The organism is Brevibacillus sp. Leaf182 (assembly GCF_001423865.2).
Classification (GTDB): domain Bacteria; phylum Bacillota; class Bacilli; order Brevibacillales; family Brevibacillaceae; genus Brevibacillus; species Brevibacillus brevis_C.
The window spans coordinates 1-57,671 of sequence record NZ_LMPN02000022.1 but is presented as its reverse complement, the minus strand read 5'-3'; the positions used below and the strand labels follow the sequence as shown (position 1 = coordinate 57,671).

The 57,671-nt window shown below is 48.8% G+C and carries 49 protein-coding genes (1 of these 49 running past the window's edge); 42 read left to right on the top strand and 7 right to left on the bottom strand.

The window, feature by feature from the left end:
• The 12 genes from ASG16_RS13230 to ASG16_RS13175 form a co-directional block, all read left to right on the top strand.
• On the top strand, positions 1 to 227 hold the 3' portion of the coding sequence (locus ASG16_RS13230) for a YisL family protein (protein ID WP_007715853.1). The gene continues 139 nt to the left of window position 1, outside the view; only the last 227 of its 366 coding nucleotides appear in the window; its start codon lies off the left edge, out of view; it ends in the stop codon at positions 225 to 227.
• A 162-nt stretch (positions 228 to 389) separates the two neighbouring features.
• Positions 390 to 6,944: a carboxypeptidase regulatory-like domain-containing protein gene (locus tag ASG16_RS13225; RefSeq protein ID WP_056491210.1), complete on the top strand. Its 6,555-nt coding sequence runs from the start codon at positions 390 to 392 to the stop codon at positions 6,942 to 6,944.
• 146 nt (positions 6,945 to 7,090) lie between these two features.
• Positions 7,091 to 7,984, top strand: coding sequence for a MurR/RpiR family transcriptional regulator (locus ASG16_RS13220; protein ID WP_056491279.1), 894 nt, complete (start codon positions 7,091 to 7,093; stop codon positions 7,982 to 7,984).
• Positions 7,985 to 8,017: 33 nt separating this feature from the next.
• On the top strand, positions 8,018 to 8,782 hold the full coding sequence (gene nagB, locus ASG16_RS13215) for a glucosamine-6-phosphate deaminase (protein ID WP_056491212.1): 765 nt from the start codon (positions 8,018 to 8,020) through the stop codon (positions 8,780 to 8,782).
• 121 nt (positions 8,783 to 8,903) lie between these two features.
• Entirely contained in the window at positions 8,904 to 9,656 is a 753-nt protein-coding gene (hemQ, locus tag ASG16_RS13210) for a hydrogen peroxide-dependent heme synthase (RefSeq protein ID WP_007715842.1), read from the top strand.
• A gap of 126 nt (positions 9,657 to 9,782) precedes the next feature.
• Entirely contained in the window at positions 9,783 to 12,005 is a 2,223-nt protein-coding gene (locus ASG16_RS13205) for a YcdB/YcdC domain-containing protein (RefSeq protein WP_056491214.1), read from the top strand.
• 130 nt (positions 12,006 to 12,135) lie between these two features.
• Entirely contained in the window at positions 12,136 to 13,125 is a 990-nt protein-coding gene (locus ASG16_RS13200) for an aromatic acid exporter family protein (protein WP_082517249.1), read from the top strand.
• Positions 13,126 to 13,350: 225 nt separating this feature from the next.
• The gene (locus ASG16_RS13195) at positions 13,351 to 13,725 is read left to right on the top strand and encodes a hypothetical protein (protein WP_056491219.1); all 375 of its coding nucleotides are present in this window, start codon (positions 13,351 to 13,353) and stop codon (positions 13,723 to 13,725) included.
• 14 nt (positions 13,726 to 13,739) lie between these two features.
• Positions 13,740 to 13,937: a hypothetical protein gene (locus tag ASG16_RS13190; protein WP_056491221.1), complete on the top strand. Its 198-nt coding sequence runs from the start codon at positions 13,740 to 13,742 to the stop codon at positions 13,935 to 13,937.
• A 28-nt stretch (positions 13,938 to 13,965) separates the two neighbouring features.
• A complete protein-coding gene (locus tag ASG16_RS13185) occupies positions 13,966 to 15,444 on the top strand; it encodes a glycosyltransferase (protein ID WP_241970753.1) in 1,479 nt (492 codons plus the stop codon).
• Positions 15,445 to 15,490: 46 nt separating this feature from the next.
• Positions 15,491 to 16,198 (top strand): glycosyltransferase family 2 protein, encoded by a 708-nt coding sequence (locus ASG16_RS13180; RefSeq protein ID WP_056491222.1) that lies wholly within the window; start codon positions 15,491 to 15,493, stop codon positions 16,196 to 16,198.
• Positions 16,199 to 16,202: 4 nt separating this feature from the next.
• Positions 16,203 to 18,386: a glycosyltransferase/polysaccharide pyruvyl transferase family protein gene (locus ASG16_RS13175; protein WP_056491223.1), complete on the top strand. Its 2,184-nt coding sequence runs from the start codon at positions 16,203 to 16,205 to the stop codon at positions 18,384 to 18,386.
• A gap of 83 nt (positions 18,387 to 18,469) precedes the next feature.
• On the opposite strand, the gene ASG16_RS13170 is transcribed toward ASG16_RS13175, so the two are convergent.
• On the bottom strand, positions 18,470 to 18,658 hold the full coding sequence (locus ASG16_RS13170; protein ID WP_048034314.1) for an H-type small acid-soluble spore protein: 189 nt from the start codon (positions 18,656 to 18,658) through the stop codon (positions 18,470 to 18,472).
• Between the two features lie 145 nt (positions 18,659 to 18,803).
• Here ASG16_RS13170 and ASG16_RS13165 point away from each other — a divergent pair, with 145 nt between their 5' ends.
• The 6 genes from ASG16_RS13165 to ybiA all read left to right on the top strand — a co-directional run bounded on the left by ASG16_RS13165 (position 18,804) and on the right by ybiA (position 22,511).
• Positions 18,804 to 19,280: a MarR family winged helix-turn-helix transcriptional regulator gene (locus tag ASG16_RS13165; RefSeq protein WP_056491225.1), complete on the top strand. Its 477-nt coding sequence runs from the start codon at positions 18,804 to 18,806 to the stop codon at positions 19,278 to 19,280.
• A gap of 76 nt (positions 19,281 to 19,356) precedes the next feature.
• Positions 19,357 to 20,541, top strand: a complete 1,185-nt coding sequence (locus ASG16_RS13160; protein WP_056491227.1) for an ArsA family ATPase — start codon at positions 19,357 to 19,359, stop codon at positions 20,539 to 20,541.
• Positions 20,538 to 20,732: a hypothetical protein gene (locus ASG16_RS13155; protein WP_056491229.1), complete on the top strand. Its 195-nt coding sequence runs from the start codon at positions 20,538 to 20,540 to the stop codon at positions 20,730 to 20,732. The genes ASG16_RS13160 and ASG16_RS13155 overlap by 4 nt, the downstream gene beginning before the upstream one ends.
• A 25-nt stretch (positions 20,733 to 20,757) precedes the next feature.
• Complete coding sequence (locus tag ASG16_RS13150; protein WP_056491231.1) at positions 20,758 to 21,108, top strand: DUF6463 family protein; 351 nt, start codon at positions 20,758 to 20,760, stop codon at positions 21,106 to 21,108.
• A gap of 86 nt (positions 21,109 to 21,194) precedes the next feature.
• Positions 21,195 to 21,938 (top strand): YwqG family protein, encoded by a 744-nt coding sequence (locus ASG16_RS13145; protein ID WP_056491232.1) that lies wholly within the window; start codon positions 21,195 to 21,197, stop codon positions 21,936 to 21,938.
• 21 nt (positions 21,939 to 21,959) lie between these two features.
• On the top strand, positions 21,960 to 22,511 hold the full coding sequence (ybiA, locus tag ASG16_RS13140; RefSeq protein ID WP_048034309.1) for a riboflavin biosynthesis intermediates N-glycosidase: 552 nt from the start codon (positions 21,960 to 21,962) through the stop codon (positions 22,509 to 22,511).
• 56 nt (positions 22,512 to 22,567) lie between these two features.
• Here the strand turns inward: ybiA and ASG16_RS13135 are convergent, their stop codons facing one another.
• Positions 22,568 to 23,167, bottom strand: coding sequence for a hypothetical protein (locus ASG16_RS13135; protein ID WP_056491235.1), 600 nt, complete (start codon positions 23,165 to 23,167; stop codon positions 22,568 to 22,570).
• A 213-nt stretch (positions 23,168 to 23,380) separates the two neighbouring features.
• On the opposite strand from ASG16_RS13135, the gene ASG16_RS13130 reads away from it, so the two are divergent.
• The 20 genes from ASG16_RS13130 to ASG16_RS13030 all read left to right on the top strand — a co-directional run bounded on the left by ASG16_RS13130 (position 23,381) and on the right by ASG16_RS13030 (position 48,675).
• Positions 23,381 to 24,103: an amino acid ABC transporter ATP-binding protein gene (locus ASG16_RS13130; RefSeq protein ID WP_048034307.1), complete on the top strand. Its 723-nt coding sequence runs from the start codon at positions 23,381 to 23,383 to the stop codon at positions 24,101 to 24,103.
• A 41-nt stretch (positions 24,104 to 24,144) separates the two neighbouring features.
• A complete protein-coding gene (locus ASG16_RS13125; RefSeq protein WP_056491237.1) occupies positions 24,145 to 24,957 on the top strand; it encodes an ABC transporter substrate-binding protein in 813 nt (270 codons plus the stop codon).
• 65 nt (positions 24,958 to 25,022) lie between these two features.
• Complete coding sequence (locus ASG16_RS13120) at positions 25,023 to 25,712, top strand: amino acid ABC transporter permease (protein WP_056491238.1); 690 nt, start codon at positions 25,023 to 25,025, stop codon at positions 25,710 to 25,712.
• Positions 25,713 to 25,739: 27 nt separating this feature from the next.
• Positions 25,740 to 26,471 carry an IclR family transcriptional regulator gene (locus ASG16_RS13115; protein WP_048034304.1) on the top strand — a complete coding sequence of 244 codons (732 nt, stop codon included), beginning with the start codon at positions 25,740 to 25,742 and terminating at the stop codon, positions 26,469 to 26,471.
• A 130-nt stretch (positions 26,472 to 26,601) separates the two neighbouring features.
• A complete protein-coding gene (locus ASG16_RS13110) occupies positions 26,602 to 27,651 on the top strand; it encodes an ornithine cyclodeaminase family protein (RefSeq protein ID WP_056491239.1) in 1,050 nt (349 codons plus the stop codon).
• Positions 27,652 to 27,684: 33 nt separating this feature from the next.
• On the top strand, positions 27,685 to 28,806 hold the full coding sequence (locus ASG16_RS13105) for an aminotransferase (RefSeq protein ID WP_056491241.1): 1,122 nt from the start codon (positions 27,685 to 27,687) through the stop codon (positions 28,804 to 28,806).
• Positions 28,807 to 28,911: 105 nt separating this feature from the next.
• Positions 28,912 to 30,327, top strand: coding sequence for a YfcC family protein (locus tag ASG16_RS13100; protein WP_056491243.1), 1,416 nt, complete (start codon positions 28,912 to 28,914; stop codon positions 30,325 to 30,327).
• A 16-nt stretch (positions 30,328 to 30,343) separates the two neighbouring features.
• On the top strand, positions 30,344 to 31,489 hold the full coding sequence (locus ASG16_RS13095; RefSeq protein WP_056491245.1) for a M20 metallopeptidase family protein: 1,146 nt from the start codon (positions 30,344 to 30,346) through the stop codon (positions 31,487 to 31,489).
• 16 nt (positions 31,490 to 31,505) lie between these two features.
• The gene (locus tag ASG16_RS13090; RefSeq protein WP_056491246.1) at positions 31,506 to 32,474 is read left to right on the top strand and encodes a threonine ammonia-lyase; all 969 of its coding nucleotides are present in this window, start codon (positions 31,506 to 31,508) and stop codon (positions 32,472 to 32,474) included.
• A 130-nt stretch (positions 32,475 to 32,604) separates the two neighbouring features.
• Positions 32,605 to 33,486: a LysR family transcriptional regulator gene (locus tag ASG16_RS13085; RefSeq protein ID WP_056491248.1), complete on the top strand. Its 882-nt coding sequence runs from the start codon at positions 32,605 to 32,607 to the stop codon at positions 33,484 to 33,486.
• 278 nt (positions 33,487 to 33,764) lie between these two features.
• Positions 33,765 to 34,043: a hypothetical protein gene (locus tag ASG16_RS13080; protein ID WP_056491250.1), complete on the top strand. Its 279-nt coding sequence runs from the start codon at positions 33,765 to 33,767 to the stop codon at positions 34,041 to 34,043.
• Between the two features lie 760 nt (positions 34,044 to 34,803).
• Positions 34,804 to 35,982, top strand: a complete 1,179-nt coding sequence (locus ASG16_RS13070) for an ROK family protein (RefSeq protein WP_056491252.1) — start codon at positions 34,804 to 34,806, stop codon at positions 35,980 to 35,982.
• Positions 35,983 to 36,006: 24 nt separating this feature from the next.
• A complete protein-coding gene (locus ASG16_RS13065) occupies positions 36,007 to 37,125 on the top strand; it encodes an extracellular solute-binding protein (protein ID WP_056491254.1) in 1,119 nt (372 codons plus the stop codon).
• Positions 37,126 to 37,248: 123 nt separating this feature from the next.
• The gene (locus tag ASG16_RS13060; RefSeq protein WP_048034297.1) at positions 37,249 to 38,325 is read left to right on the top strand and encodes an ABC transporter ATP-binding protein; all 1,077 of its coding nucleotides are present in this window, start codon (positions 37,249 to 37,251) and stop codon (positions 38,323 to 38,325) included.
• A gap of 14 nt (positions 38,326 to 38,339) precedes the next feature.
• Positions 38,340 to 40,067 carry an ABC transporter permease gene (locus tag ASG16_RS13055; protein WP_048034296.1) on the top strand — a complete coding sequence of 576 codons (1,728 nt, stop codon included), beginning with the start codon at positions 38,340 to 38,342 and terminating at the stop codon, positions 40,065 to 40,067.
• Between the two features lie 53 nt (positions 40,068 to 40,120).
• A complete protein-coding gene (locus ASG16_RS13050) occupies positions 40,121 to 42,640 on the top strand; it encodes an NEW3 domain-containing protein (protein ID WP_370444398.1) in 2,520 nt (839 codons plus the stop codon).
• Between the two features lie 120 nt (positions 42,641 to 42,760).
• On the top strand, positions 42,761 to 45,292 hold the full coding sequence (locus ASG16_RS13045; RefSeq protein ID WP_082517250.1) for an NEW3 domain-containing protein: 2,532 nt from the start codon (positions 42,761 to 42,763) through the stop codon (positions 45,290 to 45,292).
• Between the two features lie 110 nt (positions 45,293 to 45,402).
• Positions 45,403 to 46,911: an argininosuccinate lyase gene (argH, locus tag ASG16_RS13040; RefSeq protein ID WP_056491260.1), complete on the top strand. Its 1,509-nt coding sequence runs from the start codon at positions 45,403 to 45,405 to the stop codon at positions 46,909 to 46,911.
• Positions 46,911 to 47,927: an N-acetylglucosamine kinase gene (locus ASG16_RS13035; RefSeq protein ID WP_056491262.1), complete on the top strand. Its 1,017-nt coding sequence runs from the start codon at positions 46,911 to 46,913 to the stop codon at positions 47,925 to 47,927. The genes argH and ASG16_RS13035 overlap by 1 nt, the downstream gene beginning before the upstream one ends.
• Positions 47,928 to 47,937: 10 nt before the next feature.
• A complete protein-coding gene (locus ASG16_RS13030; RefSeq protein ID WP_056491263.1) occupies positions 47,938 to 48,675 on the top strand; it encodes a PIG-L deacetylase family protein in 738 nt (245 codons plus the stop codon).
• A 112-nt stretch (positions 48,676 to 48,787) separates the two neighbouring features.
• Here the strand turns inward: ASG16_RS13030 and ASG16_RS13025 are convergent, their stop codons facing one another.
• The 4 genes from ASG16_RS13025 to ASG16_RS13010 are packed head-to-tail and all read right to left on the bottom strand — an operon-like array spanning position 48,788 to position 52,319.
• Positions 48,788 to 49,357 (bottom strand): TlpA family protein disulfide reductase, encoded by a 570-nt coding sequence (locus tag ASG16_RS13025; protein ID WP_056491264.1) that lies wholly within the window; start codon positions 49,355 to 49,357, stop codon positions 48,788 to 48,790.
• Between the two features lie 34 nt (positions 49,358 to 49,391).
• Positions 49,392 to 49,964 carry a MauE/DoxX family redox-associated membrane protein gene (locus tag ASG16_RS13020; RefSeq protein ID WP_056491265.1) on the bottom strand — a complete coding sequence of 191 codons (573 nt, stop codon included), beginning with the start codon at positions 49,962 to 49,964 and terminating at the stop codon, positions 49,392 to 49,394.
• A gap of 4 nt (positions 49,965 to 49,968) precedes the next feature.
• Complete coding sequence (locus tag ASG16_RS13015) at positions 49,969 to 51,771, bottom strand: ABC transporter ATP-binding protein (RefSeq protein WP_241970752.1); 1,803 nt, start codon at positions 51,769 to 51,771, stop codon at positions 49,969 to 49,971.
• 20 nt (positions 51,772 to 51,791) lie between these two features.
• Positions 51,792 to 52,319: a TlpA family protein disulfide reductase gene (locus tag ASG16_RS13010; protein WP_056491269.1), complete on the bottom strand. Its 528-nt coding sequence runs from the start codon at positions 52,317 to 52,319 to the stop codon at positions 51,792 to 51,794.
• 637 nt (positions 52,320 to 52,956) lie between these two features.
• Between ASG16_RS13010 and ASG16_RS13005 the strand changes: the two genes are divergently transcribed.
• Positions 52,957 to 55,482 carry an SEL1-like repeat protein gene (locus ASG16_RS13005; RefSeq protein WP_056491271.1) on the top strand — a complete coding sequence of 842 codons (2,526 nt, stop codon included), beginning with the start codon at positions 52,957 to 52,959 and terminating at the stop codon, positions 55,480 to 55,482.
• Positions 55,483 to 55,541: 59 nt separating this feature from the next.
• On the opposite strand, the gene ASG16_RS13000 is transcribed toward ASG16_RS13005, so the two are convergent.
• Positions 55,542 to 55,922 (bottom strand): RidA family protein, encoded by a 381-nt coding sequence (locus tag ASG16_RS13000; RefSeq protein WP_056491273.1) that lies wholly within the window; start codon positions 55,920 to 55,922, stop codon positions 55,542 to 55,544.
• Positions 55,923 to 55,989: 67 nt separating this feature from the next.
• Between ASG16_RS13000 and ASG16_RS12995 the strand changes: the two genes are divergently transcribed.
• The 3 genes from ASG16_RS12995 to ASG16_RS12985 all read left to right on the top strand — a co-directional run bounded on the left by ASG16_RS12995 (position 55,990) and on the right by ASG16_RS12985 (position 57,605).
• Positions 55,990 to 56,250 carry a hypothetical protein gene (locus ASG16_RS12995; protein ID WP_231850509.1) on the top strand — a complete coding sequence of 87 codons (261 nt, stop codon included), beginning with the start codon at positions 55,990 to 55,992 and terminating at the stop codon, positions 56,248 to 56,250.
• Between the two features lie 66 nt (positions 56,251 to 56,316).
• Positions 56,317 to 56,874 (top strand): nitroreductase family protein, encoded by a 558-nt coding sequence (locus ASG16_RS12990; protein ID WP_056491274.1) that lies wholly within the window; start codon positions 56,317 to 56,319, stop codon positions 56,872 to 56,874.
• Between the two features lie 116 nt (positions 56,875 to 56,990).
• Positions 56,991 to 57,605 (top strand): PH domain-containing protein, encoded by a 615-nt coding sequence (locus ASG16_RS12985; RefSeq protein ID WP_048034287.1) that lies wholly within the window; start codon positions 56,991 to 56,993, stop codon positions 57,603 to 57,605.
• The last annotated feature ends 66 nt before the right edge of the window (positions 57,606 to 57,671 follow it).

Here is a 57,671-nt window from a genome sequence, read left to right as displayed (position 1 = left end):
GACTCATGATGGTCATCATTCTTGTATCGGGAGCTTGGATGCTTTTCGTGGGTCACGCAACAGATTTCTATTACTACGTGAAGGGCATTATCGCGGTTATTGCCTTCGGATTGATGGAAATGTCCTTGGGCAAAGCTAAGCGACAAGAAGGCAGCATCGGCTTCTTCATCGGCTGTATTGTCGTTTTGGTGCTGGTTATTCTGCTTGGCTATCGCGTATTTATGTAAGGTAGGCAATACAGGAAGGAAGAGGGTTTCCTCGCAAGAAATATTTGCGGGTGAAAGCCCTTTTTTTGTTTGGACGGGCACGGACAAGCCAATTAGCAACGGAAGGGCGGGGGCCATATCACTCTATGCACATATGTTAGAGGGGAGAGGTGAGGAAGAAAAATGGCCTATCCTTCTGACAGTCAATTCATCCCGTTTACTCTCGGCGGAAGTCCTTTTGGGGACGTCCCGAACGATGAAAGTCCCGGTTCTGTCGACTTGGTAGGAAACTCTACGTTTCCGGTTGCCTTCTTGGCTTACGATGGAACGTATCTCTATTTTCGGATGAGAGTTAACGAAGACCCAAGAAATTCGCAAAAAACAGGCTTTCAAAACTATGCCTGGGGCTACTTGATCAATACAACCGGAGTCGCTGGCACGTATCGGTGGATGCTGGGGGTGCAAGGTTTACACAACCAGATTGCTTTGATTCAAAACACGATAGTTGAATTCAATTCGTGGACGGATCAAGCGGAGGGGACAAACGGCAGTGGAGCGCCGAACTGGCAAGCGCCAATTATCAATTTTGACACGGCTCGTGTGCGGCTGACCAATGACGGTTCAAATTTTAGCGGTACTCCTGATTACTTCATTGACCTCGTCATGCCGGCTGCTACCTTTTTTTCAACGATTGGTGTTACTTCTTTTACCTCCCTTCGTTTCCTTCCTTTTACCTCTGCCAATGACAATAATTACAACAAGGACTCTCTGCGGACCAGTGAAGGCTTAAGCTTTGTCAATTCCTTGAGTAATACGACTACGGTGGCGACGGGAGACGTTCGAGCGAGCCTTGCCATTGATAAGCAGGTAACAGCAGGACCAGCTGTCGTTACCACAGGACAACTGTCGCAATGGGCGGGATCGATCATGGTCACCAATACCGGGAAGAGCCAAGCAACGACAGTCGTTGTCAACGACTTGATCGAGCTGGATCAGGTTACGGCTTTTACGGTAAACGCAACAAATATCGGATCTGTCATCTACAATCCCCTCACGAAGGTACTAAGCTGGACGATCGGCAATTTAGCCGCTGGATCTACTGCCAGCTTGTCATTTACGGTCAGTGGGGTTTTCGCGGTCTCTCCAGGCGGAACGCGGCGTTTAAACACAGCGACAGTCACTGGCGTAGACAGCTTTTCTGGCAGGACGCTTTCTCCTGTTCAGGATAATATTGTCATCACGGTTAACTTGGCTGGAAGTGTTGCTGGCGTAGTGCTTGACCAGTCCACGAACTTCCCTGTAGCAGGTGCGCAGGTCGCGCTGTATGATTCGATTCCTGTACTAATCGGAACGACGACAACAGACACAGATGGTGCCTATTCGTTTGCTGGTTTGGCTCCGGGTCTGTATTCTGTGTCGGTGACCGCGCCAACTTATGATCCCAAAATCCAGTTCGTGAGCGTTTTGGCAGGGCAGACCACAAGAGCAGACATTTTGCTTCCTCCGAGTCCTGGTCAGGTGAATGGGACGATAAGAGATACCGGGTTGGCACCCATCTCGGGGGCAGTGGTAAAGCTCATTAATACGACAGGCGTGACCGTAAACCAGACAGTGACTGGGGGAGGGGGGGCCTATCCGTTTACCAATGTCGTGCCGGGTTCCTACACCCTTGCAGTCAGTGCGGATACGTTCCAGCCAGCCACAGTCGCAATTAATGTCATTCGAGCCCAAGCGACTACACAAAATGTAGTGCTCCAAACATCGGTTGCCCAGCTCTCGGGTCTGGTGACAGGTCCGGGTGGCATACCAATTGCTGGAGCATTGGTGGAAGTGCTGAACCAGACAGGCATTACGCTGACGGAAACGACAACAGATGGAGCTGGTACGTATCTGCTGACTAAGCTCGCAGAAGGTGTTTATCAAATCCGTGTCAGTGCCGCAGGCTTTTCCACACAATTAGCTGGAATCAGTCTGCAAGCGGGCGATGCCAAAGTAATTGATTTTTCATTGACGACTACATTTGGAACGGTAAGTGGAACCATTTCCGATGCGCAAACGGGTGAGGGAATCCCGAATGCGAGCATCAAGGTGGTAACTCGTTCGGGAATTGCTGTAGGAGAGACATTAACCGACGCGAATGGAGACTACTCTTTATCCTTGCTAGGTCCGGAAACCTATGTCCTTACGGCTGCGGCAGAGGGGTATGCGGGCCAAACAGTTGGGATCGAGATCAATGCTGGAGCTACTACACCGGTTGACCTCGAATTGGAAAAACTGGCGGGGGTATTGAATGGGACTGTCTCGGACACAGGGAGCAATCCGCTTGGTAATGCCACAGTCATTGTTATGAAGGGTACTATTCCTGTGGTGCAGACCATTACCGACAGCGCTGGCACTTTTTCCTTCCCGCACTTGGCCCCAGGCACGTATACCGTAACCGCTTCGGCTTCTGGTTATTCCACTGTTGTGTTAGGGGCAACTGTGCAGCCTCAGGAAATAGCGTCCCTTGCTTTTGTCCTGCAAGCTTCTCCGGGATCAATCGCAGGACAGGTGGTCGACAGCGGCAATCAGCCAATTCAGGGTGCCACTGTCATCATTAGGGAAAATACGGCAGCAGGTGCTGTTGTCGCTACTGTATTGACGGATGGGAACGGGCAGTATGTAGTACCTAATCTGCTACCGCAGGCGTACGTCGTCATCGTATCTGCTCCGAATCAAACGACAGTGATCACAGGGGCAATCGTCACCTCATTGACGACAACAATGGTGAATGTACAACTGGCAGACTTGCCGGGAAGCATATCAGGTTCGATTTTTGATGCTACCTCGGGTCTGCCGATAGCAGGTGCTTCGATCGTGGTTAGCGTGTTGAACCAAGCAGGGGCAATCGTCGCCCATGCAAATAGCGACCTGTCTGGCAATTACGGGATCACAGGGCTTGCACCAGGCGTTTATACCATTACCGCCCGTGCAACCAATTATGAAACGAACAGTGCTTCCACTATTGTACTTGCCAACACAAATACGCCTGTCAGCTTGGCGTTGTTTGCCAGTCCGGGTGAAATCCAAGGACAAGTGCTTGCTGCAGGGACGTTACAACCGATTGCCGGTGCACAAGTAAATGCACTCGATTTCAATGGCTCCGTCGTGCATTCGGTATACAGCGATAGTCAAGGAAGCTTTGTTATCACGGGCTTGGCGCAAGGTCAATACGTCATCAGTGCTTCAGCGGATGGCTTCCAGTCCAATCATGTCGGAGCCCTTGTGCTCGCGAATACAACTACTCCAGTCCAGCTTCAGCTCAATCAAGACTTCGGTTTTATTAGCGGGACAGTAGCACCTATCGTACCAGGAACCACCATTCAATTGTTTGATATCAATAACCTATTGAGAGGTACAGTCGTCGCAGATGGAAATGGGGCATTTTCATTTTCAGGGATCGCACCAGGCTCTTATATCCTTATAGCTACCGCTCCTGGTTACGCTGTTCAATCTGTTGGGGAGATCGTACAGCCTGGGCAGACGGCCAACGTTTCCTTTACACTTATTCCGAATCCGGGCAGTATTTCTGGAACGGTGCAAGACACGGGTATGCAGCCGATTGTCAATGCTGTTGTCCGTGTTCTGGATTTGAATGAGACGACAATAGGCTTCGGTTATACGGATTCAAACGGGGCCTATACAATTGGCAACCTGCCTGCCGGATCATTTGTCGTGGTGGCAAGTGCCCCTGAATATGTTACGGGTTCGGTTGGTGTTACACTTGGACCCGGTGAAAACAAGACTGGAGTAGACTTTACTCTTGAGGCGAATGCAGGCGGGATTAGTGGACAGGTGACGGACGCGACGAATCCCGCGGTATACATTGCAGGCGCCGTTGTACTGATTCGTTCCATAAGTAACGGAAATGTAGTGGCTACAGCAAGTACCGACCAGACGGGCAGCTATTTGATTCAACATCTGTTACCGGGCGCTTATACCGTCACGGTAAGTGCGCCTAGCTATGCTGATCAATCAGTAGGGGCCAATGTAGTCAGTGGAGAAACGACAGGGGCAAGTGTGGCGCTCTTGCCTTTGCCTGGGTCCATCGTGGGAAGTGTCATAAACAGCTTGGGTGTACCTGTTACGGGAAGTGAAATCAGCGTCAAGCTGATAGATAGCAATCAAGCCGTCAAACAGAGCTTGCTCGCGAATGGATCGGGTGTATTTTTCATTGGGAGTGTCTCTCCTGGCGTTTACACGGTTATTGCGTCAGCGCCTGGCTATGCCGTAGGAAGTATTGGCGTGATCGTGACGGCCAATACAGCAACTCCAACGACTGTTATGTTACCTGACTTGCCTGCGGCTATCTCGGGAGTAGTGACTAATCAGATGACGGGATTCGGGATTCCGGGAAGCACCGTGCTCATTACGGATGCCCATGGTGTTGTGCTTGCTCAATTATTGACAGACAATCAAGGCAATTTTTTGGCAGAGAAGCTTCCGCCGGGCGTCGTAAATGTTACTGTTTCTGCGCTGAATTTTGTATCCGTCTCGCAGGCAGTTATTTCGCAAGGGGGCACTACCACCAACTTTCAGCAGGCATTAGTTCCCAATCCCGGCAGTTTATCCGGCGTTGTGACTGATCTGGAGACGGGCTTGCCGATCATTGGTGCAACGGTAATCGTCTTCGACAGCACCCGTGCCGCTGTGGGTTCCGTACTGACAGATGCAACTGGTACCTTTTCGCTTGATAGGCTGGCTCCTGGAGGATACACCGTCAATGTCAATGCGACTGGATATGCAAGCGATGTAGCTGGCGCACAGATACAAGCAGGGGCGGCGTCCGTATTAAGCTTTGCATTAAACGAGTTGCCCGGTGGAATAGCTGGTACAGTGCGAGAGGAAGGTACGGCCTCACCGATTGGTGGTGCGGTTATTACAGTTCGACAAGGAAGTCCGTCTGGAACGATACTGGCTATTGTCCTGACAAATGCGCAGGGTCAGTATATGGTGAGTGGACTTTCCCCGGGGAGCTATACACTGATTGCAAGTGCTAGTGGATTCGCTGCTGAGGCTTCAACAGCTATGGTCGGATTGGGAGCGACTACCGGCCTTGATTTTTCTTTGCCGAATCTGCCTGCAAATGTCACAGGTGAAATTAGTGACGCTCTTCTCAGCACTCCTTTGCCGAATACGCTCGTTCGCTTGCTGGGAAACAATAACACGATTCTCTTTTCAACGCAGACAGACGCTCAGGGAATTTACTTCATGGATGGATTTGTGTCTGGAAATTACACCCTTTTGGCGAGAAACGAAAGCTATCAGAGGGAGAGTGTCTCCTTTGATGTAGCTCCTGGGGGGACAGCTACAGTCAATATCCCACTGGACCCGAATCCTGGTGTTTTGCAGGGCATCGTCAGGGATGCGCTTGATGGTACGCCACTAGTAGGGGCGGAAGTGTTGATCTTTTTCCCTGGCACAAACAACTTGTTGTCTCGGACGATTACGGACGGTCTCGGTCAGTTTAAAATCGACGGCTTGGCTCCCTTAACCTATACACTTGCGATTAGCGCTCAAAACTACACCACCCAGCCTGTTGGTGCGACGATCTTTTCCGGACAGACCACTACGATTGAAGTGGGGCTCCCCCCTTTTCCGGCTACTGTAACAGGTCAGGTGCAGGCTGCTGGTGGAGGCGTTGTTCCCAATGCATTGGTACAGGTGAAGGATTCACACGGGACGTTGTTCGGCAGTGCGATTACGGATAACCTGGGCAAATTCGCTGTCGGCAACCTTCCGCCTGAAACATATCTGATTAGTGCAAGTGAAGATAGCTACGCAACCGCAACACAAAGCATCACGGTCACGGCTGGACAGACAATAAGCGGAGTCATCCTTATGATGTCTGCTCTGTCAGGCAGCATCTTTGGGCAGGTGACCAATCAGTTGACGGGACTCCCTATCACTGGAGCGGCTGTTAATGTGCAATTGTTTGCCAGTGGCCAATTTATTGCCAACACCGTAACAAATCAGAGCGGGCAATTCCAGGTGAATGGCTTGACGGCGGGAGTTTACAATGTCATAGCAAGTGCAGATGGCTTTGGCACGCATTACAGCACAGTTACAGTCCTAAACGGGCAGACGACGGTAACAACGGTCGAGTTGCTGCCAATCGTGGGAACCATATCAGGGATCGTCCTCTTGCCGGATGGCACGCAAGCAAGCGGAAACAATATTCAATTGTCGTTATTTCATGCAGACCAGATTCGCCTGCAAAATATTTTGGCTGAGCCGGATGGAACATTCCATTTTGTCAATGTGGCTCCGGGTACGTATACCGTTATCGGGACCATCCCGGGTATTGGTACCGGTCAGGCAGAAGCAGTCGTTTTGCCGAACCAAACGATCTTTATTATCATCCGCCTTTCTCAAGCAGGTACGATACAAGGAACGGTTCGATCCGGTTTGACAGGCTTGCCAGTTGCTGGAGCGACCGTGTATGTACAAACGGTGAATCAACCAAATAGGGCGACTGAGGTCGTCCAAACAGACAGCTTCGGCAGGTACAAGGTGACTGGTCTTGCTCCAGGCACCTACTTGGTTGTAGCCAATGCGATGGGGAGTGGAGAAGCGAGAGGAACCGTGACGTTGGGTGCAGGGGAAATCGTGACGCTCGATCTGGTTCTGCTTCCAGCAGCAATGAGCGGATCTTTTCGGGTCGCAACATGTCCGACCATTTTGCTTACCCCATTTTAATGTTTTGGAGAATTGCTCCACTAAAAAATATAAATATGGCGGATAACTCCGTTTTTGATATAATAGCTGTAGAAAATACAGCTTTTTTGTTTTGGGTAAAAACAACTATGAAAATCCTGACTTTTATTCAAGGGGGAGCGAGCTATATGGTGAAACAGCAAGAGGAGCTGTCCCATCCATTGACAGCTACCATCACAAAGACAAATACGCTTTTGCATATTCAGAGTCTCCTTCCCTCCTTTACGAAATCGGAGCAAAAGGTTGCCCATATCGTCTTACAGCAGACAGACAGCGTTATTTATTCATCAGTGATTGACCTTGCTGAAAAGGCGGGGGTGGGTGAGACGACCGTTTTGCGATTTTGCAGGAAAATAGGCTTTCATGGTTATCAGGAATTCAAGCTGGCATTGGCGCAGGAATTGGTCAATCCAGTCAAAAACTTGCATGGCGATGTAGGAGAAGACGATTCACTGGAGATTATCACGCACAAAGTAACGGCAACCAATCAACAGGCGATCGGGGATACCTCGGCCCTGTTTCAGATCGAAAAGCTGGAGCACTGTGTAGACCTTTTGCAAAAAGCAAACACGATCCATTTTTACGGGGTAGGCACGTCAGCGGTAACAGCCCAGGATGCCAAGTACACGTTTTTGCGGATCGGGCTTCGAGTGGACGCTTTTAATGAATCGCATCTGCAAGCGATGGCTGCAGCGACTCTGGGACCGGGGGATGTCGCAATCGGGTTGTCTGTATCAGGCAGTACGAAAGACACGATTGATTCATTGAAAGTCGCCAAGCAGGCAGGCGCAACTTGCATTTGTCTGACGCACTATCGACGCTCACCGATTACGAATGTAGCGGACATTACGCTTCTGACCGCAGCGCAAGAAGGTCCGTTGCAGGGAGGCTCTCTCGCAGCAAAAATTGCACAGTTGCATGTACTGGATGTTATTAGTACGACAATCACGATGCGCAACAAGGAAAAGGCCCTTTTATATAAAGAGAGAACAGCGAAGGCTGTCCTAGAGAGAAAGTATTAAGAGGTATCTTATATTGAATAGGAGTGGTTGGTAATGAAGCTCGTGATTGTGAAAGATTATACGGAGCTCAGCAGAAAAGCTGCTGAAATGCTCGTAAGCGAAGTAAAAGCAAATCCGAAGACCGTCTTTGGCCTTGCAACCGGAGGCACACCAGTAGGGATGTACCGTGAGTTGATCAAGCTGTCGCAAGCAGAGAGCATCGATTTTTCGCAAGCGAGCAGCTTTAATCTGGATGAATACGTCGGACTTTCCTCGACGCATCCGCAAAGCTATCGCTCGTATATGCAAGAAAACTTGTTCAATCACATCAATATTCCTGCGGAGAAAACACATGTGCCAGTTGGGAATACGACAGATCATTTGGCAGAGTGTGCCCGCTATGAGGAAGCGATTCGTTTAGCAGGGGGGATCGACATCCAGGTGCTGGGGATCGGCAATAATGGCCATATTGGCTTCAACGAGCCTGGCTCCCCTGCCGACTCATTGACACGCGTGGTCCAGCTCACTGACAGCACGATCGAAGCAAATGCCCGCTATTTTGATAGTGTGGACCAGGTTCCCACTCAGGCTGTTTCCATGGGGATCAAGACGATTCTTGGTGCTAAAAAAGTTGTACTTCTCGCAAGTGGAGAGGCAAAGGCAGAGGCAGTGCGATTGATGCTGGAGGGTGAGGCTACGGCAGATGTACCAGCTTCCTTATTGCAATTGCATCGGGATGTAACAGTCATTGTGGATCAGGGAGCAGCAAGCAAGCTGACTACCTCCGTGCTGGCAGGAACGAAACCAAGCGGCAGCTAATGCACCGCTTGGTTTTCATTTTTCTTGTTCACCAATCTGTTCCGAATACGCACTTGTTCCTTATGCTATACTGGGAATGTTGCAAGAATGTCACCAGATTTTTCAAAGGAGCTGATTGAGAATGAGCGCAAACGAAGCGTTGCTTACATTAGAAGGTTGGTATACGTATCATAATTTCCGCACCATCAATTGGGAAAAGTGGAAAGCAGCGTCCGCAGCAGAACGCCAAGAAGCGTTGGACGAGCTGAATGCATTGATCCGCACATGGGAAGCGAATGAGGGCGAGAACCAAGGCAGTACGGCTGTCTACTCCATCCTCGGACACAAAGCAGACCTCGTGTTCATGTTCCTGCGTCCAACTATGCAAGAACTCGATGAGATCAAAACAGCGTTCAACAAAACACGCTTTGCTGCCTATACAGAAGCTCCTTATTCGTATGTATCCGTAGTAGAGCTGAGCAACTATGTACATAACCCAGGCGAAGATCCAAAAGCGAATCCGCACGTGCGCGACCGCCTTTATCCGATTCTGCCAAAATGGGAGCACATTTGCTTCTATCCAATGAACAAAAAGCGTGATTTGCAAGACAACTGGTACATGCTCTCTATGCAGGAGCGCCAAGAAATGATGCGCTCCCACGGCTTGATCGGTCGCTCCTACGCTGGCCGCGTGAAACAAATCATCGGTGGCTCCGTTGGTTTCGACGATTGGGAGTGGGGCGTTACCCTGTTTGCCAACGATCCGCTGGAATTCAAGCATATCGTTTACGAAATGCGCTTTGACGAAGTGAGCGCACGCTTCGGTGAATTCGGCAACTTCCTCGTAGGAAACGTATTGAACGTAGAAACATTGGCGAAAAAGCTGGAAGTATAATCAATAAGCCCAAAAGATCCGCTGTGCGAGATAGTCGCATGAGCGGATCTTTTTTTGGGACTACATATCTTCTCTTTAATGGTAAAATAAGGTTATATTTCGTAACAAGAGAGGAGAGGTTGATCCGTGTTGAGACGTGCTACATCGTGGGGACTTTCACTAGGCGTGTCATCGTCCATTCTGATGACGTCTGTATTCGCAACAGCAAGTGTCGAGGGCCTTGCACCTATCGTGCGTGCAGCCGAGAAAATGCTTTCGCAGGAAGAGGCAATTAAACATGCCCAAAAGTGGGTGACAATTCCGGAGGGCTATAAGCTGAGAAGCGCCAGAATGACAAATCCGGAGGATGATTACTATTATTCAGGACGATCCTATTGGAATCTCACTTGGGAAAAAAACAAGGTCGGAAGTATTTATGTGACGATTGACGCTGTTTCTGGACAATTGTCTCGTTATTCCAACTATTTAGATGACGAACGACTCGGAGGCACAAAAAATAAGCTTACGGAAGAACAGGCAATGGGAGCAGCGACACAGTTTCTGAAAAAAGTGACAACCGAAGAGGAGCGGAGTCGTTTATCCAAACCGAATGAATACGCGGGACAAGACGATTATTATTTCAGAAATCAGGGAGAAGTTGTCCGTTTTACTCGCATGGTCAACGAGATCCCTTTTCTGGGAAATGGCTTTCAAATCATCTTGGACAGGAGTGGGGAGGTCATCAGCTTTCACCGGGAATGGTACGACGGAAAGCTCCCGGAAGCAACGAAAGTCATAGAGATAGCCGAAGCAGAGAAAAAATGGGAGGAGAAAGCAAGCCCATCCCTTGTGTACAAGGATTTGGCAGGGATGACGGATAACTATCAGCAGGGACCTGGCACTTACGAGCTCGTCTACGGGTTCCAGAATGAGGACCCGCAACTGGTCGAGGCAACGACTGGAGAAGTCATCAATTTATTTGGAAAAGCAGCAAGCGAAAAAACAATCAAGCCATTGGGGGATACGATCTCCAAAGAAACACCAGAAAAACGGCTGATTACAAAAGAAGAGGCACAAAAACTTGCAGAACAATACGTGAAAAAGCTGCCCGGCAACTATCGTTTTGACGGCAGCAGCGGCGGGGGCTCGAGTTCAGGACCAGGTGGAATCTCTGAACGCCACTGGAGCTTTGATTTCATGCCACAAAATGGAGGAAAAAAATCAGACGAGGTGGAAGTGGATATTAATGATCGGGGAGAATTGGTCGGTTATCAAGTAAATCCAAATGGTGCATTTGAAGAAACTCCCAAAAAGATGATCATCACGTGGGAGCAAGCCGAAGAAAGTGCTACGAAACTCGTAAAATCGCTCTTGGACGATCAGTTGGGAGAAATTTATCTCATAGAGGAGGAACCTTCGAAGGAGACTCTGCAAAGCTATGCCGATAATGGGGAGCATTACAATATTCAATTCGGCATGTTGGTCAATGGTATCCCGGTTGAGGATAAAAACTTCCGAGTCGAGGTCAATCCGGAGACAGGGGTAGCTGAGTCACTGAACAAAAGGTCTCGATTGGAAAGACAGCTACTGCCCAAGGCAAAAGTACAGCATATTGAACAACAAAAAGCGAAAGCTGTAATCAAAGAGCAGCAAAAGTTTCAGCTTGCCTACCATCAGCCTGTTCCAGAGTGGAAATCGGCGAAGCAGTCTGAACCGTTTCTTGTCTATCGGTACGTTGGCGATAACGGGATTGTGAAAGCAGATACCGGTGAATGGTACAGCTTTGTTGAAGCGCAAAAAAAGCAAGCACCGAGCGACATCGATGAGCATCCGCAACAGGCAGAGCTTGAATTTGCGCTTCGCAGGGGGTGGATGACGGTTATAGACGGCCAGTTAGGACCTGAAAAAGAGGTTACACGTGGGGAAATGGCCATGATTATGGCCCAGATGGCAGATGAGAGGGAATTCCGTTATCTGCGACCTTCCTTCGACAGCGATGAAGAACGGTTCATTCATGATTTTGCTGACGTACCTTCCTCACATCCAAGCTACGCTGCCATTCAAAAAAACGTCGAGTACAAGCTGATTTCAAAGTCAGGCAAAAATTTTGAGCCAGACCGAATGATTACACGCGCAGAAGTAGCGGATATGGTAGCGAGGCTGTTGGGATACAATAACCTTCTGGACAAGCCTGAACTATTCAAGTCTCCTTACCAGGACTTGCAGCCGCAGCATATACCAGCCGCTACTCTTCTCTCTGCTCACGATCTCTTCAAGGGAAAATCAGCAACGAGTTTCGAACCGGATGCAACCGTTACCCGTGCACAAATTGCTGAATTGCTCAAAATGATTTACGACCAGCAGCAATAGCGGCATTAATTTGCAACACAACTCCCGCGCCGACATTCCTGCGAAAATTTACGAACTCTTGTCTTTGGTTCCCGTACACTTTTTGTTAAAGTAAACAGGAAAGCATTTTTGACAGCGGAGGGGAACAAGACTGGGCTTTCTCAAGTTTAAAATTGGTTATCGTACGCTAAAAACAGCCATTGGAACGGCTATCTCGATTCTGATCGCCCAGCAGTTGGGCTTGATGTATGCTTCTTCTGCGGGGATCATAACGATCTTGTGTATTCAGGTAACAGTGAAGCAATCGTTTCAGACAGCGTGGAATCGGATTCTCGCCAGTTTATTGGGTCTGGGAATCGGTGTCTGCCTGTTTTCCCTTATGGGCTATACGCCGATTGCCATTCTCCTTTTCATTTTGCTCTTCTTGCCGCTCGCGGTGCGTTTTGGCATTCAGGAAGGCTTCGTCAACAGCATGGTTGTGCTCATGCATCTGTATTCTTCCAAGAGAATCGACGGGATGCTCTTGCTCAATGAGGTCGCATTGCTCGTCATTGGTGTGGGCGTAGCCCTACTGGTCAATCTGTACATGCCGAGTCTCGATAAAGAGCTAAAAGGAATGCAAGTAAAGGTGGAGAAGCTGTTCAGCAAAATCTTGCGGGAGTTCTGCTACTACTTACGTCACGGAGAAAGTGATTGGGACGGGAAAGAATTAATTGAGACAGCAGGGGTATTGGAAACGGCAATTCGCTTAGCCTCGCGAGATGTTGGCAATCGATTGGGCCGCCGCAACGATTCGTACTACGAGTATTTTGTGATGCGACAAAAGCAGTTCGAGCTATTGGAACGCATGATGCCGATCGTCTCTTCCTTGGATCATCAGGTAACAGAGAGCCATCGGATTGCAGATTTTCTTGCGCGAATCAGTGACTCGGTACATCCGGGCAATACTGCCTACCGCTTTATCGACCAACTGCGTGTGATGCAAGAGGAGATCAAGGCAGCAGATTTGCCGCGAACGCGAGAGGAATTCGAGACGCGTGCCTCGCTGTTCTACCTCCTTCGGGAGATTGAGAGCTATTTGTTCATCAAGCATGAGTTAGGTAAAAACAGGGACGAAAAGGCTCAGGCGGCAAGGAGTTAGACAAGCAACAGTATGTAACAATGAAAGAGTTGTAGAATATCGAGGAAGGACTGCGAATACTTTTCGCAGTCTTTTTTTTGTTTTTCGGTAAAAACTCGGTGAACTTTTCATTAAAATCAAAAAAATGCACCGTTGTCCTAGTACGTTTTTGAACTTACTTGTATACCGTGTACAAGCGGCGAAAAAAAATCAAAAGAGTAGGATCAAGGAGATGAGAGTGACCAGATGAAAATAATTGTGAATGAAAAAGAGTTGAAAGAGTATTTTCGAGGGCTACGTGGTCTTATTTGGGGAAAAGACCAAAGAGACGAAGAAGTCGAAACTGACAAGGAAGAAGCTGTTCGCTGTTCGCTTCGCAAAGAGCTGTACGCAGAAGAATTCGCCGCGTTTCTGCAAGAAAACCACAGTGATTTGCAACGTGATTCTTTTCGGAAAGTGCTGCTGCGCTATTTGCATGAAACCGTCGAGCTGGGAACAGATGCAGGAAGTGTTACAGGGGTCCTGGATGAGGTTGGCCGGGACTATGCTGAAATCATAGAGTCAGGCGGTACACGTGTGCTGATTCGTTTTACGCAAATTAATTATGTCCATGCGGTGTAAGGAGGAGAAGACAAATGAACTATGTACAGAAATTGAGAACGTTTATAGGTGATAGTGTACAGGTTGTAACTGGATTCGATGTGATGTCCGGTGAGTTGCTCGGCGTGACCAATTCGACATTAACCGTGCGTGCAGCAAGTGAGCCAGGCTATGGCGGTGGTCAAACAGTGGTATTTCAACTGGACCGTATCACGTATGTGCGCGTCGTCTAATGGTGGGGCGGCAAGGAGAAGGGGCCTTGTGCCCCTATCCATTCTCATTCCTGCCATGTATGGCACAGATCATCTGCTAAAGCTGATTGCCGCATGTAAACAGCTTGCACCTCTGGAGATTATCGTGATTTCGAAAAGGACTCTGGAGCTTGGCTCTGGTGTGCGCGTTGTTTTTGCAGAAGCAGTTGAGAATCTGTTCGCTTGGCGGAGAGAGGCTGCCAAGCATGCAAGAGGGAGTGTTCTGCTTTTTCTCGGCGAAGAACAAATCGATTCGCTGTCTGGATTGCAGCGATTCTTATTCCCGATTTTATATGGAAATGCACAGGTCGTTTTGTCCCAGCATGATCCTCGGAACAGGAGGATGACAAAACAACGGCCCATCCACAGTTTTTCCTTGTTGGTAAATAACCTCTTCGGTCGCTCTGACCTGCGTGAAGCTTCCTTGCTGGACACACCTCACGCCATGACCAGAGAGGCACTTTCCAAAATCGGAGTGGAACTGTTGGCACAGCCTGCCCAAGCGCACAAGCGGGCAGTTGTGAGTGGACTGTCCATTATCGCGCAAGCCATTGGAACGGGGACGGAAGAACGGATGTTTTTGCCACAGCTTCACGGTTCGTTGCTCAAAGAGCTCTCTTTATATGAAAAGCTGGTGATTGCCGAACAGCTTGATCTCGTCTCGCGTCTTCCTTTTCGCGGCGGACTGTCCGATGGAGGCAGGCGAAGAGATATCACAGAGAATGCGAGTGGTAAAAACAGTGGTATGCCCGTTACGCAGGTAGGGAAATGGCCTTTGCGACAAACAACTCTTTACAGTGGAAAAACGGTATCTGTAATTATTCCAGCCCTGAACGAGGCAGCGACGATCCAGCAAGTGATCCGTGAAGTTCTTCGGTTAGAGCCAGTTGAAATTATCGTGGTCGTCAATGGCTCGGTTGATCAAACAGCACGGCTTGCTCGTGAATGCGGAGCGACGACCGTAGAGTTCCCATATGCATTGGGCGTTGATACAGGACGAGCAATTGGGGCAAGTCTGTCGAAAGGCGACATTCTGCTGTTTGTCGATGCGGATACGATTATGACCGCTCATGATCTGTACCCATTTGTTCTCGCTTGCGAGTGCGGCGTGGATGTGGCCCTGAATGATGTTTCTGCATTTTTGAGTCAGCCTTGTGCAGACAACGTTTTTGTGGCTTGTCGCCAAGCTCTCAACTTGGCTTTGAATCGTAAGGATTTGGGTATCGGATCTATGGTGACCGTCCCCTTTGCCTTACGCAGGGAAGCGGTTGCTCCGCTCGGGTGGGACATACTGCTTTGTCCGCCAAAAGCACAAGCAGTATACGCACAGGCAGGTGTAAAGATGGAATTGGTTCATCAGGTGAACAGCTTCACCTCCAACCGACTCCGGCCAGAAAAACACTTCGCCAGCTCCGGAATGCCCCCTGCTGTCGAACAGATTGCAGGTGACCACGTGGAAGCCTTGCAGTTTCTGGCGAAAGGACGGTAGCGAGGATGCGATGTGAAAACAAGAAGACTGGAAGGAGGAAATTCAATTGGCAATAGAGCGAATAGAAGGTCTGGTAAGTGTTGTCATTACCAATTTCAACAGGGCTGCTTATATACGTGAATGCTTGGACAGCATTCTTCAGCAAACCTATGAAAATTGGGAGATTATCCTGATCGATGATGCATCGACAGATCATTCCGTACAAGTGGCCAGAGAATGGCTGGAAGAGAGTAAAAGGTTTTTTCCAAGAGAGAATCAGGTGCTGATTCATGAGCTCCCCCGCAATATTGGCTTTGCGGGTGCGATCAACGTCGGGCATTACCTGAGCCAGGGCGAGTTCATCGCGATTCAGGACTCGGATGATTTCTCTCATATCCTGCGTCTTTCGCGGCAGGTTGAATACTTGAAAAATCATCCCCAGGTCGATTTGGTCGGTACAAATTACTATGCGTTTTCGTCCGAAAATCCGGAAAAAAAGCAGCTCGCTGGATGGATCAAGTACGGCGATGACATTCGCAAAGTATACGGAAACGGTGGACACTGCGTCTGTCACGGAACCTGCATGTTTCGAGGAAGATTATTTGACCAGATTGGTGGCCCGACACGCCGGATTGAGGGTGCAGAAGACTATGAATTTATCGCCAAAGCTTTGAATGCGAGAGCAGGCGTGAACAATATCGCAGAAGCATTGTATTATTACCGCACCCACGCTGAGCAGCGCTCGGCCCACTATTATCGGAAGAAGGGAGGATAAAAAGTTGACTAGCAGTAATGATCGGATATTGATGGTGCTGGACAATTTGAGGACAGGCGGAACGGAGACACATGTTCTTAGCATGGGTAAAGCATTGAGGAAAAAAGGCGTCCAACTGTTTTATGCAGGTGGCAACGGCCCCTTCTACCAAGAATTTGTTGATGCAGGCTTTTTAGTTGAACCGATAGAATCCGCACGTGAGCCGCTCCAGGCACGCAGACAGCATCTGATCGAGTGTTACCGTGCATGTATGAAAAAGCATCGTATTACCATCGTCCATGTGCATCAGACACCATCAGGCTTTCTTGCCGCTACGGCAGCCAATGAGCTCGGCATTCCTGTCGTGTTCACCTTGCATGGAACGTACTACCCAAAGGATGAGGCGATAAAAGTAGCCCAGCTCTGCTCAGCCGTTATCAGTGTGAGCAAACCTGTCCAACTATTCTGGCAAAAGCGAGGAGTAAAAACCACCCTCATTTCCAATGGGGTTGATATGGAAGAGTTTCAGTCTGGCCTTACAAGAAGGGCTGATGTGCCGTCATTGCCGCCTGATGCTACAGTGGTTACGTATGTCAGCAGGTTGGCTTGGCAAAAAGCGACGGTGTGCAACATGGTGTTGCGGGCAACGAAAACACTTCGGAGTGAAATTCCCAACCTGCATATCGTAGTGGTGGGTTCGGGTGCCCAGGCCATTCATGTTCATGAGCTGGCAAAAGTGCTGAATAAAGCCGCAGGGCAGCCCTATATTCACATTGTGGGGGAGCAAACCGATGTCAGGCCGTATTACGCCATCAGTGATTTGGTGATTGGAACAGGGAGGGTCGCACTCGAAGCGATGGCGTGCGGAAAGCCTGTGCTTGCGATCGGAAATCATGGCTACGTCGGTTTGGTCGAACCTTCGTCCTACGATTTGGCTTGGGATTGTTACTTCGGTGACCACTCCTCCGTGCAAAAACCGTCTCCTTCGTTGATTGACAGTGCTCTGCGACAAGCGTGCCGCGACCGGAATCAATTGAAGGAAATAGGAGGCCAAGGAAGAGCGTGGGTCCAAAATCATTTTCATATCACGCAAAAATGTGCCTCCTTGCTTACCATTTATGCACAAATAAAAAATGGAGGGGGGGCGACAAGCATGAAAAAAATCTTGTACGTTGGCTGGTTAGGGTTCAACAATTTGGGCGATGAGCTGATGTGGCATGCCTTTTACAATTTGTCATGCAAATACCTCGATCCTACACAATACAAGGTCATACCTTCCCTGCCCGGGGTTGATCTGAAGGATGTAAGCGCGTATGACACCGTCGTTTTGGGGGGAGGATCGCTTCTCATCCCGGGGTATGTGGATGTAGCTTATCGTGCTGTTGAACAGAAAAAAAATCTATGGGTCTGGGGAAGCGGCTTTGACTCGCAAGATCAAGTCGTGCTGGATTCTTCCGGCAGATTGACGAACAAGCTGATTACGGGCCAAGATAAAATGAGCCACATGCTGCAAAAAATCGCCGAGCACGCCACGTTTTTTGGTGTACGCGGACCACTTACACTCCAATACCTCCAGCAAGCGGGAGTGGGAGAAAGGGCAGCGATTAGCGGAGACCCGGGGATGCTACTTATTCCCGCATCATTGCCAACAGTGGTAGATAAAAGCAAGCGATTCACGATTGGCATCAATTGGGGTACTTCCTATAACCGGATTTATGGGAAAAACGAGACCGCAGTAGAGGATGCACTGGTATATGCAGCCAAGAAGCTGATTAAGGCAGGCTACGATATCCACTTGCTCACCATGTGGGGACCGGATCGGGAAGCCATAAAAAGACTGTACAAAAAAATCGACGATCCAGCTCATACGATCCTCGACCTGGAGCTGCACGATCATACGCAAATGCTGCAACTGATGAAAGGCTTTCAGGCGACGATCAATTTTAAGCTGCACGCCAATGTGCTGAGTGCCGCTGCCGGTATTCCGTTCGTTTGCTTGGCGTATCGCGTGAAGGGCATCGACTTCGCTTATTCACTGGATCTGCCGGAGCTCCTCGTGCCAACAGACGAGCCACAATTAGGTGAACGGATTCTTTCTTGCACCTGGGAGGCCATCGCGCGTAGGGAGCAGATCGCAGCAAAATTGGCGGCGAGTCAGAAAAAAATGATCGAGAATTTGGAGCAGCCGTTCATCCAAGGCTTGTTGTAAGTCCATTTGTACAATGAAAAAAGAAAACAAGGGGGACCTGTGGATTTGCGACAGGTCCCCCTTATACGTTGTCGTAACAAAAATCAGTACTCACTGTGCTCCCGCAAGCTGGCTACAGGAACACTCATCTCCTGATCCGGCTTGTTGAGCGGGTAAATCCTCGCCATGTCGTTGTCATCATCGATGTGCTGGATGTATACGGGTATTCCATCGCAGGTAACATTCGCCATAACGGGTGAAGCGGCGATTTCTTTCGCGCGCTGTTTATTCATGTTGATTCCTCCTGTCATACGTAACAGCTTTAATATGTACGTCAGCCCAGCATGGTATACTTTTTACACCTGTTGACATTCCCTAAAATATGTAATAAATTGAAGAGGAAATTACTACGATATCGTACTAAAAGGAGTCACCGGTATGCAGCAACTATACGACCTCTTTCTGAAAACCGGTTTGCGTCCGTTCGCCTTTATGTCCGATACGATGCAACTGGAAGAAAAACTGACTCGCTCCGATTTGTCGACACTCCTCATTTTGCTGTTCCGTGGAGATTTGACCATGTCAGAACTGGCGCAAGAGATGGGGGCGCCGCTTAGTTCGATGACCAGCATCGCGAAACGGCTTGAACGCAAAGGCTACATCGCGAGGGCTACCTCTGTAGAGGATCAACGGGTGAAGCTCGTCACACTAACACAACCAGGCAAACAGCTCGCAAAAGAATCGGAGCAAATGATGTTGACGATGCTGGGCAGGCTTCAGGAAGCATTTACGCCAGAAGAAATGGAGCAATTCACCGCCCTTTTACTCAAGGCAGCAAAGGTATTTCAGGACGGAGGACCTGTCAAGCCTCGTGAAACAAAGGTTCGTTCCATCAAGATCAACATTGAGGAATAGTCGGTTCGAGCCTGCTTCTTTTTTTGTCTAATTACTACGAAATCGTATTAAATGGATCGTGAAGGAGAGAGTTGAGATGAGAATCATCATTTACACCGGCAAAGGTGGGGTTGGGAAGACGAGTGTTGCAGCAGCAACGGCTGTTAAGCTGGCCAAGCAGGGAAAGAGGACGCTCGTTCTCAGTACGGATGCCGCACACAGTTTGGCTGATTCATTGGGGACGATGATCGGACCAGACCCTGTACCAATCAGCGAAAATTTATGGGGCCAGGAAGTAAACAGCTTGCGGGAAACCGAGCGCAACTGGGGGGCAGTACAGGGATGGCTGACAACATTGCTCGACAAAGCACAGTTGACTGATATTACAACGGAGGAAATGCTCGTTTTTCCTGGCATGGAGGAATTGTTCAGTTTGCTACAGATCAAGGAACACGCCATGAGCGAGCAGTTCGACGTCCTGGTAGTAGATTGTGCTCCAACCGGAGAAACACTGCGTCTGCTCAGTTATCCGAACGTATTGAATTGGTGGTTGGAGAAAATTTTTCCGACGGAGCGCAAGCTGATCAAACTGGTTCGCCCAGTGGCCAAGATCGTCAACAAAGTAGAGCTTCCTTCTGATGATGTGCTAGACAGCGTCGAGCAGCTCGCTCGGGGGCTGGAGGAAATGCAACGCATTGTTTTGGACCCGGAGATTACATCAGTGAGGATCGTCGTAAACCCGGAAAAAATGGTGCTTGCGGAAGCAAAGCGCTCGTTTACGTACCTGAATCTGTTCGGATTCAATACCGATGCCATCATCGTGAATCGGGTGCTTCCGGATGAAGTGGGAGAGGGATTTTTTGCCCACTGGCGAGAGCTGCAACGAAAGTATGAGAACGAAATCGTGGAAAACTTTCAACCGCTCCCGATTTTGAAAGCACCGATGATGCCAAAAGAAGTGATTGGGCTGCCTGTTCTAGAAGAATTGGCTGATATCGTTTTTGGAACAGAGGACCCATCCGCCAAGCTTTATCAGGGCAGGACGGAACTGATTCGAGAAGTGGACGGCGAGTTGCAGTTGGAGCTGATGATTCCTTTTGTGGATAAAGCAGCCTTGGATTTAACGCAAACAGGGGATGAATTGACCGTAAATGCGGGGGCCTACAAGCGAAAAGTCATCTTGCCACGTGTATTAATGGGACGACAGGTTACGGGAGCGAAATATGCGGAAGATCGGCTGATCATTCGTTTTAGCGCAAGGGAAGGGGCTGTTCAGCATTGAGACGTACTGGATTGAATAAAGTGCTGACGATTATCGGGAATATGGAACAGCATGGAACCGAGCAACATGTCAAAAATGCCTGCAAGGAATGGCTACTCGCATCCCGGTCAGTAATAGACAGCGTGATCGATGCGTTACAGGATGAACAAGACCGTCCGAGAGCTCATAAAATCAACATTTCCAAGGAATAGGCCAACGTGAGAGGAGAGAAATGAAATGATAAGTGGGATTAAGCGCCAAATGGGTTTCACTCTAATCTTGACAGGACTGCTGCATACGGTTGTCGGTCTCTTTTTCTACGCGGAGCCACTTCAGCAGATCCTCGCAAACGGCTTTTGGAATGCGGTAGGGCAGGAAGAAGATGCTGCTTTCTGGTTTATGATGTTTGGCTTTTTGTTGATGCTGCTCGGATATATGGCGGATTGGCTGATGAAAAAGAAGGGAATGGAGCCGCCGGCTACGTTCGGGTGGACGATTCTTGGCATATGCGTGGTCGGGGTGATTACCATGCCTGTATCGGGCTTCTGGCTAGCCTTACCACAGGCAGCCATCCTTCTGCGTAAGTGATGTAAGAAATTTGCGGATAGGCAGATGGTTCAGATAAAATGAATGTAACCATTTTCCATATGTTTCAATATCCGAGGTGATCTTCTATGAACTTCTTAGATGCCAATAACCAATGGACCCCAGAGTTTTTGGAACACATCCAAACATCCGCAAAATCATCCATCAAGCTCACACTGAAGAAAGAAGCGGCTACCTTAACGGATAGCAAGGTTGGCGGTAAGCCTTGGCTGCCGCCACAAATGCCATACCCACAGGATGAAGAAGGGAAAAACTACTTGTTTATCGCACAAATCAACTGGGCGCAAATGCCGCGACTTGATGGCTATCCCGCTCGTGGCTTGACCAGTTTTTTTGTCAAGGAGGATGATACGTTCGGATTGATCGACCAATCCTTTCAAGTGCTTCATTTTGAAGAGGTCTTTGACACACAGGAAATAGACCCCTTTCAACCAGAGGACCGCGACGTGTACAGTCCCGTTTTGGGCGGACCATACAAGCTGACAGGAAAACTAGAGTCGCAGTACGTCCCTTATCGAGATCCACAGGCGGTGAATTTTCAGCTTCCTACTGATGAGGATGAAGTGGCTTACTCGAAATATTGGGACCTCGCCGATGCAAGCGGGTCTCGGATCGGTGGATATCCCTACTTTACCCAAGAAAATGTGAATCAGAATGGGTGGGAGCTGCTCCTTCAACTGGATATGGAAGGCGACAACTACGATTACTATGTCTCGTGGGGAGATAGCGGAGTGGGCAACTTCTTCATTCGCAGGGAGGATCTGCTTCGTCTGGATTTTTCAAAGGCTTCGTATACATGGGATTGTCTATAAAAGAAAGATGGGGATACAACAATGGAGCACATACATGACGTTCAAAGCGTAATCAAAGAGTCGCAAAAGACCAGAGTGAAATACTTGTTCTTTTGGGGACATACACAGAAGGAATCAGGCACTATCGACAAATCATGCTTCAGCCAATGGTATCCTGCTGCTTTTGTAGAGGATGGCATCACGTACTTGACCGCTGAGCATTACATGATGGCGAAAAAGGCTGAACTGTTCGGTGATCTTGCCATCCGTGATGAAATACTCAGGAAAAGCCATCCAAAACAAGCCAAGGAATTGGGACGAAAGGTTCATTCCTTTGACGAGGCTGTGTGGAATGCGAACAAAACGGCGATCGTTCGCCAGGCAAACCTGTTAAAATTCAGCCAGCATGCCGATTTGAAAGCATACCTCTTGGACACAGGTGACCGCATCATTGTCGAAGCGAGTCCTTATGACCGAATATGGGGGATCGGGATGGCTCACGATCATCCGCATGCGGAACAGCCCGAAAAGTGGCGAGGAGAAAATTTGCTCGGTTTTGCATTGATGGCAGTCAGAGAGCAGTTGCGTTCGTGATATTTACGCGAAAAAGTGGTTGAGCAGACGTTGCGCTGCCAACCACTTTTTTCTATCTACTGAACGGAAAACGCATTTTTTACCTGATCAAGCGACATGACCATTTGCCCATACAGCTTGCCGTCTGATGTTGCGGGGTCATACGGATTGGACTGGGGTAAGGAGACAGCGTAGACGAGCCCATGTGTTTGTGCCAGCACATCACCCAGCGGAGGTCCTTCCATTTTGGACAGGTGATTCCAATGGGGTACCGTCATGACAAAAATGGTGAGGAGTGAGGACTGCTCCTCTTTTCGCTGATTGGGAGCGAACATAAAATGCGCTTCGTATTTCGTCGGCACATCCAGCTTGCCCTCCAGTGGCTGTTGGCGAGGGGGGCGCTTCCTCGTCGATGAGAACTCCTCCACGATGTAATTTCCTGTCCAAGAGGGAGGAATGGTAAACGTAAATGTCTCGGTGATCGGGATCGGCACCGTGAACTGATTGTTTATGGTTCGACCTTTGATATCCTCCGTTGTTGGTCTTTTGACTTCCGGATCAGGGTCAGATGGAGCCGCTTGCTGTGGCGGTGGCGCTGCTTGTGGACCTGGCAGCGAACAGGCGGAGAGTAGAAAAATGATGATGAGTCCTACATAGAAGTACGTTGCTACTTTCATTACGATCCTCCTTGATGTATAAAACACTCCCGTTTATTCATTCCACGCAAGAAGGAAAACTATTCCATAGTCCTATCGTGAATATTTATTCAATAAAACATATTTTTCTTGAATATCAGAAAATATATAATTATAATTTAAATCAGAAATCATTTCCGGTATTCGGAAAAAGGAATACGCAATTCATCCGGGAGATAAATGGGGGATAGCAGGATGATTGAGGTTAAGCAACTTGTCAAATCTTTTGGCCCGTTAACCGTGTTGAAGGGCGTTACGCTCACGGTGGAAGAAAAGGAAGTTGTTGTCTTACTTGGAGCCAGTGGTTCAGGCAAAAGTACTTTACTCCGATGTTTGAATTTTCTGGAGTTTTATGACAGCGGAGAGATTCGAATCGGTGGTCAGCAGATTGATCCACACAAGACGAATCTCAATCAGTTCCGCGCCGAGGTCGGCATGGTTTTTCAGCACTTCAATCTGTTTCCGCACAAGACCGTTTTGGAAAACTTGATCGAGGCACCTGTTCACGTCAAAGGGATGAATGCAGCAGAAGCCAAACAATTAGCGTACGAGCTCCTGAAAAAAGTGAATATGCAGGATAAAGCCGATGTCTACCCGGACATGCTCTCCGGTGGACAAAAGCAGCGGGTTGCCATTGCCCGGGCACTTGCAATGAAACCGAAGATCATGCTTTTTGATGAGCCTACCTCGGCACTCGATCCCGAGCTCGTTGGTGAAGTGCTACAGGTTATGAAGCAGCTCGCCAAAGAAGGAATGACGATGATTGTCGTGACACATGAAATGGGATTCGCTCGTGAGGTAGCAGATCGGGCGGTGTTCATGCACGATGGGCAAATTCTGGAGCAGGGACCACCGAAAGAATTCTTTGAAAACCCGCAGCATGATCGTACCAAGCAGTTTTTAGGTAGCATCCGTTAAAATCCACTAAATATAGAGATGAAAAACAGGGGGAATCACCAATGAAAAAACGTGCAAAATGGTCCGGAATTTTGTTGTCTACTGTTCTGATGGGCTCGTTGTTGCTCTCTGCTTGTGGATCACAGGAAAGTGCACCGGCAGCAGGTGGACAAGCTTCTGGAGACGGTGGAAAGAAAGATTTTACGTACGCAATGAGTGGCGTGTACAAGCCGTTTAGCTTCAAGGAAAACGGGCAACTGACTGGTTTTGACGTAGAGATCGGACAAGCACTGGCAGAAAAAATGGGCATGAACGCAGTGCCGATCACTAATCCATTCGAGACAATCATCCCTGGTCTGGACGCGAAAAAATACGACGCTGTCATTGGGAGCTTGACCGTCACACCTGACCGTCAAAAAGCTGTTCTGTTCACCAATCCATACTACCGTTCCGGTTCGCAAATTTTCGTGCAAGAGGGCAATACAACGATCAAGAGCAAAGAGGATTTGAAAGGCAAAAAAATCGGCGTCGTGAAAGCATCCAACTACTTGGATTGGGCGAAAAAGCTGACCGATGAAGACAAAATCACTCAATATGATAGCGATATCACCGCTTTGCTCGACCTGCCGACAGGACGTCTCGATGCAGTGATTACCGACCAGGTAGTTGGCTTGCGATTCATTAAAGAAGGCGGCGGAAAAGTGATTGATGTAGGCGAACCGCTCAGCTTTGACGAGCAAGCGATTGCTGTGCGCTTGGGTGACCAGGAGGCAGTGGAGCGGATCAACAAGGCATTGGATGAGATCGTCAAAGACGGTACCTATGAAAAGATCAGCCAAAAATGGTTTGGTCGCAATATCTTGCAAAAACAGTGAGTGGGCAACGGGGTGTCCGTGATGGACGCCCCCCTTTTTAACGCTTCATGTGAGGAGGATTGAACGTGATTATTGATATTTTTCTATCCAGTTATCCCCTTTTTCTAAAAGCGACATGGCTCACGGTTCAGTTGACGGCAGTTGCCCTGATCCTCGGTTGTGGGGTAGGTCTTGTCATCGCCTTTTTCCGGATATCCGATTCCAAAGTGTTGAACTACATCGCACACACCTACATTACCGTCATTCGTGGAACGCCTTTGATCGTGCAAATCTGTATTCTGTACTTCGGCTTGGCGAATATGGTGACGTTGTCCCAGTTTTGGGCAGGGGCCATCGCGCTTGCGGTTCATAATGGTGCGTATATTGCAGAAATCTTCCGAGGCTCCATCCAGTCAATCGATCGCGGGCAGATGGAGGCTTCCCGATCACTCGGAATGTCGTATCCGTTGGCGATGCGCAGAATCATTTTGCCGCAGGCGTTCCGTCGGGCGATCCCATCGCTTGGCAATCAATTTATTATCGGGTTGAAGGATTCATCGCTGGTCGCCTACGTAGGGATGCAGGATTTATGGGGAACGGGTCTCGGTGAAGCAGCTTCCAACTACAAGCAGTTGGAGACGTATATGGTCGTCGGGTTGTACTATCTCGTGCTGATCATGATCTTCTCGTATTTCGTGAACAAGCTGGAAGCAAGGCTTGCCAAAGGAAAAGCCCCCACAAAACAAACGAAAGATAACACGAGTGTTGCAGCGTAACTTTATGTCATGGAGGACGAAAGAAGGATGGTTCAATCAGTCGAACGGGCGATGAAAATTATTCGGGTACTGATTTCAGACGAAAAACATGCTTGGCCGATTTCGGAGCTGGCGAGCGCAACAGGTCTTCCAATCAGTACGCTCCACCGTTTTCTCGAATCCATGATCCAGTTCGGATTGGTTGAGCAGGATCCAGTCACCAAGCATTACAAGCCGGGATATACGTGGATGGAAATCGGTTTTATCCTGCATGAAAAGCTGAACCTGCGGGCTGTAGCGAGACCTTTCATGGAGGAGCTGGCGAATGAAGTCGAGGAGAGTATCTTCCTCAACGTATTGGCGGGGGCAGATTCGATGCCGATCGAAAAAGTAGAAAGTCCACTGAAAATACGCATAGACGAGAACCTGGGGGAGCGGATTCCTCTCACAATCGGCGCCCCTAGCAAAATCATTCTCGCGTATTTAAAGCAGGATGCGATTACAAAAGTCGTTTCCGCGCAGCTTGCGCCAGACAAGCAGCCGTCCTTTTTGGAGCAGTTGAGTGAAGCTAAGAAAAGTGGTTATGCGATCAGCTACGAGGAGAAGACGGAAGGCACCATGGCTGTTGCTGCTCCGATCATCGGCTACGGAAATCAACTCGTCGGAGCGATCTCGATCAACGCCCCGTGCTTTCGGGTGACAGAAGATCGATTGCCCCTCCTCATCGAAAAAGTGAAACGCCAAGCTACGACGATTTCGGCAAGAATCGGCGGAGCATGAGCAAACCCTCCATTCCAGCATCTGTTGGTGGAGGGTTTGCTTTTTTTAATAGGAACCATTGGATCTTTCAATTTTTTCACCTCGAAAAACTGTGTTAGTGTGAAAGAAACAGTGGGGAGGGAAGACAGACATGTTTCCATTTCGCGTCATAAATCAGGAAACCACGGAAGATGTGCTGGATATGGCCAGCGTGATTGAAGTGGTCGAGCAAGCCTATCAAATGAAATCGAGTCAGCAGGCGACGTTGTTTCCACTCATTTTTCACGAGTTCGTAGAGGGTAGAGCCGACATGGATATCAAATCAGGTCATTTGCCTCAAGCCGATATATTTGGACTCAAGCTCGTCTCGTGGTTCGGTGACAATGACAAGAAAGGCCTGCCACAATTAGTGGGTACGGTGATGGTATTGGACAGCCAAACTGGGGTACCCCAAGGGATTTTGAGTGGAGAGCACATTACTTGCATGCGTACGGGAGCGGCCGGTGGAATCGGTGCAAAGTATTTGGCACGTCCTGAATCGGAGAACCTACTGATTGTCGGGACGGGACACCAGGCTCCCTTTCAAATCATGGCGACACTGATGACGATGACAGAGATCAAGCGGGTGTTCATCTGCAATCCGCGATCACCAGAAAAGGCACAAAGCTTTGCCGCCAAAATAAAAGAGAACCTCTTGACCAGATTTGTCTCCAAATATGCAGGAGAAGAATACGAGTGTTATGCCAAGCGTTGTGACGTGCAGTTTATTGCCGTGGACAACCTCGAAGAAGCGACTAGACAAGCAGATATTATCATCACGGCAACCTCTTCACATGAACCGATGATCCAAGCGGAGTGGGTGAAGCCAGGGACACATATTACCTGCATAGGGGCAGACATGGAAGGTAAACAGGAAATCGACGAACGGCTTTTTGCAAAAGCCCGCGTCGTCGTTGATGATGTAGGACAGGCTGTACGTGTGGGAGAGACGAAGGTAGCTATAAAAAAGGGCCTGATAACAGAACGCGATATCGCAGCAGAGATCGGAAATGTCATCCCTGGTCATGCCCAAGGACGACAACATGCAGAAGAAATCACGATTTTTGACAGCACCGGGATCGCGTTTCAGGATTTACTGACGGCTGCACACATTTTGAAAATGGCGGATAAGCGCGGTGTAGGTACGATCGTTGATCTGTAAGGATGAAAGGATAGGAAAAGGAGAGGAACGAAGATGAGAATTGCACCATTTAAAGTAGAAGAATGGATGAACGCCTACGAGATGGAGGCTGTTTACAATATTGCGGAAACATGCGTCGATTCGCTGACCGTAGAAGAGTTGATTCGCCTTTCCGATGAGCCGGAAGATTTTTTTCGCGAGATGGCCCAGAAGAAGCTGACGTACGGGCATATCGAGGGTTCGCCGGAATTCCGAAGCCTCGTCGCGAGTATGTATCAAACGATGAAGCCGGAGAACATTTTGGCGATGAACGGGGCGATCGGAGCGAATTTTCTCACCTTGTTCTCGCTCGTTGCGCCTGGTGACGAAGTCATTACAGTCCATCCGACGTATCAGCAAATTTATTCGGTACCGGAGTCGTTCGGAGCGCAGGTCAAGCTGCTCAGACTTTTGCCGGAAAATGATTTTCTGCCTGATCTGGATGAGTTGCGCTCGCTCGTTACAGACAAGACCAAGCTGATCTGTATCAACAATCCGAACAATCCATCCGGAGCTTTGATGGGTGAAGGGTTGCTGCGAGAAATCGTAGAGATTGCCCGCTCCGTTGGTGCCTACCTGCTGTGTGACGAGGTGTATCGAAATTTGCATCAAGACCCGGAGGTTGTGGTGCCATCTATCGTGGACTTGTACGAAAAAGGGATTGCGACAAGCAGCATGTCCAAAGTGTTTTCATTGGCCGGCTTGCGCCTGGGATGGATTGCAGCACCTCAGGATGTGATCAAGAGCTGCTTTACGCACCGCGATTACACCACCATCAGTTGCGGGATGCTGGATGATATGCTGGCTGTCCATGCACTGAAAAACCGCGACAAGATCATGGAGCGCAACCTGAAGATCGTGCGGGACAACCTGCAAATTCTCGATGAGTGGGTAGCGAAGGAGCCGTTGGTCTCTTACGTCAAGCCGCAGGCAGGAACAACCGCGATGCTCAAGTACGAGCTGGATATCCCTTCGGAAACGTTTTGCATTGACCTGTTTAAAACGACAGGGGCGTTTTTGACACCAGGCAGTTGCTTCGACTTGGAAGGCTGGGTACGCATCGGGTACGCCTGCTCGACAGAAGTGCTTCAAGCAGGTTTATCAAAAGTATCGGAGTTTTTGGAGTCACGCAAATAAGGGATAGAGTGGGAGTGTCTCTTCGGTGGAAGAAAAGAGACACTCTTATCCTGGTATTCTAGCATGCTGGCATTTCTGATCACGATACCTAACTGGGGGGATATCATGAGTCAGCTCCATGTAGATTTGCAGCCGAAAAAGCAGAAGAAGCTGTGGGAAGTCAATGTCTTCGCGTTACTTTTTGCCGTGATTGCGATTGCGGTCATCCTGACGTATATTTTGCCTGCTGGAGAATATGGACGAGTCGAGGTGAATGGCAGAAGTGTCATTGAGCCACAGTCGTTTCAGTGGATTGAATCATCTCCAGTCAAGCCGCTCGGGCTGGTAAACAGTGTGCATACCGGTTTGGTGGAAGCTTCAGGTATTATCTTTTTTGTATTGATAATTGGCGGAACATTCGGTATTTTAACGGCTACTGGCGCGATTGAAGCGCTCATCGTCACACTATCGCGTCTGCTCAGGAATCAAGAGAAGTGGCTGATTCCCATCATGATGCTGTTTTTTGCGGCAGGCGGCTCGCTCATGGGAATGGCTGAAGAAACATTACCCTACATCGCGATCATGATTCCGCTGGCGATTGCTCTTGGTTTTGATGCTATGACTGGTGCTGCCATTGTGCTGGTAGGAGCGTCGGTCGGTTTTACATCTGCACTAATGAATCCGTTTACGGTGGGGGTTGCCCAAGGCATCGCCGAGCTGCCCACTTTTTCGGGAATGGGTTATCGAATTGCTGTTTTTGTCGTGATGTACTTCGTATCGACTGCATTCATCCTGCGGTATGCGTTGAAAGTCAAAAAAGACCGTTCGCAGGGCTTCTTTGGATTGTTTGAAGGGAAAAACACGGCGGAGCTTTTGCGTGAAGATTTGAAGCTGACGGCCAGACATAAAGGAATCTTGACTTGCTTTGTTCTCAATTTTGTCGTGTTGGTTTTTGGTGTCATTCAATATGGCTGGTATCTCACCGAGCTATCCGGAATCTTTCTGTTGCTGGGTATCATCATCGGAATCGTGGGAAGACTCGGCATCAACGAAATGGTAGACAACTTCATGAAAGGTGCTGCTGGCCTGATAGCAGGGGCTTTGGTCATTGGAGTTGCACGGGCAGTTGTTGTCGTGCTTAATGACGGTCATATACTCGATACGATTCTTTACTATTCTGCTGGTGTGTTGAATCAATTGCCTAGTGCACTTACAGCATTTGGCATGCTCGTCCTCCAAACCGTGATCAGCTTTATTGTTCCGTCTGGCAGTGGAATGGCCGCTTTGACCATGCCGATCATGGCGCCTTTGGCAGAATTAGTTGGCGTTACGCGTCAAACCGCGGTTCTTGCCTATCAGTTCGGAGATGGCATATCCAATATTTTTATTCCGACATCAGGCTATTTCATGGCTGGTTTGGCTTTGGCTGGCATCCCGTGGTTGCGCTGGATGAAATGGATTATGCCGCTGATCCTGATGCAGTACGGAATTGCGACAGTAGCAGTCGTCGTCGCGCATCTGATTGGTTATGGACCATATTGACGGGAGGAGATCTTGAATGGCACTTTGCACACCAACTCTTGCACAATGGGCCATCAGTGAACGACGATACTTGCATCAATATCCAGAACTGTCTGGTCAGGAGTATCAGACAGCGGCCTATGTTCGGAAGTATTTACAGGAATGGAAAATGGAACTGATTCCATGTGAGCCGCCGAATGTGATCGGCATTTTGCGGGGGACGGATGGCAAGAAAACCATTGCGTTAAGGGCGGATATGGATGCGCTACCGATCGTTGAAGAGGGAGAGAAGGCGTATCTCTCGAAAAATGAAGGGGTCGCTCATGTATGCGGTCACGATGGACATACGGCCATTTTGCTAGCAGCAGCCAAATGGCTCTCGGAAAACCGCGCAGACGTAGCACCAAATGTGCTTTTTCTATTTCAATCCTCAGAAGAAATGCTCCCTAGTGGAGCACAAGCTATCGTCCGTCAAGGTGTAATTGATGATGTGGATGCTGTCTTTGGGCTGCATCTCTGGCAGCCTCTTGAGAAAGGAAAGATCGGAATCAGTACAGGCGCGATGATGGCGTCTGCTGATGACCTGCGCATCGTCATAACCGGACGTGGAGGACACGGCTCGATGCCGCACGAAACAGTCGATCCGATCTATGTGGCGAGCCAGGTGATAAACGCGGTACAAGGAATCGTGGCGCGAAGCGTTAATCCGATCGAACCTGCGGTCATTTCCATCTGTCGGATGGAAGCTGGCTCGACCTATAACGTCATCCCGAATCAGGCTGTTTTATACGGAACGCTGCGGGCGCAGTCGGAAAAGACGAGGCAGCTCTTGGCTCGCGAGCTGAAGCAGAAGATTGAGGCATTGTGTTTGGCATGGGGCGCAGATGGTGAAGTCATCGTGGATTGGGGGACGCCACCTGTTGTCAACGATGAGCAGATGAGCCGATTCGTTGCTGACGTCGTAGCCGATCAATTTGGCGAGAGTTCTCTTGCTTATGTGGAGCCGGTTATGGGGGGCGAGGACTTTTCTTACTATTTGGAGCGCAAGCCTGGCAGTTTTATTTTTATCGGAATGGGTGGAGAAAAGAGCAGCTATCCCCACCATCATCCGCGTTTTGACATTGATGAGGATGTCATTCCGACTGCTGTGGAACTATTGATTCAATTAGTGAAAAGATTTTAACAAGGAGGAGTAGTTCATGTCGTTGTCCGTATCCTTTCTCGATATTGTAAAAGCTCACAAGAATTTAAAGGGGCAGGTTATCCATACCCCGTTACTATCATCACCCGCGCTGTCTGCCATCACAGATGCCGATGTCTGGCTGAAGCTGGAATGCCATCAGATAACAGGTTCATTCAAGGCGCGGGGTGCGCTTAACAAAATCGCATCCTTGACGGAAGAGGAGCTAGCTCGGGGCGTGATTACTGCTTCAGCAGGCAACCATGCACAAGGGGTCGCGTATGCGGCAGCGCTTCGAGGGGTGTCAGCCTTGATTGTCGTACCAAAAACCGCACCAGAGACCAAAAAAGCGGGGATCAAGCGCTACGGTGCGGAGTTGGTCGTGTATGGAGACAGCTATGATGACGCAGAAAGTCACGCCTATGAACTGGCGAAAGAAACGGGGCGAACGTTCGTCCACGCCTTTGAAGACAACGAGATCATAGCAGGTCAAGGGACAGCAGCGCTGGAGGCTCTTTTGGAAGAGCCGGATTTTGACGTCATTCTCGTACCTGCTGGTGGCGGCGGGTTAATTTGCGGAGTGGCGCTCGCAGCAAAGGCAATCAATCCGGATGTGCAGGTGATTGGGATTCAGACACACGCGTCTCCGCCCTGGTACTACTCGTTCCGCGAAAAGCGGTTGGCTGATGTGGTATATAGTGATTCGCTCGCAGAAGGTCTTCATGGGGGAATTACACAAGGCAATCTGGACTTGGCTCTGCAGATCGTCGATGACTTCCTGCTCGTAGAGGAAGAACATGTTGCTCAAGCCATGTGCTGGCTGGCAAAGGAGCATCATCTGATGGTAGAAGGCTCAGGGGCGGTAGGTATCGCTGCACTCATGCAGGGAACGGTACCCGAACTGGGAGGGAAAAAGGTGCTGACGATCGTGAGCGGAAGTAATGTTGATGCTCGCAAGCTGGCGAGTATTATAGGGAAGCACGTATAGGGTATCGGTTGAACATAGAGCCACTCTCGGCTACACTTTTTCTAACAGAGGTTGTTCAAAAAGCCGACTTTTTGAACACGCACTTACACGAAGAATGGGTGTCGTTCGGTGAGGGAGTGGATAATCAATCATGGAGTTACGCAATCTGAAGACATTTCAGGTCGTTGCCGAGCATCTGAACTTGACGAAAGCTGCTGAGCAACTCGGATACAGCCAGCCTACGATTACACTCCAGATTCAAGCTTTGGAGCGGGAGCTGGGACATCCTTTGCTCAATCGGGTAGGCAAGCGCACGTTTTTGACACCGGCTGGAAAAATAGTGAAACAGCATACGGATCAGCTTTTCTACGTTCTCCAGCACATGGCGGAGGGACTTAATTACTTAGACATGCCTGTAGGACCGCTGGTCGTGGCGGCCCCGGAGTTTTATTGCATCCAATACATGCCCCAAATCCTGAAAGCATATGTGGAGACACATCCACAGGTCAATCTGCAGGTGATTTCATGCACCAGTCAGGAGACTTTGAAAAAAATCCAAGCCCACGAGGCGGATATTGGGATCATTGCGGGCACCACCTCGCAACCAGGTATTCATTCCAGTGTCGTGGACTTAGAACAATTCACTTTGATTGCTTCTCCTGATTTGATAAAGGACAAAACACTGGCAGATGCACTCCTGACCTTTCCTTTTTTGTCCTATCAGGAGGGATGCAATCTCGATGAATTTATTACCCAATGCCTGTTGGAGTTAAACTACATCCCACCCTCTGTCATTAAATGTAGCAGCGAAGAAACGATCAAACGGTCAGTCCTGAATCAAACAGGCATAGCCCTGCTCAGTAAGGTTCTCGTGGAAAAAGAGCTTCAAAAAGGAGAACTAATCGAGCTGTACCGCTTTTCCAAGAAAGCAGAAACATCGCTGGTCTGTCTGGATCGCCGAAGAGAAGAACCAGCAATCCAGACCTTTATGGAGCTCGTCAAAGACGTCTGGTTATCCGTAAGAGAAGAGTAGTCATGACAAGGGGCTGTCTAAGAAGTCCCTCAAAAGTAAAGAAGCTGGGAAAAAAGGTTTCGTTTTTTCCAGCTTCTTTTTCGTTTGTATTGTCTGAGTCTGATGTTTATACAATTAGAATGTGGGGCAAATTGTCTCTTGGAAACAATATTATCTTCTTGCACCTCTAGAACGAGGATTGTTTGCGTGATATATTTTTTTATTTCTTTCATTTTTGTGTGGAACGGCCATGATATTGTAAAATGACAGAAGGTAAGAGAAATAGGAGATGACAACAAATGAGTAAGCAAGTAAACGAAACCGAACTCGTTTCGCATGTAGCTACGAAAACAAAAGTAGACCCGGAAAAAATCAAGATCGTACTCAAGCATGAGCAAGCGTACATGAACAGTGCGAAGGCAGATGCAAAAGGTGATGTCGACGTTGATTTTGATGATCTCGTAGATTACGTCATGAGTAAGTCAGATGTAAAGCTGGATGAGATCACCGTCGAGAAGATCCTGGATGTAGAGATGGAATACTTGATTAAAAAAGGAATCGCTGGATACATAGACTAATAGAGGATTTCTGGTTATCAGGAAAAGAAGAGTAGGGTTCCAAGCACATTTCCCCTGTAGAGGGTGATGTGCTTTTTTATATATCTGAATGACAGTGGCTGCGGTGGGGAGAAGAATATTTCCAGTCTAGGCTCCAGGCTCCGTCCCGCTGAGGGTTGAGACTGTCCGCTCCGAAGGGATTCGCGGGGAAACGCAAAAGTGGTAGCCGCTACGTCGCATGGGCACGGTTGCGTTTCTTTTGCCCGCAAATCCCTTCTCCGCTAGGTAGGACTCCACAAGTCGCTACGTCTGGAAATATTCTTCTCTGTCGGAACTGATGAGATTCTTCAATCTAGTAAGGCTTTTAAACCCGTTTAACACGGAAAGCTCGTAGAGGAAACAGGAGAAAAAAGCGAAGATCTTAGGGACACCGACCGAGGCGCAATGAAAAAAAGAGAAACAAGCTCTTAGCGTCCACCTCTGAGACGCCTACTGAATGGACGACTTTGGACGCGGGTTTCGCTTTTTTTCATGGAGCCGGGCAGTGAATCCCACAGGGGGTGGACCTAGAAGCTGAGCGTTTTCTCCTGTTTCCTCCCCGCCACAACAGCGTGAAGACCACATTTTTAGTATTTTTTAACAATGAATATATATACTAAAAAATCCAAAAAATATCTAAAAGACAAATGTAAATTGTTTGACTATTTGGAGTCGCTGTGCCTATAATTTGGTTATCTTTGTTAGTAATGTTAACTAACTGTGTGGCGGTGATCGATGAAGCGTGCATGCTCCCAAAAAAACAGGTAATAGCAAACTCGTGAAAAAACTGAATAAAGAAGAAGTATTGCAGCAGGTCGTCTTGCACGGGCAAATTTCCCGCGCGGATATCTCCAAACAGACACAGCTCAGCCGTCCATGTGTTTCCGCACTCGTAGATGAAATGATCCAGGAAGGACTCCTGCAAGAAGTAGGAATGGGCGATTCCAAAGGCGGCCGCAAGCCGATTTTGTTGGAGTACAACTACCAGGCCTACGCCATTGCCGGCGCGATTTTTGAAGGATCTACCCTGGACATGGCCATCGCCGATATGAAAGGTGAGTTTTTGGCTCGCTATCGAAAACGGCTGGCACAACCAGCGAATGGTGAAACCGTCATCGAAGATTTGGCCGCTGGACTTGATCGTTTGTTGCGTGAAAGTGGCATCCCGCGAGAGCGCCTGCTCGGAATGGGTGTCGGTTTGCAAGGGGTCACACAGCGTGGCAGTGGAACCGTCAGCTTTTCACCCAGCACAGGCTGGATGGGTTCACCGATTCAGCAGACCATCGAAGCGCGACTCGGACTGCCCGTCATTATCGACAATGACGTGAATATGATGACACTGGGCGAGTACGTCCGTGGAGCAGGGGTCGGCCATACCAACGTCGTCTACATGTACGTAGGAACGGGGATTGGGGCCGGGATCATTTTGGATGGACAGTTTTATCGGGGGAGTCGTGAGGCAGCAGGAGAAATCGGCTTCATGATGATCGGCCCGGTACATAATCGCCCGAATGGCGCGTCAGGCGTGTTTGAGACGCATTATTCGATTCCGGGCATCCAAGAGCAGGCTAAGGGGTTTCTCTCTGACCTTCAGGAAGGGTCGAGTGTCATAGAAGAGCTGATCCGGCACGCCAAACAAAATGCAGAAGCAAAAGAGCTTCTTGCAGATGTGTATCGACATTGGGCGTACGGAATGGCGAACATCATCAGTATTTTGAACCCGGAAATATTGATCCTGAGCGGGGAGATGGTCCACGTCGATGGTGAAGGGGTGAAGCAAATTCACGAATGGCTGAGAGAATGGGTGCCTGAGGTACCTAATCTCGAAAAAGCGAGTCTGGGGGAGCGAGCTGGTTTGATTGGTGCTGTCCACAGTGTTTTGGAAGCGTTTCCTTTCACACGACTGCTTGACAAAGAGTGAGAAGAACAAGAGGGGGAGTTCGTTTTGAAGAAGACAACTAGCAAGCTGAAAACATGGATGAAGGGCGTATTTGTCAGCTCCTTGGCTCTGACTGTGGCTGCGTGCGGCACTGGAGGACAGGAAGCAAAGCCTGCCGACAATGGAGGCCAATCTGGCACGGCTGCTCAGCCTGCTGATTCATCGGGTGACCCACAAAAACTGGTGATTTACACCGGACGGGACAAAAACATTTTTGAAATCGTATTGCCAAAATTCAATGAAAAGTACCCGAACATTGAAGTGGAAACACTCGAAATGGGTGCCCAACAAATTTTGGAGCGCGTTCGTGCAGAGAAAGCGAATCCGCAGGCTGACTTCTGGTGGGGCGGTACCCAATCTGCTCTAGCGACAGCAGCCAATGAAGATCTGCTGGAGCCTTACAAGCCGACTTTTGCAGACAAGGTTCCGGATTTGTACAAAGATCCGCAAGATCGCTGGTACGGCGAAATGCTATTGCCAGAGGTTATCATGTACAACTCGCAGGTGCTGAAGCCAGAAGAAGCTCCGCAAGATTGGGATGAATTGATCGATCCGAAATTCAAAGACAAGATCGTGATCCGAAACGTACTGCCGTCCGGCACCATGCGTACCATTTATTCCGCAATGATCTTCCGTCAAGGGGCGGATACTCCTGAAAAAGGTTATGAATGGCTGACCAAGCTCGATGCCAATACAAAAGAGTACACGCAAGACCCGACCAACCTGTATCTGAAGCTGGATCGTCAGGAGGGCGTCATCTCCCTGTGGAATCTCCAAGACGTTCTGATCCAAAGCAAAAAGAACAACCATCCGTATGACTTCATTTATCCGAAGAGCGGGGCACCGATTCTGGTAGATGGCGTGGCTCTGGTAAAAGGCGCGAAAAACCTGGACGCAGCGAAAAAGTTCATGGAATTCTTGATGAGTCCTGAAATTGCTGCCCAATTGGCGAAGGAGCGCTTCCAGTTCCCATCTCGTACAGACATCAGCAAGGACGAACTGCCAGACTTCATGAAAAATCTCGAACTGAAGCCGATGGAACTCGATTGGGCTGTCATGGCTGAAAAAGAAAAAGAGTGGATGCAGCATTGGGATGAAAACATCAAGGGGAAAGGCAAGAAGTAAGGAAGGTTTTTTAAAAGCAGCTAGGCGGGAAGGAGTTGTCCTTTCCGTCTAGTCACATATAGAAGTTGTTTTTATACGGACGCAGCTTGAAATGACTTGCGATGAAGGAGGAAACACAACCCGATGAGCAGCGTAACACTTGATCACGTTCACAAAAGGTTTGGCCAAGCAAAAGGGGTCGAAGATGTTCACATTCATATCGAATCAGGAGAGTTTTTTACTTTTCTCGGTCCGAGTGGCTGCGGCAAAACGACTACCCTGCGCATGATTGCCGGCTTTTATTATCCAACGGAAGGCCATATCCGCTTTGGATCACAGGAGGTTACATCTCTTCCTCCCCATAAACGCAATACCGGGATGGTATTCCAAAACTACGCGTTGTTCCCGCACATGACTGTTTTTGAAAATATCGCGTTTGGCTTGCAGGTTCGGAAAGTCAACAAAACCGATGCAAAAGAGCGTGTAGAGCGGATCATGAAGCTAGTCCGTCTGGAAGGCTATGGCGAACGCCGTATTGATCAGCTTTCTGGAGGACAACAGCAACGGGTAGCACTGGCACGGGCGCTGGTCATCGAGCCGCAGATTCTGCTGTTGGATGAGCCGCTGTCCAATCTGGATGCGAAGCTTCGAGAAGAGACACGCTTCGAAATCAAGAGACTCCAGTTGGAGCTGGGGATTACGACGATTTACGTTACACACGATCAGGCAGAAGCGATGTCGATGTCAGATCGGATTATGGTCATGCAGAGCGGAGAAGTGCAGCAGATCGGAACACCGCATGAGATTTACCATCGTCCTGTAAACCGTTTTGTCGCTTCTTTTATCGGCGAGACGAATCTGTGGGAAGGGACAGTTACAGGGTTTGACGGCGATGAAGTGCTGGTTCGCACGGCTTCTGGACAAATGCTAAGCGGATTTAAGGAAAATGCTTCTCCACGTGCACAGTTGTCAGTTGGGGAGAAAGTAACAATGTCCATTCGTCCTGAATCCGTTCTGGAGAGTACAGGAAACGAAGGACAAAATGTAGTGACAGGCTCTGTTGTTATGTCTGAATTTACAGGGGCGTGTGTCAATTACGTCACGGAAGTAGGAACGGAGAGCTTGCGCAGCATGTCCATCAACCTGGGACGACCGATTAAACAGCGCGGCGATGCCATCGGCCTACATATACCGAAAGAGAGCATTTATTTTGCCGGATAAGGGGGAAGAAGCTTTTGAGAGCAGAGTTGCAGCAAGCGCCGACAGCAGCCAGACGAAAGTCCATCACCGCTTCACCCGCCTTCGTCTACGTGCTGGTATCGCCACTCTTTTTAATATTGTTGGCTTATGTCATTTATCCATTGTTCGAAACGTTCGTTGCGAGTATCAAAATCGATGAAGAAATTACGTGGAAAAACTACATTCGCTTCTTCAGCCTGGAGCATACCGCCAACCTGGAAGCGTTGTGGAACAGTATTTACATATCGGTTCTGAGTGTTGTTACGTGCGGAATTGTTGGTGTCGCGATGGCGTTTTTATTGGAACGCTATGATTTCCCTGGACGAAAAATACTTTCTGTGCTGGCTTTGGTTCCGATGGCATTGCCTCCACTCATTGGCGTTCTCTCGTTTACCTTTTTGTACGGAGAGAGCGGAATCATTCCACGGGCGATCAAAGAGCTGTTCGGGCTTGCCCAGGTTCCTTTCTCATTAAAAGGAATTTGGGGTGTGGTCGTCGTTCATACGTTTACGATGTACACCTATTTCTTCATGACAGCAACGGCAGCAATCAAGGGACTCGACCCGTCCTTGGAAGAGGCGGCAGCCAGTCTTGGAGCGAATCGCTTTACCGTTTGGCGGCGCATTATTTTGCCGATGCTCACGCCAGCCATGGTCGCGTCTTCTCTGTTGGTTTTCATGATTTCGATGGCTTCTTATACGGCACCGCTCATTTTCGGAATTGACCGGACGATGACGATGCAAATCTATCTGTCTCGCACCAATGGAGATTTGGACATGGCTGCGACACAGTCTACGATTCTTTCGATTGTTTCTGTGGCTTTTCTTTTGATCATGCGTTGGTACCAAGGCGCGCGCAACTACCAGAACTTGAGCAAAGGAGTCAGCGTGCATCGTACCGAGATTAAGAGCAAAGCGGGACGCTACACCACGATTGTGCTGTCTTTTATCGGTACAGTCATTCTGATGCTGCCAATTCTCGTATTGGTACTCATCTCCTTCTCGGTGGATGGTACCTGGACGGTGCAAATATTACCTCCGGAGTATACCCTATCGCATTACATGGATTTGTTCACGGATAGCAAGACATGGCGTCCGATTCTGAACAGCTTGCAGTTGTCTGCTATCGCGGTAATCGGGATCGTCATTTTCGGTGTAGCTGCGGCATATGCCATGGTTCGCCTCAAGTTTCGCGGGAAAACGCTTCTTGATGTGTTGATCATGCTGCCATGGGCATTGCCAGGGACAGTTGTGGCGATCAACCTGATTGCAGCGTTCAGTGAGCCGAATGCATTCAGTTTTGGTCAGGTTTTGATCGGAACATTCTGGATTATCCCGTTGGCGTATTTTGTCCGACATCTACCACTTGTGTTTCGCTCTACAAATGCGACTTTGATGCAGATGGACCCATCTGTCGAGGAGGCTGCGCGGAATCTGGGTGCTTCCTGGTGGTACAGCTTCAGACGTGTCGTGTTCCCGATGGCTTGGGGTGGAATTCTCGCAGGTACGCTTTTGGCATTCGTTCAGTGTATCGGGGAGTTCGTAGCTTCGATTTTGATTTTTACACCGAAGACGACGCCATTGTCTGTCGCGGTATTCCAACGCATGTACAGTAATGAATTCGGCACCGCTTGCGCCTATGGTGTCTTGCAAATCGTGGTCATCATCATCGTGTTGTTCATCTCTAGAAAACTGACCGGAGATAAAGCGGGAACGGCCGTGTAAAGCTGGATGCGATCGTGAAAAAGGGGGATCTTCACGTGGACGTCAGTGAATCGATGGACAAGAAATCACCGATGGTACAGCCGACCAAATTGCCCTGCCCGCCTATTCCCGCATCTGCTCGCACCATGCAGGGGGAACACGGACTGCTCGATCTGTGGAAAGCGATTAAGCCACTCGCTACCATTGCCAGTGCCATGAACACAGGTGCCCATCCGGACGATGAGCACAGTGCCATGCTCGCTTATTTGGCGCTGGGGAGAGGCGTGTATACCACGAGTGTGATCGCGACGAGAGGGGAAGGCGGCCAAAACGAAATCGGCTGCGAGCAAGGCACCGCGCTTGGGATTATCCGCACGCGCGAGCTGGAAGAAGCCTCGTCTCTTAGCAATGTGACGCTTGGCATCTTAAGCGAAGAGCTGGATGATCCCATTCATGATTTCGGGTTCTCTAAATGCGCCGAAGAAACCTTCCGCAAATGGGGTGAAGAGGTCGTGTACGAGCGGTTGATTCGAAAAATCAGAGAGCTGCGTCCCGATGTCGTCATCGCTTGTTTTGAAAATGAACCGACGACACACGGACATCACCGGGCGATTACGTTACTGACACAGCGAGCTTTCCACGAAGCAGCCGATCCACAGATCTTCCCGGAACATAGGCAAGCTGGACTTTTGCCGTGGCAAATGAAAAAGCTGTATTTGCCTATTATGGACAACGATGATTATCACGTCGCTGTACCCGTAGGGGAATACGACCAAATTTACGGCTCATCCTATGTTCAGCTTGGTGAGCGATCGAGGTTTATGCATAAGACACAGGGGATGGGTGTTCATTACGACGAAGGCCCGACCTACAATTACTACCGCTTGGATGCATCTGTTACTCCGGCACCGGAAAAAGAGCGCGACTTTTTTTCCGGACTTCCCGTCAGTTTTGCTGATTTGGCGCAGAGCATCACTGCAAAAGGCGGGCAAGAACTCGCGGAAGTGCTTCACCGTATGCACGATGCGGCTACAGATGTACTGAATGCCTACCCGCGTTTTGCTGAGGTGGCACAAAGGGTTCACCGCATGAAGGCTTTGCTTGCGACTGCACAACGAGAAGTAGGCAAGGCTCCACTCGATGAAGAAACCAAGATTGATTTGTTGTATCGGCTAGGACTCAAGGAAGCGCAGCTAAACCGTGCCAGTGCGGAGGCTCTGTCTTTGGTCGTGAAAATCAAGCCGGAGACAGGCGAGTGGGTGGCAGGCCAGACAACAACCGTTACCGTAACGGCTTACAACGGCGGCTCGCTTGAGGTTGAGCATGTGCAACTGCGCATGCGTGTCCCCGCTGGATGGACGGCGAAACCGCTCACGCCAACGGCTTTTCCACGACTTGCTTACAATCAGACGGTGTGCACCGTATTTGAGGTATCGATTCCGGCCCAGACGGAGCTGTTCCATCCATACAAGACTCCCTTACTTGATGTCGAGGTGCTCTATTTCGCCTTCGATACAGCCAGTACGATTCGCGTGGAACCGGATAGTCGTGTAGCTGTGCTTCCGCCGTATGCCGTGACGCTGACTCCGTCCGATGTGGTGCGAAACACGCTGCATACGGATGAGACAATCCCGGTTAAGGTAACACTGAAACAGTACCGTCCGGGAAGCTCTACAGCCAAGGTCGCTCTCGTTGTCCCGGAAGGCTGGACAGCGGAGCCAGCCTTTGTCGATGTGCCGTTTTCTTTCCGCAGCGAAACGAAAACGATCGCGTTTACTGTTCATACCACACCGCAGGTGACGAATGGCAAATATCAGATCAGCGCTACGGTCGCGGGGACAGACGGTGTGACAGAGATTGCGCAAGATGTGCAGGTCATTGAATACCCGCATGTCGGCCGCACGTATTTCATCCGGCCCGCTACGCTGACTGTTCAAGCCTTTGACCTGGCCATCCCGAAAAATCAACGGATCGGCTACGTATCCAGCGGCTTTGACAATATGGATAAATACTTGCGCGCGGTTGGGGTGAATTGCCTCAATCTCGACGCAAACGAAATACAATCGGGCGATTTGTCCCGGTACGACACGATTGTTCTCGGCATTCGCGCATACGGATTCTGCCGCGAATTAATCGAGAGCAACCAGCGTCTTTTGCACTATGTAGAAAACGGCGGAAATCTCGTCGTTCAATACCACAAGCCGGAGGACAAATGGAAACCGCACTTGGCACCATACCCTATTTTTATCGGCGAATCGTTGATCGATTGGCGGGTGACCAATGAGCAATCAGACGTCCGTATGCTGGCCCCTGACCATCCGATGTTCCAGGAGCCAAACGTGATTACCCAAGCAGACTGGGATGGATGGGTGCAGGAGCGCTCCATCTACAATCCTTCTCGCTGGGGTAGCGAGTATACCGAGCTGATTGCGACAAGTGATCCGGGAGAACCGGAGTTCCGCGGCATTTTTCTCACGGCGCACTATGGAAAAGGGACGTACACCTACAGCTCGCTTGCCTGGTTCCGCGAGATTCCACAGCTAGTCCCTGGCGCTTTTCGCTTGTTCGTCAACATGATCAGTCAGAAGCAGTAATGCCCCATCCACTCCGGGCCTACCGTGGGTCGATCCATGGCTACATCAATGACATGCAAACGTACAGACCGCCATGATTGATATAGACCTCAATCTGAAAATGGAATGGAGGAACGTTCATTGAGTAAGGGGAAACTTGCCAAGCTGTACACGATTACGACTGCTGCGGTGCTAGCCACAAGTCTGATTATGCCGGTAGCACCCGAGACCGCCCATGCAGACCGCGGGGTTGTCGACCTGTGGAAAGCCATCAAGCCGCTCACCACGATTGCCAGTGCGATGAACACCGGCGCACATCCGGACGATGAGCACAGTTCGATGCTCGCGTATTTGTCGCTTGGCAAAGGGGTGGACACATCCAGTGTCATTGCGAACCGAGGCGAGGGAGGACAGAACGAGATAGGCAGCGAGCTGGGTAATGCGCTGGGGATCATTCGTACCCGCGAATTGCAGGAAGCTTCCAAAATCACGAACATCCATCTGGAGAACCTCAGTGAAAAGATCGATGACCCTATTTTTGACTTCGGCTTTTCCAAAAGCCCGGATGAAACCTTGCAAAAATGGGGCGAGGATGTCGCGTACGAAAAGCTCATCCGCCGTATCCGGACACTGAGACCCGATGTCGTGATTCCCGCATTTTTGAACGAACCTTCGACTCACGGTCATCATCGCGCGATTAATGTCATTACAGTGCGGGCATTCAAGGATGCCGCAGATCCAAACGTTTTTCCACAGCATGCAAAAGAAGGCTTGGCTCCTTGGCAGGTGAAGAAGCTGTATCTGCCTGCAAAGGAACAGGATTACTCGGTCAAGGTGCCTGTTGGCGACTATGACGAAATTTATGGTGCCTCTTACGTCCAACTCGGCGAAGAATCCCGTTTCATGCACAAGAGCCAGGGGATGGGACGCCACTATGACGAAGGGCCAAGCTTCAATTATTACAAGCTCGATCAAGCCATCGTAGAGACAAAAGACAAGGAAGCAGACTTTTTTGAGGGAATTTCCTATTCGTTTGACGATTTAGCCAAGGAAGTGGCCAGCCAGTCTGGTGGGGAAAAAGTCGCGGGTGAATTGAAAAAGCTGCAAAAGGATGCCGCAGAGGTCATTGCTGCATACCCAAGCTTTGCCTCAGTAGCCAAGGAAGCGCATGAAATGCTGGCGGATGTGGAAAAAGCGACGGCAGTAGTCGAAGCGTCCTCCCTGCCAACTGACACGAAAACAGACTTGCGCCATCGTTTGGGAGTGAAGAAATCCCAACTGAACAAGGCGAGTGCCGAAGCGCTCTCGCTCGTAACCAAAGTAAAGCCTGAGACAACTGAGCTGGTAGCAGGCCAAACAACGAAAGTAACGGTCACGGCTTACAACGGCGGCCAAGCAAAAGTCGGGAAGATCAATCTCAGGCTGAATGTACCAAAAGGCTGGCAAGCCAAGCCGCAATCGACCACCAGCTTCTCATCGCTCGGCTACAATCAGACGGTGAAAACGACATTTGATGTCACGGTTCCTTCTGATGCTGCTCTGTTCCAACCGTATGCCGCTTTCGCCATTACGGCAGACGTCAGCTACAGCTTTGCAGGCTCGACGGCGAATAGCCATGTGACACCAGCAGATGCCATTGCAGTTCTTCCATCTTTTTCTATGGTGCTGAGTCCAAATGCGACGGTTTTGAATACGCAGAAGCCAGAGGAGCCAATCCCGGTCAAGGTTACGGTGAAAAACTACAATCCAGGTGCAGCGAAAACCAACATCTCTCTGGACGTACCAAAAGGCTGGAGTGTAGAACCACAAGCAGCACCGCTCGCCTTTAGTGCCAAGGGAGAAACGAAGTCGGTTGCCTTTACGGTCAAAGCAGATGCTTCGGTCCAACCGGATAAGTATACGGTGACAGCAGTAGCGTCTGGCAGTGGTAAAGAGAGCCGACACGGGGCCCAGGTCATCCGTTACCCGCATATCGGTACGACTTACTTTGTCCAACCAGCGACGCTTGCCATCCAGGCATTTGACCTGAAGGTGCCGGAAGGATTGAAGGTCGGTTACGTATCCAGTGGCTTTGACAATATCGATCAGTATTTGTCCCAATTGGGAGTCGATGTGACCAATCTGTCGGCAAAAGACATCGAGTCTGGCGATCTGGATCAATACGATACGATTGTGCTGGGTATTCGCGCTTATGGATTCCGACCTGAGTTGATTCCTTCGAATGCACGCTTGCTGAAATACGTGGAAAACGGCGGAAATCTGGTCGTGCAATACCACAAGCCAGAGGATAAATGGAAGCCCGAGCTGGCACCTTATCCGATCAAAATCGGTGCTCCGCTGATTCAATGGCGTGTCACAGACGAAAACTCCAAAGTAACAGTACTGGCGCCTGATCATGCTTTGTTCCATTCGCCAAACAAAATCACGGAGGAAGATTGGGACAACTGGATTCAGGATCGTTCCGCTTATAATCCATCCGAGTGGGGCAAGGAATACACAGAGCTCATCTCCAATGGAGACGAAGGCGAGAAGGAATTTACGGGTACGTACCTTACTGCCAAGTATGGAAAAGGAACGTATACCTACAGCTCGCTCGTATGGTATCGCGAAATTCCATCACTCGTACCGGGTGCGATCCGATTGTTTGTCAACATGATCAGCCCACAGCAGTAATCATAGTAGAAGGAAGGCGATCGTTCGGCGGTCGCCTCCCTCCTAAAAGAAAGATCAGACACAAAAATAGAAGCAGCTTACGAATGGGTAGGGAAGGAGATGCAAGGAAGATGAATTACAGAGAGCGAATTTTTCAACAGGAGGGAGCCAGTTTCCCTGGCAAGACATACGTGGAGGCAGTATTGGAGCCTGCATTCAATGAAGCGAAGCAGCATCTGCTGCATCCGATGATGGCGATCAACAAGGCGCATTTGATCATGCTTCGTGAACAAGACTTGCTCACAGACGATGAGGCCAAAAGAATTGCTGGTGCACTGTGTGGGATCGAAATGGAAGAGCTGCGCCAATCGCATTACACCGGACAGTTTGAAGATCTGTTCTTTCAGGTAGAGAGCCGTCTACTGGAACTGGCTCCTGATGTGGCAGGAAATCTGCATCTGGCTCGCAGCCGCAACGACATGGGGATTACCATATACCGCATGGTGCTGCGTGAAAAATTGTTGGTAACTTTGGCTTCTGCCCTCTATCTGAAAGAGCATTTGCTCCTCTTTGCAAATGAGCATGTGGATACGATCATGATTGGTTACACACACACGCAGCAGGCACAGCCGACGACAATGGCGCATTACATCATGGCGGCTACTGACATGCTCAGCCGTGATATCAAGCGACTGATCCAGGCCTATCACACAGTCAATCGCTCACCAATGGGAGCAGCGGCCTTGACGACTTCTGGCTTTACAATCAGCCGGGAGCGGATGCGCGAATTGCTCGGATTTGATGAGCTGGTGGAAAATTCCTATGATGCAGTCTGCGGCGCAGATTATTTGGGGGAAGTAGCGACAGCCGTTCAATTGGCAGCGATTAATTTGGGGCGTACGGTTCAAGATATGCTGCTGTGGTGCACACAAGAGTTCGCGGGGTTAAAAGTCGCGAGTCCATACGTGCAGATCAGCTCCATCATGCCGCAAAAGCGAAATCCGGTTTCCTTTGAGCATATGCGCTCTCTGTTGTCCAGTGCAGCAGGAAATGCGACGACAGTGCTTACGATGATGCACAATACCCCTTTTGGCGATATCGTGGATACCGAGGATGACATGCAGCCATACGCGTGGCGGAGCATGGGAGTACTCGAGCAGATGTATCGTTTGATGGCAAGCGTTGTGGGTACGATGGAAGTGAACAAGGACGTCCTTTTGGAGCGGGCAAAGGGCAGCTTTGCGACTGTCACGGAGCTGGCGGATACATTGGTGCGCACGGATCAGCTCTCGTTCCGCAAATCGCATCACATCGTGAGTCGTGTGGTAAAAGAAGCAATGAGCGAGCAACTCGCTGCAAACCAAATCAGCTTGGAGCTGGTAAACCGTGCAGCCATGGAAGTAATCGGGCGGGAGCTGTCGCTCACAGCAGAAGAGCTCAGACTGGCGCTTGACCCGGTTCATTTCGTAATGATCCGCAAGCTACCTGGTGGCCCCAATCCAGAAGAAATGAAGCGCATGATCGCCGTTCGTCAAACAGTTCTCCAGCAGGAAACAGAATGGTTGGCACAGAAAAAGCAGGCGATTGCGAATGTGATGAAAGGGCTTGATCAGATGACAGCCGAATGGAGTGTGGGGTAATGGCAGTGGTGCGAATACCTCTTCTGGCAGTGGACGGAGGGGGCACCAAGTGTCTGGCGGTATTGGTGGACCGCTCCAGAAATGAAATCGGTGCAGGACGCTCCGGTTCATGCAATTATCAAGGGATCGGGGAGGAAGCGGCAGCTCGTGAGTTGGTTGCAGCAATCAGCCAAGCTCTGGACGATGCGATTGCTCGTCAAACAGTTGATCCTTTTATAAGCGGCGCTCCGACACCGGATGGACCAATCGAATGGGAAATCGAATGCGCGGTGTTCGGGATCGCTGGCCTGGACACGGAGTATGATCGACAGGTAATCTCGCGGATGGTGAGCAAGGTGCTGCACCAGCTCGGTATTCGCGTCCAGCAGTTGATTGTGGAAAACGACGGGTTTGCGGCCTTGCTCGGTGCGACCGGAGGGAAATCCGGCATTCTGGTCATCGCAGGCACAGGCTCGATTGCTTTTGGTGTAAACGATGAACAAGAAACGGCGCGAGCAGGAGGCTGGGGGCATCGGGTCGGTGACGAGGGCAGCGGCTACTGGATCGGCAAGCAAGCGATTATGGCTGTATTAAAAGCAGCGGATGGCCGCGGTGAGCCGACCGTACTGAAGGAGCTGCTCCTCCCGCACGTTGGACTGGGACGCGTAGATGAATTGTTTAACTGGACGTACAGTGAGCATTATTCCGTAGAGAAGGTAGGAGAGCTGTCGCCGTTGGTCAGTCGAGCGGCACTTGACGGAGACAAGGTGGCAGTAGCTATTTTGCAGGTCGCAGGCGAAGAGCTTTTCGATGCTGCTCGGGCTGTCATAGATACGTTGCAAATGAAAGCCAAGCCGTTTCATATGATCATGCAGGGAGGCGTTTTGCAAAACGATGATCGGGTGCGAGAGATCGTCGTAGAGCGCGTCCGAGAGTATGCTTCGCAGGTCGTCATCGAAAATGCGCAAAACGATCCGATTTACGGTGTCATAGCAAAAGGATTGGCTTATTTAGAACGCCAATCGAGCGGCAAGTGAGGTGCTAGTAATGAAAAGAGTAATGGTTGTCTTTCCCCATCCTGACGATGAATCTTTTGCCTGCGGGGGAACGTTGGCAAAGTGCAAGGACGCTGGATATGAAACGTGTTATTTGTGCATTACCTCCGGCTGCAAAGGACGCAGCGGTCCATTCGATATCGATTGCAGAGAAAAGCTGGCAAAACATCGAGAGCTAGAGCTGAAAACAGCGGCGGAAGTGCTCGGAATCAGTCGTCTCGACTTGTTCCGGTACGCGGATGGTTCCTTGCAAAATGCTGATTTGGATGCGCTGGCGGCTAAGATTCGGGAAGCGATAGAGGAATGGAAGCCCCACGTCGTCGTTACGTTTCCGCCTGACGGGGTAACGGGTCATCCCGATCATATCGTCACGTGCGAGGCGACAACGCGAGCGGTCGAACAAGCGGAGGCAAGCTTGACTCCGGCAGAATATCCTGATCTGTACTATGTTTCGATCCCGCACTACTACGATCATTGCCCGGATCATGGTCCAAAGCCAGCAGTTCCGATTACAGGCAAGGTCGATATTTCGGGCTATCGGACTCAAAAAGGAGAGGCGCTGAAGGCTCACTTAAGTCAGGAGTATTCCGTGAATCGCGCTTATCCGGGAGTTATCGATGGGGATTTTGGTGTCATTGGTTGCTATGAGTATTTTACTTTGGTGCGGTCTGCGGGCAAGGTGATTGAACCGGTTAGTGTGGGTGGGAGTATTCCTGTCATTGACCTGTAGTCTAAAAAGTAGAAAGGGCTGACCAGCATGATTTTTGCTAGTCAGCCTCAGACTGTCGAAAAAGTCGGCAGTCTTTTTTATTTGTCATAATTACACACGACACCCCGCTGATTTAGAGCGACGCAGGAATGAACTCCGAGGTGTCCGCTTCGATATGCACATGTTTTTCAAGCAATGCCAGTAGATAATGAAAGGTAGGAACCGATTCTTTGGCAAGGATAATTCCTTTTTTGTCGATCAGGACAGCAGATGGGATGGCATCGATTTGGTACATTGAAAACGAAATACTAGAGTCGATATACTGAATATCGTCCTGGTTTTGGGTCTCGTGAAAGGGCTTTCCTGAATAAACAACGAGTAATTTAAGCTGAGGAAATCGTAGTTTTACCTGCTCGAAATGAGGAATGATTTGCTGGCATATGGGGCAACCTTCTGCCGTGAAAAGTACAAGTGTAGAGTGGCTTTTCATCTCTGTAAAATCAATGCTTGTTCCAGATGGACTGTTATCGATCAGAACCGGGGCTCTGGAGCCTATCCAGTTGTCTGCACTCGGTTCTTTTTCTTTTGCTTGTAATTTATTGATAAAATCGGCTACTAGTTTTGTTAGCAGGTAGATAACGACGAATTGCACAATGACAAATACCCATAACGCAATCACAGACCATTGTATAAACGTTTCCACAGAGGATCTCTCCTTTTTCGTGAGGGAATGATATTTATTTTTGTGCAACTAGCTCGTGTACTTTCTTCCGAATGCTCGTTAGATGTTGACCAATCAGAATCACAAGTGTGGACAACAATGCGATGATCATTAACGTCCAGTACTCTTCTCCATATACGGTCCTGAAATTTTCTGTTTCTAATGCCCATGAGAGATTCCCATAGGTGGTCGGTATTTGATAGACCCAGAGACACATCGCAATGAGCAAGACGTTTCGGCTGACCAGTACCCATGATAGATTGTGATTGCCGACGATGCCACCGCAGCCACATGATATTTCTCGTCTTCCGCGCAATAAATTGACCACAATAGCCACGCTATACAGGAGTAGTAAACCACTACCAGCCAGAGCTGCCCAGGAATAGTACAGCCCGAAAAGGAGTAGCAATCCAATCAGCCATTCAGAATAAGTGTCGAGGACGGCAAAAAATCTAATAGATCGTTCAGGCAGTATTTTGTAGTCTTTTACAATTGAAGCATGAGTCGTGCTGTTTTTGATTTTTGATACAGACGAGCTTATAAACAATAGTGCTAGAATCATGCGAAAGATAAAGGATGCGATTTCCAATTTTTCACCTGCTTTCCTCTGGTGTTGCATACCATTGTGCTTGAGCATGATACATCTGCGCATATTCTTTATTACGTGAAATCAGTTCATCATGCGTTCCAGACTCGACTAACTGACCATCCTTCATCACGATAATCCGATCTGCCATTTTAGCGGCAGCCATACGGTGTGAGACAAACAGGGTTGTTTTATTTTCGGTCAGATTTCGTACGAGTTGGTATACAGAAAGCTCAGTCATGGGATCAAGAGCTGCTGTTGGCTCATCTAAAATCACAATATCACTATTTCGAAACAGAGCACGAGCCAAGGCAATTTTTTGCCATTGTCCTCCAGAAAGATCGGTTCCCTCTTGCAAATAGCGACTTAAATAGGTTTGGTAGCCATCTGGAAGTTTGGAAACGATTTGATCCACGCCAGCCGTAGCGGCAATTTCTTGCATCCATTTTAGATCGTTTATTCGTTCGGTATCACCAAAACCAATATTATCTTGTAACGTATAGGCGTATTTGATGAAATCCTGGAAGATCACGGTCATATTTTTGCGTAAATCATCAGGTTTGATCTGGCTAATACTGAGGCCATCGAAGGAAATGTCACCCTGTGATATGGGATACAACCCCATCACACATTTGACTAAGGTTGATTTACCCGAGCCATTTTCACCGACGATTGCGATTTTTTCACCAGGCCGTATGTGCAAGTGAATATCCCTTAGAACAGGATTTGTCGTATTCACGTAGGTAAATGACAATCCATTTATAAAAATGCCCTGTTGTAGCGGTGCAGGAAAGAGAGCCGAGCCTTCGTCGCTTGTATCCTTTTCAGGGTGTTCATATTCGATGAAATGAAAAAAATCGTTTATATAGAGAAGCTCTCCAAATATTTTGGCGAACTGGTTAGATAGCTGATTGGTCAATCCTTGTGTTCCCTGCACAGCTTGTCCGATTGCTACAAACTCACCGATTTGGATAGAGGTGGTACGGATTAACCAGATAATAATTCCCGCTGTCCCAAAGTACAAAAGTGCGGTAAACCCATCTAGGCCGACCTCAGTTGCTTGTTGTTTTCGCAGCACCTTTAATGTTTCAGTGAACTGGTGGGTAATGGAGGTTGTCCATCTTTTCAGTAGCATTTGACCTAAGCCAAATAGTCGAATTTCCTTGGCTGACTGCCGATCTTTCAATAAAAAACTGGTATATTGTATGTCGCGAATTAAGGGGGTTAAGCCGTATCTGAGCCAATAATTGATACTGCCAAACCGAATTTGAACAAAGAAGACGGGAATTGCCGCGATCAGACTTAAAATGACGAGGCTCCAGTGAACGGTAAGCAAAAAGAGCAAGAAACTGAAAATAGTAATGCTGGCTCTAACGATCTCTAGTAGGATCGTGAGTGGTGATAAAAAGCGTGTGCCCACATTCAAGTGAACTCTCTCTAAATGATTGTAAAAATCGGGAATATCAAAATAGAAAAGCGGTACCGCTTCTACCTTTTGAAGTACAAGTGATTGCGCCGCGAGTTCCAAAACATTTTCAAGCTTTCCATTCAGGTATTGTTGGATATTGAGAAGCACAGATGTAGCCATCGCTATTAAAAATTGAAGGGAGAGTAAGAAAAAAGCATAACGATAATCACCCACTTGGAGTTGAATGATTTTCGCGACCTCATTGATCATTTCTTTGGATAGCCAAAGGGTGGCTACTGGTAGTAGACCAATCATGATAGTTAAGCAAACTAAAAGCGTGAGAAGTAGCCGGGCATGTGCCCATAAGAAAGTGAACAGCTTGATAAATGATTGAACAATCATGAGGAACACCTTTTCTAGTTTTATTGGATGTTGTGAAGCTTTTGCTTCTCCTTGTGCTGCAAGATGTCTACTAGCTCACCAACTGAGCGTCCTACGTATCGAATGATCCCCTGTGAGTCAACAATAAACAGGCTTGGGAAGTTGATGATTTGCAATTCGCTCATGGTTTTTTTGTCGACGGGAACCATAGTAATTTTTCCGCTAAATGTGTCGATAAAGTGCTGATAGTCAGAATCATCCTGCTTAACCGCACATAAGAAAGGAAGGTTGGTTGTTTTTTTCTTGATATGGGTTAAGTATCTTTCTACTTCATGATGGCATGTATCACATGAGGGGGCAGCGAACATGACAATGGTTGGTGTTTGTGAAAAATGCGTGGGGAATATAAGGGACTCTTTGAGATTTACACCGATAAAATACTGGTTTAGAAGTGAAAATAAAGAATCTTCTACAGAAAAGAGAGTAACGATATTCCTGAACTTTCGGTATGAATAGAGTTGCATGCCGAATAAAGCAACTGCTACCGTTAATGGAATGAGAACGTACACAGAAACCTCCCTTAAACTTCATTTTGGTAATTATTAGAAAATAATGTATCATTTGACAGTTTGTTTTGCAATTATTATAATTGAATTGAAAGTAAAAAATGTAAAAAAATGGAGGTTATGACTATGTTAGATCAATTTTCAAAGTTAATTGGTGTCAAGAAAGATTCAACAATCGGTTTCGATCCTCCCTGCACCATTAATGTGTTTTGTATTTTAGAAAAGGGGACAGCAAAACATAACTTGCAGAACCCTCTCAATTTTACTTGCTGCTAGGAAAAAGAATAATTTAGAGGATGAGGGTACCAGTATGACACGAAAAATTTGCTAGGATACTAAATCATCCTCTACAAACAAACCTTCAAAACCACTAGAAATGTGGAGCTGGAGGTTTGTTTTGCATTCACAAACATTCTTCCTATCCGTACACCTCATAACGCAGTCGCCATTTCACTATGGATGTTTTGCCAGCTCTTTTCGTTACTCGTTAAAACAGAGGTTCTCTACAGTCTTGGGCTGACCAGCATGATTTTTGCTAGTCAGCCTTTTTCAATGGATAGCCCATCAGTCGGATTGTTTTGCCCAGCTAGATTTGCTTAAATGTGATCAAGTGCAATTGGAAATCAAAGGGAGAGAAGACATGTCACACAGAGTCTATGTATATAACGTCAGTGAACCTTCTCAAGCGCAAGACGACGACACGATGATGGTGGAATGGGGCTATGAGGTTCCCCTACTCTTGCAACCGCTCTTCATAGAAGGTGGTTCGATCGCCGGAAACAATTACAACAACCATACCGAACCGGACAATTCCGGACTCTATTACGACGCGCAGACAGGCATCGCAAACATGAAGCGATTCTACGATTTCCTGAAGAGACAGGAAGGGTTAATCGGTAACAAAGAAGCATTTTCGGAAGCGAGAAATCAGCTTCTGAGCTATCTGGAAAAACGAACGCTTCCGTATTTTCACATCGATGCCTGGGACGTATTCAATATGGATGACATCCCTCATGAAGAGCAGGCGGAAACTTTGCGGGCCAATATTGCCCATAACAACGAGATCATGACAAAGGCAATGGACAACGATGACATCTCGCTGTTGAACTACTCCGAATTGATGGACGTGAACCCGGGCTTTCGTACTTTTGCCGAGCTGCTCAATTATGAGGAGTACCAATACGGCTGGGGACACATCTGGCAGCCTTATGAAGAACATCCTGACGTGGAGATTTTTGAGGAAGCCGGCTTGTTCGGCATAAAAGACGAAGAGGGAAACGTATTGCTCGCCCCTCAGTTCGATGCCTTTTACGATTTCGCTTCCGAAGATCTCGCCGTGGTTGCCCGAGATGGCAAATACGGCTATGTACATAAATCCGGGAGAATCGTTATTTCATTGGAGTGGGAGGATGCCTACGATTTTGAATACGGCTCGGCTGGTGCCATTGTCAAACGAAACGGTCGATATGGTCTGATCAATCTGGAAGGAAAAGCAATTGTCCCGACCGACTTTGAAGAATTGGAACCGCTCTATTACCAAGGATTTTATACGGCAAAGAAAGACGGAAAGTGGGGCGTACTAGACGAAGCTGGTTCTGTAACGATAGATTTTGAGCATGAAGAAGCTTTCAAGTGTGGGGACGGCTTTTACCATACGGCGGTCAAAGGCAGGAAGAATCGGAAAATCTTTAACGAATATTGGAAATACGTCGGGGAATTCCCTCTGGCGGCGGTGGAACGGATCGACGAAGGGCTTATCCTCGTCAAACCACACAAGGGTGCAAGTCATAGCACCTTATACAAAAAAGATGGCACTGTCGGAGCATCCGGCTTCGATAAATTGAATCGGCAAACCCATTTTCCGAATCTGCTCGTTCTGCGCAAGGGGAAGAAGTACGCCGCTTATGGCAAACAGCAGGAGAGCCTTTTGCTGCCGTACGAATATGATGAACTGATTGATTTACAGGTGTATACGGAGAAAGGGCAGGGCGATCAGGTGCTGGCGAAAAAAGATGGAAAGCTAGGCGTTTTTCATGGGGATGCCGATCAGCCAGCATGGTTATTCCCTTTGGACGATTATGAAAATATTTGTTGGCTGCATCAGGATGCGTATGCTTTGAAGAGAAATGGATTATGGAACATCGCCTTTTCGCCGGAAAAACAATGGAGTGATTTCGAATTCGATCTGGTGGTGAAAAAGGCATTGGTTGAGGGTTATGCTTATGCCTTCAAGGGCCACGACGTTTATTTAGTAAGCGAGTACGGGCTGTCGAGGGCAGATAAAACGCTCGTTCTGGAGGAAGTCGAAGATCGTTATTACAGCTATTATTTTGATGCCGAGGTTCGCAAGCGACTGCTGGTCTATGCCAAAGGAGAGCAATACGATGTTGACAGCGTAGATCAGTACACGCCAGTAGAAACGTTGTACAACCTGGGCATGGAAGCGTATGAAGCAGGTGATTATGAGAAAGCCATTCTGTACGACACGCTTGCTGCCGAAAAGGGCTATCCCCCATCCATGAACAATCTTGCCCATATGTATTACAGTCTAGAAGGCTTCGAGAATGCTGATAAAGCTTTTTACTGGTATGAATTAGGGGCTGCGGCAGGCAACCACCATGCTATGAACGGATTAGGCTGCTGCTATCGACATGGGATAGGCACGGAGCCTGATGCCGATCAGGCTATGTACTGGATGGGCAAGGCGGCAGAACACGGTCATGCGCTGGCTCACAACAATCTTGGCGCCACCTATTATGACGGGGAGCTGGTGCCGCAAGATTTGGACAAGGCCCTCTGGCATTATGAACAGGGGGAGTTATTGGGTTCGCCGGTTTTTGAGTGGCTTGGCTATCTGCACGATTCAAAAGGAGACTACGAAAAGGCACTGCATTATTATCACCAGGATTACGAAGCAGGCGGCGATATCAGTGCCTATAATTTGGGAATCTTCTACTATAATGGCTACGGTACAGCAAAAAATATCGACGCCGCCATCACTTATTTTCACGCTGCTTTGGAAAGAGATTATCCGCATGCGCATATCGAGCTGGCAAGGATTTACCGGAACGAAGCACAATATGCGGACGAGCTCCTGGTGAAAAAGCATATCGAAGAAACGGAGAAGGCAGGTCTTGATATCCCTGAGGAGCTCACACAATCGTAAAAAAGCAAAAAGCGGATCGACAGGAAAAGTCGTCGGTCCGCTTCCAACTAACCAGCATGCTAAACAATGGCTTCCACTTCAATTTCAACGAGCAGACGCGGGTCAATCAATGCCTTGACCTCAACCATCGTAGCGACTGGCTGAATCTCGCGGAAAAACTCTCCATGTGCTTTTCCGATGTCTTCCCACTTGCTGATATCCGTTACAAACATCCGCGTTCTGACCACATGAGACAAATCAGCATCTAATTCTTGCAATGCTTTCTCAATCGTCTCCAGGATGAACCGCGTTTGTTCATAGGCATCGTCCAAACCAACGACTTCCCCGTCCTTCATGGCAGTAGTGCCAGCCACTTCAATACGGTTCCCGACTCGAATTGCGCGGCAATAGCCCACGACAGGTTCCCAAGGCGAACCCGTGAACACTTTCTTTCGGTTCATAGTAGAATGCCCCTCTCTTTTCCGCAATAATTGGAATATACTACAAAAAGGAAGGCGAGTGGAGCGGATGATGGATTTTTTTCTCACCCTTTTTTCCAAGTACAAGTGCTTGATCCACACTGCGTTTGGTCATGAAGGATACATACGTGTGGTAAACAAGCTAAGTGCTCATGGCATTCGTTTTCGCACACGCATTCATTCTCATGCAGTTCGTCATTTAGGGGGAGACATGGGGATGTTGCCCCAAGAACAAGATCATAAGCAGTATGATATTTACGTGGCAAAAGAAGACGAACACCAGGCACATTTAGCGATTCATTCCCGTTGATGGGTGCCTATACGATATAATAATTGGGATTCGTAAGAAAATGGTAAAACCGAGGAGGAACCCAGCATGTCCGTACTAGAGGCACTTAAAAGCAGAAGAGCCGTGCGTAACTATATTCCAAAAGAAGTAGAAACCGAAAAAATCCAAGCGTTGCTAGATTGCGCAGTGTTAGCCCCGAACGACCGCTTGCGTCAGCCGTGGCATTTTTACGTGATCAGAGGAGAAGCGAAGCTGCGGTTCGAGGAAATCGCGAAGCAATTTTTGCTGGAGCGTTTTCCGACCAAGCCGAATCTCGTGCAGGATTCCTTAGCCGTCCTGGAAAAAACACCGCTCGTCATTGTCGCCACCGCTGATGTAATCCCAGGGGATGAAGCATCCTCAGAAGATAACGAATACGCGGTTTGCTGCGCGATTCACTCCATGTGGCTGGCAGCGAAGGAACTGGGACTGGGCATGGTATGGCGCACGAGAGGAGTCGGCTTGGTTCGCGACGAGCGCTTGCTGCAATTCCTCGGATCGCCTGAAAATAAAAAGGTCGTGGGCACACTGTTCATTGGCTATCCTGAGGCAGATGCTCCGAAGACCAGTCGGGTGGCAGCGGAAGAAAAGACGACCTGGCTGTAATCAAGCAGGCCTCCTTAAAAAACTGGGTGAAGCACAGTAGTTGTTTGCAACTAAGTCCCTCCATGCACGTATAAATGGTAAGGTTAGACGTACATATCGAGGGGAGCTGTTTCATAATGTTTGGAAAGCTTGCGGCAGACGCACTTGGCTTGAGCAATGTGGGAATCGTGGTAAAACCAGCGGATTACGACAAGGTGGACGCTGATGATTACATCATGCACGAGGATAATGAAAAAATTTACTTTTTGATCAAATCAAAGTCCGACGAGTATTGCTTCACCAATCTGGGGCTGGTTCATCTGGATGGAACGAGTGCCACTAGCAAAAAACGCATGCTGCGCCGCTATTCCTACCATACACACCCGATCTCTGACGTGTATTTGGAAACAGCCGGAACCGTCGATTTGGATGTAGAAATCAAGTTCACGATGGGCAGTGAGCACTACTCGATCGATGTCAACAAAAAGCATTTGGAGGAGCTAAAAGACCTCTACAAAGCTCTTGTGAAGATCGCCTCGATTATGCACGATAACGAACTTGCGCTCCAGCATGCAAAAGAAAGCCTCCACGTCGCCCAAAGCACACTGGGCCGCGTAACAGGCCAGCAAGCAGACGTAGCTTCACAATTCAAGTCCATCAACCAATACACCTTCGATTGGCTGGAAGACATCCGATACAAGTATGTCGTTAAAGACTTTGGTAAAGTCTTTGAAAAATATATTCATAACTAAAAAAAGGGAAGAGCCTCTTTAAAGAGAGCCGTGCAAAACGACTCCTATAATATGTAAAAAGACTGA

What these genes read in the sequence shown, in the direction of transcription:
- ASG16_RS13050 (WP_370444398.1), top strand. Translation starts at nt 40,121, where the DNA reads ATGGACAAGAAATCACCGATGGTACAGCCGACCAAATTGCCCTGCCCG.
- ASG16_RS13110 (WP_056491239.1), top strand. Translation starts at nt 26,602, where the DNA reads ATGTTTCCATTTCGCGTCATAAATCAGGAAACCACGGAAGATGTGCTG.
- ASG16_RS13080 (WP_056491250.1), top strand. Translation starts at nt 33,765, where the DNA reads ATGAGTAAGCAAGTAAACGAAACCGAACTCGTTTCGCATGTAGCTACG.
- ASG16_RS13105 (WP_056491241.1), top strand. Translation starts at nt 27,685, where the DNA reads ATGAGAATTGCACCATTTAAAGTAGAAGAATGGATGAACGCCTACGAG.
- nagB (WP_056491212.1), top strand. Translation starts at nt 8,018, where the DNA reads ATGAAGCTCGTGATTGTGAAAGATTATACGGAGCTCAGCAGAAAAGCT.
- ASG16_RS13160 (WP_056491227.1), top strand. Translation starts at nt 19,357, where the DNA reads ATGAGAATCATCATTTACACCGGCAAAGGTGGGGTTGGGAAGACGAGT.
- ASG16_RS13165 (WP_056491225.1), top strand. Translation starts at nt 18,804, where the DNA reads ATGCAGCAACTATACGACCTCTTTCTGAAAACCGGTTTGCGTCCGTTC.
- hemQ (WP_007715842.1), top strand. Translation starts at nt 8,904, where the DNA reads ATGAGCGCAAACGAAGCGTTGCTTACATTAGAAGGTTGGTATACGTAT.
- ASG16_RS13130 (WP_048034307.1), top strand. Translation starts at nt 23,381, where the DNA reads ATGATTGAGGTTAAGCAACTTGTCAAATCTTTTGGCCCGTTAACCGTG.
- ASG16_RS13060 (WP_048034297.1), top strand. Translation starts at nt 37,249, where the DNA reads ATGAGCAGCGTAACACTTGATCACGTTCACAAAAGGTTTGGCCAAGCA.
- ASG16_RS13145 (WP_056491232.1), top strand. Translation starts at nt 21,195, where the DNA reads ATGAACTTCTTAGATGCCAATAACCAATGGACCCCAGAGTTTTTGGAA.
- ASG16_RS13150 (WP_056491231.1), top strand. Translation starts at nt 20,758, where the DNA reads ATGATAAGTGGGATTAAGCGCCAAATGGGTTTCACTCTAATCTTGACA.
- ybiA (WP_048034309.1), top strand. Translation starts at nt 21,960, where the DNA reads ATGGAGCACATACATGACGTTCAAAGCGTAATCAAAGAGTCGCAAAAG.
- ASG16_RS12995 (WP_231850509.1), top strand. Translation starts at nt 55,990, where the DNA reads ATGATGGATTTTTTTCTCACCCTTTTTTCCAAGTACAAGTGCTTGATC.
- ASG16_RS13135 (WP_056491235.1), bottom strand. Translation starts at nt 23,167, where the DNA reads ATGAAAGTAGCAACGTACTTCTATGTAGGACTCATCATCATTTTTCTA.
- ASG16_RS13085 (WP_056491248.1), top strand. Translation starts at nt 32,605, where the DNA reads ATGGAGTTACGCAATCTGAAGACATTTCAGGTCGTTGCCGAGCATCTG.
- ASG16_RS13005 (WP_056491271.1), top strand. Translation starts at nt 52,957, where the DNA reads ATGTCACACAGAGTCTATGTATATAACGTCAGTGAACCTTCTCAAGCG.
- ASG16_RS13220 (WP_056491279.1), top strand. Translation starts at nt 7,091, where the DNA reads ATGGTGAAACAGCAAGAGGAGCTGTCCCATCCATTGACAGCTACCATC.
- argH (WP_056491260.1), top strand. Translation starts at nt 45,403, where the DNA reads ATGAATTACAGAGAGCGAATTTTTCAACAGGAGGGAGCCAGTTTCCCT.
- ASG16_RS13170 (WP_048034314.1), bottom strand. Translation starts at nt 18,658, where the DNA reads ATGAATAAACAGCGCGCGAAAGAAATCGCCGCTTCACCCGTTATGGCG.
- ASG16_RS13225 (WP_056491210.1), top strand. Translation starts at nt 390, where the DNA reads ATGGCCTATCCTTCTGACAGTCAATTCATCCCGTTTACTCTCGGCGGA.
- ASG16_RS13190 (WP_056491221.1), top strand. Translation starts at nt 13,740, where the DNA reads ATGAACTATGTACAGAAATTGAGAACGTTTATAGGTGATAGTGTACAG.
- ASG16_RS13030 (WP_056491263.1), top strand. Translation starts at nt 47,938, where the DNA reads ATGAAAAGAGTAATGGTTGTCTTTCCCCATCCTGACGATGAATCTTTT.
- ASG16_RS13195 (WP_056491219.1), top strand. Translation starts at nt 13,351, where the DNA reads ATGAAAATAATTGTGAATGAAAAAGAGTTGAAAGAGTATTTTCGAGGG.
- ASG16_RS13090 (WP_056491246.1), top strand. Translation starts at nt 31,506, where the DNA reads ATGTCGTTGTCCGTATCCTTTCTCGATATTGTAAAAGCTCACAAGAAT.
- ASG16_RS13125 (WP_056491237.1), top strand. Translation starts at nt 24,145, where the DNA reads ATGAAAAAACGTGCAAAATGGTCCGGAATTTTGTTGTCTACTGTTCTG.
- ASG16_RS12990 (WP_056491274.1), top strand. Translation starts at nt 56,317, where the DNA reads ATGTCCGTACTAGAGGCACTTAAAAGCAGAAGAGCCGTGCGTAACTAT.
- ASG16_RS12985 (WP_048034287.1), top strand. Translation starts at nt 56,991, where the DNA reads ATGTTTGGAAAGCTTGCGGCAGACGCACTTGGCTTGAGCAATGTGGGA.
- ASG16_RS13100 (WP_056491243.1), top strand. Translation starts at nt 28,912, where the DNA reads ATGAGTCAGCTCCATGTAGATTTGCAGCCGAAAAAGCAGAAGAAGCTG.
- ASG16_RS13000 (WP_056491273.1), bottom strand. Translation starts at nt 55,922, where the DNA reads ATGAACCGAAAGAAAGTGTTCACGGGTTCGCCTTGGGAACCTGTCGTG.
- ASG16_RS13095 (WP_056491245.1), top strand. Translation starts at nt 30,344, where the DNA reads ATGGCACTTTGCACACCAACTCTTGCACAATGGGCCATCAGTGAACGA.
- ASG16_RS13115 (WP_048034304.1), top strand. Translation starts at nt 25,740, where the DNA reads ATGGTTCAATCAGTCGAACGGGCGATGAAAATTATTCGGGTACTGATT.
- ASG16_RS13015 (WP_241970752.1), bottom strand. Translation starts at nt 51,771, where the DNA reads ATGATTGTTCAATCATTTATCAAGCTGTTCACTTTCTTATGGGCACAT.
- ASG16_RS13035 (WP_056491262.1), top strand. Translation starts at nt 46,911, where the DNA reads ATGGCAGTGGTGCGAATACCTCTTCTGGCAGTGGACGGAGGGGGCACC.